The organism is Mycobacterium sp. THU-M104 (assembly GCF_049197365.1).
Lineage (GTDB): Bacteria > Actinomycetota > Actinomycetes > Mycobacteriales > Mycobacteriaceae > Mycobacterium.
This window is the reverse complement of sequence record NZ_JBMIOP010000048.1, coordinates 1-56121: the sequence shown is the minus strand read 5'-3', so window position 1 is coordinate 56121 and position 56121 is coordinate 1. Positions and strand designations below refer to the sequence as shown.

General features: G+C 67.9%; 52 protein-coding genes, 3 tRNA genes and 1 pseudogene (1 of these 56 only partly in view). 30 read left to right on the top strand and 26 right to left on the bottom strand.

From position 1 onward, the window contains the following. The 7 genes from recF to ACOJVU_RS05275 all read left to right on the top strand — a co-directional run. A protein-coding gene (gene recF / locus ACOJVU_RS05305) for a DNA replication/repair protein RecF (RefSeq protein ID WP_421528827.1) crosses the window boundary here: on the top strand, window positions 1-1080 show its 3' portion. The gene continues 66 nt to the left of window position 1, outside the view; only the last 1080 of its 1146 coding nucleotides appear in the window; its start codon lies beyond the left edge, outside the window; its stop codon occupies window positions 1078-1080. A gap of 32 nt (window positions 1081-1112) precedes the next feature. Then, window positions 1113-1640 carry a DUF721 family protein gene (locus ACOJVU_RS05300; protein ID WP_421528834.1) on the top strand — a complete coding sequence of 176 codons (528 nt, stop codon included), beginning with the start codon at window positions 1113-1115 and terminating at the stop codon, window positions 1638-1640. Between the two features lie 266 nt (window positions 1641-1906). Further along, on the top strand, window positions 1907-3940 hold the full coding sequence (gene gyrB / locus ACOJVU_RS05295) for a DNA topoisomerase (ATP-hydrolyzing) subunit B (protein WP_421528826.1): 2034 nt from the start codon (window positions 1907-1909) through the stop codon (window positions 3938-3940). A gap of 33 nt (window positions 3941-3973) precedes the next feature. After that, on the top strand, window positions 3974-7762 hold the full coding sequence (gene gyrA / locus ACOJVU_RS05290) for an intein-containing DNA gyrase subunit A (RefSeq protein WP_421528825.1): 3789 nt from the start codon (window positions 3974-3976) through the stop codon (window positions 7760-7762). Window positions 7763-7976: 214 nt separating this feature from the next. Then, complete coding sequence (locus ACOJVU_RS05285) at window positions 7977-8864, top strand: DUF3566 domain-containing protein (protein WP_421528824.1); 888 nt, start codon at window positions 7977-7979, stop codon at window positions 8862-8864. 72 nt (window positions 8865-8936) lie between these two features. Continuing rightward, window positions 8937-9010: transfer RNA gene (locus tag ACOJVU_RS05280), tRNA-Ile, on the top strand. 145 nt (window positions 9011-9155) lie between these two features. Next, window positions 9156-9228: transfer RNA gene (locus ACOJVU_RS05275), tRNA-Ala, on the top strand. 293 nt (window positions 9229-9521) lie between these two features. On the opposite strand, the gene cwsA is transcribed toward ACOJVU_RS05275, so the two are convergent. Beyond that, window positions 9522-9959, bottom strand: a complete 438-nt coding sequence (cwsA, locus tag ACOJVU_RS05270; RefSeq protein WP_421528823.1) for a cell wall synthesis protein CwsA — start codon at window positions 9957-9959, stop codon at window positions 9522-9524. Window positions 9960-10164: 205 nt separating this feature from the next. Between cwsA and ACOJVU_RS05265 the strand changes: the two genes are divergently transcribed. Beyond that, window positions 10165-10713: a peptidylprolyl isomerase gene (locus tag ACOJVU_RS05265; RefSeq protein ID WP_421528822.1), complete on the top strand. Its 549-nt coding sequence runs from the start codon at window positions 10165-10167 to the stop codon at window positions 10711-10713. 105 nt (window positions 10714-10818) lie between these two features. Here ACOJVU_RS05265 and ACOJVU_RS05260 read toward each other — a convergent pair whose 3' ends face one another. Together ACOJVU_RS05260 and crgA are read right to left on the bottom strand one after the other, a co-directional pair. Beyond that, entirely contained in the window at window positions 10819-11244 is a 426-nt protein-coding gene (locus ACOJVU_RS05260; RefSeq protein ID WP_421528821.1) for a PH domain-containing protein, read from the bottom strand. 155 nt (window positions 11245-11399) lie between these two features. Then, entirely contained in the window at window positions 11400-11681 is a 282-nt protein-coding gene (gene crgA / locus ACOJVU_RS05255) for a cell division protein CrgA (RefSeq protein WP_421528820.1), read from the bottom strand. A 138-nt stretch (window positions 11682-11819) separates the two neighbouring features. Here crgA and ACOJVU_RS05250 point away from each other — a divergent pair, with 138 nt between their 5' ends. Together ACOJVU_RS05250 and ACOJVU_RS05245 are read left to right on the top strand one after the other, a co-directional pair. Next, a complete protein-coding gene (locus ACOJVU_RS05250; RefSeq protein ID WP_421528819.1) occupies window positions 11820-12584 on the top strand; it encodes a DUF881 domain-containing protein in 765 nt (254 codons plus the stop codon). 9 nt (window positions 12585-12593) lie between these two features. After that, window positions 12594-13277 (top strand): aminodeoxychorismate/anthranilate synthase component II, encoded by a 684-nt coding sequence (locus ACOJVU_RS05245; protein WP_421528818.1) that lies wholly within the window; start codon window positions 12594-12596, stop codon window positions 13275-13277. Here ACOJVU_RS05245 and pknB read toward each other — a convergent pair. The 7 genes from pknB to ACOJVU_RS05210 all read right to left on the bottom strand — a co-directional run bounded on the left by pknB (window position 13255) and on the right by ACOJVU_RS05210 (window position 23037). After that, window positions 13255-15147 carry a Stk1 family PASTA domain-containing Ser/Thr kinase gene (gene pknB / locus ACOJVU_RS05240; protein WP_421528817.1) on the bottom strand — a complete coding sequence of 631 codons (1893 nt, stop codon included), beginning with the start codon at window positions 15145-15147 and terminating at the stop codon, window positions 13255-13257. The genes ACOJVU_RS05245 and pknB overlap by 23 nt on opposite strands. After that, window positions 15144-16436: a serine/threonine-protein kinase gene (locus tag ACOJVU_RS05235; RefSeq protein ID WP_421528816.1), complete on the bottom strand. Its 1293-nt coding sequence runs from the start codon at window positions 16434-16436 to the stop codon at window positions 15144-15146. The genes pknB and ACOJVU_RS05235 overlap by 4 nt, the downstream gene beginning before the upstream one ends. Further along, window positions 16433-17911, bottom strand: a complete 1479-nt coding sequence (gene pbpA / locus ACOJVU_RS05230) for a D,D-transpeptidase PbpA (RefSeq protein WP_421528815.1) — start codon at window positions 17909-17911, stop codon at window positions 16433-16435. Before pbpA ends, ACOJVU_RS05235 begins: the two co-directional genes overlap by 4 nt. Beyond that, window positions 17908-19317, bottom strand: coding sequence for an FtsW/RodA/SpoVE family cell cycle protein (locus tag ACOJVU_RS05225; protein WP_421528814.1), 1410 nt, complete (start codon window positions 19315-19317; stop codon window positions 17908-17910). The genes pbpA and ACOJVU_RS05225 overlap by 4 nt, the downstream gene beginning before the upstream one ends. Beyond that, the gene (locus ACOJVU_RS05220; protein WP_421528813.1) at window positions 19314-20822 is read right to left on the bottom strand and encodes a PP2C family protein-serine/threonine phosphatase; all 1509 of its coding nucleotides are present in this window, start codon (window positions 20820-20822) and stop codon (window positions 19314-19316) included. The genes ACOJVU_RS05225 and ACOJVU_RS05220 overlap by 4 nt, the downstream gene beginning before the upstream one ends. Continuing rightward, the gene (locus tag ACOJVU_RS05215; protein ID WP_421528812.1) at window positions 20819-21286 is read right to left on the bottom strand and encodes an FHA domain-containing protein FhaB/FipA; all 468 of its coding nucleotides are present in this window, start codon (window positions 21284-21286) and stop codon (window positions 20819-20821) included. The genes ACOJVU_RS05220 and ACOJVU_RS05215 overlap by 4 nt, the downstream gene beginning before the upstream one ends. Window positions 21287-21411: 125 nt before the next feature. Next, window positions 21412-23037 (bottom strand): FhaA domain-containing protein, encoded by a 1626-nt coding sequence (locus ACOJVU_RS05210; RefSeq protein ID WP_421528811.1) that lies wholly within the window; start codon window positions 23035-23037, stop codon window positions 21412-21414. 251 nt (window positions 23038-23288) lie between these two features. Here ACOJVU_RS05210 and ACOJVU_RS05205 point away from each other — a divergent pair. Next, window positions 23289-23374 (top strand) — tRNA-Leu (locus tag ACOJVU_RS05205). Window positions 23375-23607: 233 nt separating this feature from the next. On the opposite strand, the gene ACOJVU_RS05200 is transcribed toward ACOJVU_RS05205, so the two are convergent. Next, a complete protein-coding gene (locus ACOJVU_RS05200) occupies window positions 23608-24279 on the bottom strand; it encodes a TetR/AcrR family transcriptional regulator (RefSeq protein ID WP_421528810.1) in 672 nt (223 codons plus the stop codon). A 115-nt stretch (window positions 24280-24394) separates the two neighbouring features. Here ACOJVU_RS05200 and ACOJVU_RS05195 point away from each other — a divergent pair, with 115 nt between their 5' ends. After that, on the top strand, window positions 24395-24565 hold the full coding sequence (locus ACOJVU_RS05195) for a hypothetical protein (RefSeq protein ID WP_421528809.1): 171 nt from the start codon (window positions 24395-24397) through the stop codon (window positions 24563-24565). A 569-nt stretch (window positions 24566-25134) separates the two neighbouring features. Here the strand turns inward: ACOJVU_RS05195 and ACOJVU_RS05190 are convergent. The 3 genes from ACOJVU_RS05190 to ACOJVU_RS05180 form a co-directional block, all read right to left on the bottom strand. Next, complete coding sequence (locus tag ACOJVU_RS05190) at window positions 25135-25386, bottom strand: hypothetical protein (protein ID WP_421528808.1); 252 nt, start codon at window positions 25384-25386, stop codon at window positions 25135-25137. A gap of 521 nt (window positions 25387-25907) precedes the next feature. Then, entirely contained in the window at window positions 25908-26249 is a 342-nt protein-coding gene (locus ACOJVU_RS05185; RefSeq protein ID WP_421528807.1) for a GNAT family N-acetyltransferase, read from the bottom strand. 68 nt (window positions 26250-26317) lie between these two features. Next, window positions 26318-26734, bottom strand: coding sequence for a WhiB family transcriptional regulator (locus tag ACOJVU_RS05180; protein ID WP_421528806.1), 417 nt, complete (start codon window positions 26732-26734; stop codon window positions 26318-26320). A 142-nt stretch (window positions 26735-26876) separates the two neighbouring features. Here ACOJVU_RS05180 and ACOJVU_RS05175 point away from each other — a divergent pair, with 142 nt between their 5' ends. From ACOJVU_RS05175 to ACOJVU_RS05150, 6 genes are all read left to right on the top strand, one after another. Next, window positions 26877-27665, top strand: a complete 789-nt coding sequence (locus ACOJVU_RS05175) for a helix-turn-helix domain-containing protein (protein ID WP_421528833.1) — start codon at window positions 26877-26879, stop codon at window positions 27663-27665. Further along, window positions 27665-28495 carry a C40 family peptidase gene (locus tag ACOJVU_RS05170; protein WP_421528805.1) on the top strand — a complete coding sequence of 277 codons (831 nt, stop codon included), beginning with the start codon at window positions 27665-27667 and terminating at the stop codon, window positions 28493-28495. Before ACOJVU_RS05175 ends, ACOJVU_RS05170 begins: the two co-directional genes overlap by 1 nt. 39 nt (window positions 28496-28534) lie before the next feature. Then, entirely contained in the window at window positions 28535-28897 is a 363-nt protein-coding gene (locus ACOJVU_RS05165; protein ID WP_421528804.1) for a DUF4226 domain-containing protein, read from the top strand. A 71-nt stretch (window positions 28898-28968) separates the two neighbouring features. Further along, window positions 28969-30177, top strand: coding sequence for a DUF4226 domain-containing protein (locus ACOJVU_RS05160; protein WP_421528803.1), 1209 nt, complete (start codon window positions 28969-28971; stop codon window positions 30175-30177). Between the two features lie 70 nt (window positions 30178-30247). Next, window positions 30248-30565, top strand: a complete 318-nt coding sequence (locus tag ACOJVU_RS05155) for an ESX-1 secretion-associated protein (protein ID WP_421528802.1) — start codon at window positions 30248-30250, stop codon at window positions 30563-30565. Further along, window positions 30562-30873 carry a DUF2694 family protein gene (locus ACOJVU_RS05150; RefSeq protein WP_421528801.1) on the top strand — a complete coding sequence of 104 codons (312 nt, stop codon included), beginning with the start codon at window positions 30562-30564 and terminating at the stop codon, window positions 30871-30873. Before ACOJVU_RS05155 ends, ACOJVU_RS05150 begins: the two co-directional genes overlap by 4 nt. Window positions 30874-30899: 26 nt before the next feature. Here ACOJVU_RS05150 and ACOJVU_RS05145 read toward each other — a convergent pair whose 3' ends face one another. Next, complete coding sequence (locus ACOJVU_RS05145) at window positions 30900-31043, bottom strand: hypothetical protein (protein ID WP_421528800.1); 144 nt, start codon at window positions 31041-31043, stop codon at window positions 30900-30902. Window positions 31044-31265: 222 nt separating this feature from the next. Between ACOJVU_RS05145 and ACOJVU_RS05140 the strand changes: the two genes are divergently transcribed. Beyond that, window positions 31266-31583, top strand: a complete 318-nt coding sequence (locus ACOJVU_RS05140; protein WP_421528799.1) for a DUF2710 family protein — start codon at window positions 31266-31268, stop codon at window positions 31581-31583. 13 nt (window positions 31584-31596) lie between these two features. Here the strand turns inward: ACOJVU_RS05140 and ACOJVU_RS05135 are convergent, their stop codons facing one another. Further along, complete coding sequence (locus ACOJVU_RS05135; RefSeq protein WP_421528798.1) at window positions 31597-32370, bottom strand: TIGR03084 family metal-binding protein; 774 nt, start codon at window positions 32368-32370, stop codon at window positions 31597-31599. Further along, on the bottom strand, window positions 32370-33674 hold the full coding sequence (locus ACOJVU_RS05130; RefSeq protein WP_421528832.1) for an MFS transporter: 1305 nt from the start codon (window positions 33672-33674) through the stop codon (window positions 32370-32372). Before ACOJVU_RS05130 ends, ACOJVU_RS05135 begins: the two co-directional genes overlap by 1 nt. Window positions 33675-33778: 104 nt before the next feature. Here ACOJVU_RS05130 and ACOJVU_RS05125 point away from each other — a divergent pair, with 104 nt between their 5' ends. Then, the gene (locus ACOJVU_RS05125; RefSeq protein ID WP_421528797.1) at window positions 33779-34384 is read left to right on the top strand and encodes a YqgE/AlgH family protein; all 606 of its coding nucleotides are present in this window, start codon (window positions 33779-33781) and stop codon (window positions 34382-34384) included. A gap of 59 nt (window positions 34385-34443) precedes the next feature. On the opposite strand, the gene ACOJVU_RS05120 is transcribed toward ACOJVU_RS05125, so the two are convergent. Together ACOJVU_RS05120 and ACOJVU_RS05115 are read right to left on the bottom strand one after the other, a co-directional pair. Beyond that, window positions 34444-34785: a hypothetical protein gene (locus ACOJVU_RS05120; protein WP_421528796.1), complete on the bottom strand. Its 342-nt coding sequence runs from the start codon at window positions 34783-34785 to the stop codon at window positions 34444-34446. 63 nt (window positions 34786-34848) lie between these two features. Then, on the bottom strand, window positions 34849-35925 hold the full coding sequence (locus ACOJVU_RS05115; RefSeq protein ID WP_421528795.1) for an LpqN/LpqT family lipoprotein: 1077 nt from the start codon (window positions 35923-35925) through the stop codon (window positions 34849-34851). 187 nt (window positions 35926-36112) lie between these two features. On the opposite strand from ACOJVU_RS05115, the gene leuS reads away from it, so the two are divergent. Then, on the top strand, window positions 36113-39007 hold the full coding sequence (gene leuS / locus ACOJVU_RS05110; RefSeq protein WP_421528794.1) for a leucine--tRNA ligase: 2895 nt from the start codon (window positions 36113-36115) through the stop codon (window positions 39005-39007). 6 nt (window positions 39008-39013) lie between these two features. On the opposite strand, the gene ACOJVU_RS05105 is transcribed toward leuS, so the two are convergent. From ACOJVU_RS05105 to ACOJVU_RS05075, 7 genes and pseudogenes are all read right to left on the bottom strand, one after another. Continuing rightward, window positions 39014-39685 (bottom strand): SDR family oxidoreductase, encoded by a 672-nt coding sequence (locus tag ACOJVU_RS05105; protein WP_421528793.1) that lies wholly within the window; start codon window positions 39683-39685, stop codon window positions 39014-39016. Window positions 39686-39733: 48 nt separating this feature from the next. Beyond that, window positions 39734-40237, bottom strand: coding sequence for a MarR family winged helix-turn-helix transcriptional regulator (locus ACOJVU_RS05100; RefSeq protein WP_421528831.1), 504 nt, complete (start codon window positions 40235-40237; stop codon window positions 39734-39736). A gap of 69 nt (window positions 40238-40306) precedes the next feature. Beyond that, window positions 40307-40513, bottom strand: a pseudogene (locus ACOJVU_RS05095) (peptide ABC transporter ATP-binding protein); the annotation flags it as partial. Between the two features lie 225 nt (window positions 40514-40738). Beyond that, window positions 40739-41527, bottom strand: a complete 789-nt coding sequence (locus ACOJVU_RS05090) for an LLM class F420-dependent oxidoreductase (RefSeq protein ID WP_421528792.1) — start codon at window positions 41525-41527, stop codon at window positions 40739-40741. Between the two features lie 16 nt (window positions 41528-41543). Next, window positions 41544-42449 (bottom strand): alpha/beta fold hydrolase, encoded by a 906-nt coding sequence (locus tag ACOJVU_RS05085; protein WP_421528830.1) that lies wholly within the window; start codon window positions 42447-42449, stop codon window positions 41544-41546. Window positions 42450-42590: 141 nt separating this feature from the next. After that, window positions 42591-43688, bottom strand: coding sequence for an inositol-3-phosphate synthase (locus ACOJVU_RS05080; protein ID WP_421528791.1), 1098 nt, complete (start codon window positions 43686-43688; stop codon window positions 42591-42593). A gap of 70 nt (window positions 43689-43758) precedes the next feature. Beyond that, complete coding sequence (locus ACOJVU_RS05075; protein WP_421528790.1) at window positions 43759-44301, bottom strand: PadR family transcriptional regulator; 543 nt, start codon at window positions 44299-44301, stop codon at window positions 43759-43761. A gap of 284 nt (window positions 44302-44585) precedes the next feature. On the opposite strand from ACOJVU_RS05075, the gene ACOJVU_RS05070 reads away from it, so the two are divergent. The 9 genes from ACOJVU_RS05070 to ACOJVU_RS05030 all read left to right on the top strand — a co-directional run bounded on the left by ACOJVU_RS05070 (window position 44586) and on the right by ACOJVU_RS05030 (window position 55466). Continuing rightward, a complete protein-coding gene (locus tag ACOJVU_RS05070) occupies window positions 44586-45011 on the top strand; it encodes a DUF5318 family protein (protein ID WP_144954249.1) in 426 nt (141 codons plus the stop codon). Further along, window positions 45004-47538: a transglycosylase domain-containing protein gene (locus tag ACOJVU_RS05065; RefSeq protein WP_421528789.1), complete on the top strand. Its 2535-nt coding sequence runs from the start codon at window positions 45004-45006 to the stop codon at window positions 47536-47538. Before ACOJVU_RS05070 ends, ACOJVU_RS05065 begins: the two co-directional genes overlap by 8 nt. Then, window positions 47535-49184, top strand: coding sequence for a glycosyltransferase family 87 protein (locus tag ACOJVU_RS05060; RefSeq protein WP_421528788.1), 1650 nt, complete (start codon window positions 47535-47537; stop codon window positions 49182-49184). Before ACOJVU_RS05065 ends, ACOJVU_RS05060 begins: the two co-directional genes overlap by 4 nt. After that, window positions 49181-49822: a DJ-1/PfpI family protein gene (locus ACOJVU_RS05055; protein WP_421528787.1), complete on the top strand. Its 642-nt coding sequence runs from the start codon at window positions 49181-49183 to the stop codon at window positions 49820-49822. Before ACOJVU_RS05060 ends, ACOJVU_RS05055 begins: the two co-directional genes overlap by 4 nt. Window positions 49823-49953: 131 nt before the next feature. Next, on the top strand, window positions 49954-50244 hold the full coding sequence (gene rpsF / locus ACOJVU_RS05050) for a 30S ribosomal protein S6 (RefSeq protein ID WP_421528786.1): 291 nt from the start codon (window positions 49954-49956) through the stop codon (window positions 50242-50244). 101 nt (window positions 50245-50345) lie between these two features. Beyond that, window positions 50346-50894, top strand: coding sequence for a single-stranded DNA-binding protein (locus ACOJVU_RS05045; protein WP_421528785.1), 549 nt, complete (start codon window positions 50346-50348; stop codon window positions 50892-50894). 42 nt (window positions 50895-50936) lie between these two features. Then, window positions 50937-51191: a 30S ribosomal protein S18 gene (rpsR, locus tag ACOJVU_RS05040; protein ID WP_421528784.1), complete on the top strand. Its 255-nt coding sequence runs from the start codon at window positions 50937-50939 to the stop codon at window positions 51189-51191. 32 nt (window positions 51192-51223) lie between these two features. After that, window positions 51224-51682 (top strand): 50S ribosomal protein L9, encoded by a 459-nt coding sequence (rplI, locus tag ACOJVU_RS05035; protein ID WP_421528783.1) that lies wholly within the window; start codon window positions 51224-51226, stop codon window positions 51680-51682. A gap of 700 nt (window positions 51683-52382) precedes the next feature. Then, entirely contained in the window at window positions 52383-55466 is a 3084-nt protein-coding gene (locus ACOJVU_RS05030; protein WP_421528829.1) for a replicative DNA helicase, read from the top strand. Window positions 55467-56121: the final 655 nt, after the last annotated feature.

Here is a 56121-nt window from a genome sequence, read left to right as displayed (position 1 = left end):
CCGGGCCGGACGGTGTTTGTCGGCCCCAATGGCTTCGGAAAGACGAATCTGATCGAGGCACTCTGGTATTCGACGACGTTGAGCTCTCACCGAGTCGGCACCGACGCGCCATTGATCCGGGTGGGTTCTGAGCGGGCCATCGTGTCGACGATTGTCGTGAACGAAGGTCGCGAATGCGCCGTCGACCTGGAGATCTCGGCTGGGCGCGCCAACAAGGCCCGCTTGAACAGGTCTCCGGTGCGCAGGACGCGCGACGTGGTCGGGGTGCTGCGTGCAGTGCTGTTCGCACCGGAGGATCTGGCCCTGGTCCAGGGTGACCCGGCCGAACGGCGGCGCTATCTCGATGATCTGGCCACCATCCGCCGGCCGAGTATCGCAGCGGCGCGCGCCGACTACGACAGAGTGCTACGGCAGCGCACGGCATTGTTGAAATCCCTTGGTGGGGCGCGATATCGGAATGACCAAAGCGCGCTGGACACACTCGACGTGTGGGACAGCCGGTTGGCAGAGCACGGCGCCGATGTGATGGCCGCCCGCATCGAGTTGGTCGAGCAGCTGGCACCTGAGGTGGAAAAGGCCTACCGGCTGCTGGCGCCGGAGTCGCGTCCGGCGTCGATCGCCTACCGGGCGAGCCTGGGCGGGCAGAGCCCAGCCGGTGACCGCCCATCTCTCGAAACAGCGCTCTTGGCCGCGTTGGCGACACGGCGTGACGCGGAGCTGGAACGGGGGATGTGCCTGGTCGGGCCGCATCGCGACGATCTCGAGCTGAGGTTGGGTGATCAGCCGACGAAAGGTTTTGCCAGCCATGGGGAATCGTGGTCTTTTGCGGTGGCATTGCGATTGGCCGCATACGAATTGTTGCGGTACGACGGCAGCGAGCCGGTGTTGTTGCTCGATGACGTGTTCGCTGAACTCGACACGACGCGACGCCGTGCGCTGGCAGGGGTTGCCGAAACGGCCGAACAGGTTCTGGTGACGGCAGCGGTGCTGGAAGACATCCCGTCGGACTGGGATGCTAGGAGGGTGCACATCGATATGCGGGACGCCGATCCCGGGCGCATCTCGGTGGTGGAACCGTGACCGGTGATGGTGCGGACACCGAGGCGGGCGGCATCCCGACGCCGCCGGGGGTGAACGGCATCGACTTGGTTCGTCGCACGCTCGAGGAGGCCCGCGCGGCCGCGCGGGCCCAGGGCAAGGACGCTGGGCGTGGGCGCGTCGTCCCGCGCGCCGGGCGACGGGTCGCCGGGCGACGGCGACGCTGGTCGGGTCCGGGGCCGGACAGCCGGGACCCCCAGCCACTGGGCCGGCTCGCGCAGGACCTGGCCAAAACACGCGGCTGGTCCGCGCAGGTGGCGGAAGGCACCGTCCTCGGCCAATGGCGAGCGATCGTGGGTCAACAGATTGCGGACCACGCCGCCCCGGTCAGTCTCAGCGATGGCGTGCTCAGCGTGGCGGCCGAGTCCACCGCCTGGGCCACCCAGTTGCGGATGATTCAGACGCACCTGCTGGCCAAGATCGCGGCGGCCGTGGGCAACGGTGTGGTGATTTCGCTGAAGATCACCGGGCCGGTCGCCCCGTCGTGGCGGAAGGGGCCGCGCCACATCGGAGGCCGAGGACCGCGCGACACCTACGGATAGCCGGCGCGCGCTGCTCGCCAGGACGCAGACACGCTGCGCCCGAGGCCTCGGCACCGGCCGTCTCAGAGCCGCCAGAATCAGATGGACCCGGGTCGCGCACGTCATGACGCGACCCAAATGAAGAAATCGAGCACACGGCGCGGCCAGCTAGCCAAAAACGCGCCCAGAAAACCAGTCCTGACGGCCTATCACGGTAGACTTGACCGGATGCGACCGCTGCGGTGACTGAACCGCTCGCACGAAACCCTGAGGAGACCATTCCGACCGTGGCTGCCCAAAAGAAGAAGGCACAAGACGAATACGGCGCTTCAGCGATCACCGTGCTCGAAGGGCTGGAGGCGGTCCGCAAACGCCCCGGCATGTACATCGGCTCCACCGGTGAGCGCGGTCTGCACCACCTCGTCTGGGAGGTCGTCGACAACTCGGTGGACGAGGCGATGGCCGGCTACGCCACCAAGGTCGACGTGCGCCTGCTCGACGACCGCAGCGTAGAGGTCGCCGACGACGGCCGCGGCATTCCCGTGGCGATGCATGCCACCGGAATCCCCACGGTCGACGTGGTGATGACCCAACTTCACGCCGGAGGCAAATTCGGCGGCGAGAACAGTGGCTATACCGTCAGTGGTGGCTTGCACGGCGTCGGCGTGTCGGTGGTCAATGCGCTGTCCACCCGGCTGGAAGTCAGCATCAGCCGTGACGGGCACGAATGGTTCCAGCACTACGAACACGCCGTGCCCGGCACCCTCAAGCAGGGCGAGGCCACCAAAAAAACGGGAACCACCATCAGATTCTGGGCCGATCCCGAGATCTTCGAAACCACACAGTACGACTTCGAAACAGTGGCGCGCCGGCTCCAGGAGATGGCTTTCCTCAACAAGGGCTTGACGATCAACCTCACCGACGAACGAGTGGAGCAGGACGAGGTCGTCGACGAGGTCGTCAGCGACACCGCCGAGGCACCCAAGTCAGCCCAGGAAAAGGCTGCGGAATCGCCTGTGCCACACAAGGTCAAGCACCGTACGTTCTGCTATCCGGGCGGCCTGGTGGACTTCGTCAAACACATCAACCGCACCAAAACCGCGATCCACACCAGCATCGTGGACTTTTCCGGCAAGGGCGAGGGTCACGAGGTCGAGGTCGCGATGCAGTGGAATGCCGGCTATTCGGAGTCGGTGCACACTTTCGCCAATACGATCAACACCCATGAAGGGGGCACTCACGAAGAGGGCTTCCGCGCCGCGTTGACGTCGGTGGTCAACAAGTACGCCAAAGACCGCAAACTGTTGAAGGACAAAGACCCCAACCTCACCGGCGACGACATCCGCGAGGGCTTGGCCGCCGTGATCTCCGTCAAGGTTGCCGAACCGCAGTTCGAGGGTCAGACCAAAACCAAGCTGGGTAACACCGAGGTCAAGTCGTTCGTCCAGAAGGCGTGTAACGAACAGCTGACGCACTGGTTCGAAGCCAACCCCTCGGAAGCGAAAGTCATTGTCAGCAAGGCGGTTTCATCTGCGCAGGCACGGATCGCGGCCCGTAAGGCGCGGGAGCTGGTGCGTCGCAAGAGTGCCACCGACATCGGGGGTTTGCCCGGTAAGCTCGCCGACTGCCGGTCGACCGATCCGCGTAAATCCGAACTCTACGTGGTGGAAGGTGATTCGGCGGGCGGCTCGGCCAAGAGTGGCCGCGATTCGATGTTCCAGGCGATACTTCCGCTGCGTGGCAAGATCATCAACGTCGAAAAGGCGCGAATCGACCGCGTGCTCAAGAACACCGAAGTTCAGTCGATCATCACCGCGCTGGGCACCGGCATCCACGACGAGTTCGACCTCACCAAGCTGCGCTACCACAAGATCGTGCTGATGGCCGACGCTGACGTCGACGGCCAGCACATCTCCACTCTGTTGTTGACGCTGCTGTTCCGCTTCATGCGGCCATTGATCGAAAACGGGCACGTCTTCCTGGCGCAGCCCCCGCTGTACAAGTTGAAGTGGCAACGCATCGATCCGGAGTTCGCCTACTCCGACCGGGAGCGGGACGGCCTGATGGAGGCTGGGCTCAAGGCCGGCAAGAAGATCAACAAGGACGATGGCATCCAGCGCTACAAGGGGCTGGGCGAGATGGACGCAAAAGAGTTGTGGGAAACCACCATGGACCCGGCGGTGCGGGTACTGCGCCAGGTCACCCTGGATGACGCGGCCGCCGCCGACGAGTTGTTCTCCATCTTGATGGGCGAAGATGTCGACGCGCGCCGAAGCTTTATCACCCGCAACGCCAAGGACGTTCGATTCCTGGATGTCTGAGCGATCAGATACGCCAACGCAAACGAGGAAAAGATGACTGACACCACGCTGCCGCCGGGTGACCATCCCGCCGAGCGGATCGAACCCGTTGACATCCAGCAGGAGATGCAGCGCAGCTACATCGATTACGCGATGAGCGTGATCGTCGGCCGCGCACTGCCGGAGGTACGCGACGGCCTCAAACCGGTGCATCGCCGCGTGTTGTATGCGATGTACGACTCCGGCTTCCGCCCGGACCGCAGCCACGCCAAGTCGGCGCGCTCGGTGGCCGAGACGATGGGTAACTACCACCCGCATGGCGACGCGTCGATCTACGACACCCTGGTACGCATGGCGCAGCCGTGGTCGCTGCGGTACCCGCTGGTCGACGGGCAGGGCAACTTCGGTTCGCCGGGCAACGACCCGCCGGCGGCGATGCGGTATTGCGTCACTGGAGATGCGTTGGTGCGCTTACCGCTCGGGCAATCTGTGCGGATTTGCGATGTGGCTCCGGGCGCTGCGCCCAATTCGGACAACGTGGTCGAGTTGAAGGTTCTGGATCGGCACGGCAACACCGTTTTGGCGGACACACTGTTCCATTCGGGCGAACATCAGACTTTCAGGGTACGGACGGCTGAAGGCTACGAGGTCACGGGCACGGCCAACCATCCCTTACTGTGTTTGGTCGACGTCGGCGGCATACCCACCCTGCTGTGGAAGTTGATCGCAGAGCTCCGCCCCGACGACCACGTCGTGTTGCAGCGCACGCCACCGGCGGAATCGGGCCCCGATGACTGCCATGACGCGCTGGAAGCCCTGCTGTTGGGTGCTTTCGTCAGCGAGGGCTTCGGGTCCGAAACTCGCGCCGGGTTCAACAACCTCGACCGCGACTACTTCGAGAAGGTCGTCGGTGCATACGACGCGGTCGTCGGAGGCCGGCGGTATGTATCCGCGCGGGTGACCGCCTCCGGTTCGACGCTGCACGAATTCGACGTGCACAATCTGTCGGAACTCAGAAAGACGCGGCTCGGCGGGATGATCGGGCAACGTCCGGCCGACAAGTCGGTGCCGCATTGGCTGTGGCAGTCCCCCGCCGCAGCGAAACGCGTCTTCCTGCAAGCGTTGTTCGAGGGTGATGGCTCGTGTTCTGCGCTACCGCGCAACACGATTCACATATCGTACTCGACACGCAGCAGGCAGCTGGCGGTAGACGTTCAACAGATGCTGCTCGAGTTCGGAGTGGTCTCACGGCGATGCCGCCGTGCTGATGGCGAGCACGAGGTCGCCATCACCGATCGTGCTCAGGCCGAAATCTTCGCAAACCATGTCGGTTTCGGCGGTGCCAAACAAACCAAGCTGAACGCCGTACTCGCTGAGATGCCGACTTGCCGCGGGCGGGACGAAGATCACGTACCCGGACTGGCCGCGTTCATCGGCAGGTACGCCGGTGGCTCCCGGGCCGACCGCGACTGGCTCAACCGCCACAACGTCGACCGCATCCAACGCTGGCGCACGCGCGGCGGGGAGATTCTGGCCCACATCGCCGATCCCGACGTCCGCGCCATCGCCAGCGACCTCACCGACGGCCGGTTCTACTACGCGCGCATCGCCTCCGTCACCGAGGCGGGTGTACAACCGGTGTACAGCCTGCGCGTGGACACCTCCGACCACGCATTCCTGACCAACGGTTTCGTCAGCCACAACACCGAGGCGCGGCTGACTCCGCTGGCGATGGATATGTTGCGCGAAATCGACGAGGAGACAGTCGATTTCGTACCGAACTATGACGGCCGGGTGCAGGAGCCCACCGTACTGCCCAGCCGGTTCCCCAACCTGCTGGCCAACGGGTCGGGCGGCATCGCGGTGGGGATGGCGACCAACATCCCGCCGCACAACCTGCGTGAGCTCGCCGAGGCGGTGTTCTGGTGCCTAAACAACCACGAGGCCGACGAGGAAGCCACGCTGGCCGCCGTCTGCGAACGCGTCAAGGGGCCCGACTTTCCCACCTCCGGGCTGATCGTCGGGTCACAGGGCATCGTCGACGCCTACACGACGGGCCGCGGCTCCATCCGGATGCGCGGCGTCGTCGAGGTGGAAGAGGATTCCCGCGGCCGGACGTCGGTGGTGATCACCGAGTTGCCGTACCAGGTCAACCACGACAACTTCATCACCTCGATCGCCGAGCAGGTCCGCGACGGCAGGCTGGCCGGGATCGCCAACATCGAAGACCAGAGCAGTGACCGGGTGGGCCTGCGCATCGTCGTCGAGCTCAAACGTGACGCGGTCGCCAAGGTGGTGCTCAACAACCTCTACAAGCACACGCAACTGCAGACCAGTTTCGGCGCCAACATGCTGTCGATCGTCGACGGGGTGCCGCGAACCCTGCGCCTCGACCAGCTGATCCGCCACTACGTTGCCCACCAGCTCGACGTCATCGTCCGGCGCACCACCTACCGGTTGCGCAAGGCCAACGAACGCGCACACATTCTGCGCGGTCTGGTCAAGGCGCTCGATGCGCTCGACGAGGTCATTGCGCTGATCCGGGCATCGGAAACCGTCGACATCGCCCGCGCCGGGCTGATCGAACTGCTCGATATCGACGAAATCCAGTCCCAGGCGATCCTGGACATGCAGTTGCGGCGCCTGGCCGCGTTGGAGCGCCAGCGCATCGTCGACGACCTGGCCAAGATCGAGGCCGAGATCGCCGACCTCGAAGACATCCTCGCCAAACCCGAACGCCAGCGCGGGATCGTCCGTGACGAACTCGCCGAGATCACCGACAAACACGGCGACGACCGCCGAACCCGGATCATCGCCGCCGACGGGGACGTCAGCGACGAGGACCTGATCGCGCGCGAGGATGTCGTCGTCACCATCACCGAGACCGGATACGCCAAGCGCACCAAGACCGACCTCTACCGCAGCCAGAAGCGCGGCGGCAAGGGCGTGCAGGGCGCCGGGCTCAAGCAAGATGACATCGTCAAGCACTTCTTCGTGTGCTCGACCCACGATTGGATCCTGTTCTTCACCACCCAGGGGCGGGTGTACCGGGCCAAGGCCTACGAGCTGCCGGAGGCATTGCGCACGGCGCGCGGGCAGCACGTGGCCAACCTGCTGGCCTTCCAGCCCGAGGAGCGCATCGCCCAGGTCATCCAGATCCGCGGGTACGAGGACGCGCCGTACCTGGTGCTGGCCACCCGCAACGGCCTGGTCAAGAAGACCAAGCTGACTGATTTCGACTCCAACCGCTCGGGCGGAATCGTCGCGATCAACCTGCGCGACGGCGACGAGTTGGTCGGCGCGGTGCTGTGTTCCTCCGAGGACGACCTGCTGCTGGTGTCGGCCAACGGTCAGTCGATCAGGTTCTCGGCGACCGACGAGGCGCTACGGCCGATGGGACGCGCCACGTCGGGGGTACAGGGCATGCGTTTCAACGCAGACGATTACCTGTTGTCGCTCAACGTCGTTCGTGAAGGCACCTACCTGCTGGTCGCGACGTCCGGCGGCTACGCGAAGCGGACCGGGATCGCGGAGTACCCGGTTCAGGGCCGTGGCGGCAAGGGCGTCCTGACCGTCATGTATGACCGTCGGCGGGGCAGGCTGGTAGGCGCGCTGATCGTGGACGAGGACAGCGAACTGTACGCGATCACCTCTGGGGGTGGTGTGATCCGCACGGCCGCGCGTCAAGTCCGTAAGGCGGGCAGGCAGACCAAGGGCGTTCGGCTGATGAACCTTGGCGACGGAGACGACTTGTTGGCCATCGCGCGCAACGCCGAAGAGAACGCCGAAGAGATCGTCGAGGCAGCCGAGACCACCAACGAGGCCGACGGATCCAACGAGTAGCGGGCCACGATCAGGGCGGGCGTTGTCGCGGGGAGGTGCTGGGCAACTAGACTCGGCCCGGTGACGATGCGGGCCGCTGCGTGGCCCGAGGAGGAATCGGGCAATCAAGCTCGGCCCGGTGACGATGCGGGCCGCTGCGTGGCCTGGATGCGATGTGACTACCACCGCCCGGGTAGGCCGAGCTAGGGCCAGGTAGGCAACGTGAGGAGTCGGGGTGAGTTCACCGAGCGAGCCGGGCGCCCCCAACAAGGGTGACGGCCTTGATGGGGATGGTTCGGCCGGGCGGAGCGGTGCGCACAGCGCGGCGCCCGCCTCGGGCGGCCGGAGTCAGGAGGCCACGGAAGCACCGCCGTGGCAGCGCGGCGCCTCCAGGGCCGCTCCTTCGCCGTATCGTCAGACGGAAGCACCCGGCGACACGCGCACGCCGGCCGGGGCCGACCCACGGCTGAGTCGTGTCGCCTCGGGCAGCACCGCACTCGGGGCGGGGTCGGCCGGGCATATCAGGAACCCCACGCGGGAGGTCGACACCGCGTCGGCTCGCGGCGAGACCTCGCCGGCCGAGGCCTACGCCAGCGAGCTGCCCGACCTGTCGGGCCCGATGCCGCGGTCCCCGCAGCGCAAGCCCGCACCGCCCGACCGTGGCACGGAGGGGCCGAAAGCCCCGGGTTCGGGTCGCCCGGTGGTCCCGGAGGGCCGCGACTTGCGTGACGAACGGGTTCAGGTCTCGCGGCGGGCCCGCGGGCCGGTCCGGGCCAGCATGCAGATCCGCCGGATCGATCCGTGGAGCACGCTGAAGGTGTCGCTGCTGTTGTCGGTGGCCCTGTTCTTCGTCTGGATGATCGCGGTGGCGTTCCTGTACCTCGTGCTCGGCGGCATGGGGGTGTGGGCCAAGCTGAACAGCAACGTCGGCGATCTGCTCAACAACACCAGCGGCAGCAGCGGCGAGCTGGTGTCCAGCGGCGCCATCTTCGGCGGCGCCACCCTGATCGGCCTGGTCAACATCGTCCTGCTGACCGCGATGGCGACGATCGCGGCGTTCGTCTACAACCTGACCACGGATCTGATCGGGGGCATCGAGGTGACCCTGGCGGACCGCGACTAGCGTGAATGTCAGCGTTTTTTGGGAGTGGGGCGGCGATTGCGGTAGTCTCGTCGCTCGGCCGTACGCGAGTGCGGGCCTATAGCTCAGGCGGTTAGAGCGCTTCGCTGATAACGAAGAGGTCGGAGGTTCGAGTCCTCCTAGGCCCACAACCATGGGTCCGTTGAGACGTTACGTGAGACCGGCATTGCCACTGGGCCTGCTCGCCGCAGTGGCAGCGGTGGTGCGGTCGCGACGTGGGGTCGAAGTCTGGCACATGGCGGTCGCCGATACTCCCGAACCCGGTGACGGTCGGGGGCCTTAGCTCAGTTGGTAGAGCACCGCCTTTGCAAGGCGGGTGTCAGGGGTTCGATTCCCCTAGGCTCCACGGCGTTGAGACCGAAGCATGGCGAGAGTGGCCAACCGCGACCCGGCCCGTTTTCAGGAGCCGAACGACTTCCGTACCGGCCGCAGCGGCGCCGCGGGACACAGGGCGGTCGGGGCGGAGTATCCACTTCTGGGTGGGTGCCGCACCGGCGCGCCTGGAAGTCGTGATCGCGTTACGCACGGCTGGTGCGTCGAACCCGGTGGATCGTGGCGACGCAGATCAGGGAATGGTTTCCGACCATCCTGGTCCGGCGCCGGAAAGGCCTGCGGCTGGACGCGATGTGAGGACGTCCGTCAAGGACGCGGCTGCACGTCGACGCTGGGCGGGCGTGGGGACGGTTCCTGGGGCCGCGCGCGCGTCGAGCGCCGCACGACGCTGAATAGCACCGCCCCGCCGGCCAGCACGGTCACGGCGGCGCCCGCGATCAGCAACGGCCGTTTATTGCGGCGGCGCTGCGCCCGCCGTGCGTCGCGGAGCGCCTGGGGCAGGTTGGCGGCGACTTCCTGGGCGGCGGCCAGTTCCTGGCCGAGCGCTTCCTGGGCGGTCGCCACATCCCGGGTCAGCCGGCCCTCCCGGTAACGACGGCGCAGTCCGACGGCGGAGGCGTGCGCGGCGTCTACGCCGAGTCCCGCCACCCCTCGGGTGACGTACACCGGCCCCGCCAACGAGTAGGTCAGGCCCCGGGTCAGCCGCTCCCGCGGGGTCAGCCGGGCTTCCGTCTTCGCTTTCATCTGCCGCCTTTCTGCGCCGGTCGTGCCAGGCCGGTCAGGGAACCTGCCGGGTAAGTCGGCCCAGAGGCCGTCGGGGACCTCCACAGACTGCCACCAAAGGGGCGTCGGCGGGACCCCCGGAACGAATTCGCACGCGGCCCGGCGTCGCGGGGCCCGGGTCTGCGGGATGGCCGTGTGACACCGGTTGCGGGCAGGCTCGCGGGTGATGGCAGACTTGCGAGTCGTGACCAACAGCCCCATTCAGACTGCCACTGCCACGCTGCACACCAACCGCGGCGACATCAAGGTCGCCCTGTTCGGGAACCACGCACCCAAGACCGTCGCCAACTTCGTCGGCCTGGCCCAGGGCACCAAGGAGTACTCGGCACAGAACGCGTCGGGAGGATCCTCGGGCCCGTTCTACGACGGCGCGGTGTTCCACCGGGTGATCCGCGGGTTCATGATCCAGGGCGGTGACCCGACCGGCACGGGCCGCGGCGGCCCGGGCTACAAATTCGCCGACGAGTTCCATCCCGAGCTGCAGTTCGACCGGCCCTACCTGCTGGCGATGGCCAACGCGGGCCCGGCAACCAACGGTTCGCAGTTCTTCATCACCGTGGGCCAGACGCCGCACCTGAACCGGAAGCACACGATCTTCGGCGAAGTCACCGACCCCGGGTCGCGTCACGTTGTGGACGCGATCGCGACGACGGCCACCGACGGCAACGACCGTCCCGCCGAGGCGGTCGTCATCGAGTCGATCACGATCGCCTAGCTCGACCCGGCCCGCCGGACGGCGTGCGTCGCGCCGAGCGTGAACGTGTTGCGAAAAATCGAGCGATTTATCGCGGTGGTTTAACGTTCGGCGGCGCTACGTTGGTCAGCGCCGCCCGCGGCCCGCGTAACCGGCCGCCGTCAGCGCGTCGAACACGTCAAGGGGGTTGGTGCCGAGGTCCCACCGGGAGAGGAACACCATGCCGCCGCCGACCGTCTCGATCTCGAGCATCCGGACCGTGCGCGCGTAGCGGCGGAACTCGGTGATCCGGATGACCTCGATCGCGGACGGCGGCAATACCTGTGTCCGGAACCAGCCCCGCAGCGCCAGGCCGTCGGGGGTGATTGCCAGCTTCGGGCGTGCGCGCCACGTCAACGCGGCAAACAGCAGCAGGCCCACCGCAGCAAGCCACGTCAGAGCATGCCCCGGCGCATCTGTGACCACAGTCACACTGGCGATTGCCATCATCACGCCGGCGAGGCCACAAGCAGCGATTCCTGCCGTACGCGGCGCCCACCGTGTTTGCTGCATGCCGTTCTCAGCCCCTCTCAACACTGCCGATGCAGTTATCCACAAGCGCTATCAACAGTGGGGATAAATCACATGCTTGTCATTGTTTGCTCGTAACGCTGCTGACGCGGCGCCAGACCGACCCCGATATGCCGTCATGGTCGGGGGCATTCCGCTCAGTGCCAGCGCATCGTGAGCAACAGACCGGTGATCATGAAAGCGAACGCGATGGCGTAGTTCCAGGGACCCAATTGGGCCATCCAGTTGAGCGCCGTCGGGGCCTGGCTGCCGACTGCGGCCAGCTGAAAAACCATCAACCAGACGAGCCCTATCAGCATGAGGCTGACGAACAGCGCGACGAACCACACACTCGACGGCCCGACTTTCACCTTCACCGGTGTGCGACTGACGGCACCGACGGTGAAGTCGTTCTTCTTGCGGACCTTGGACTTGGGCATGGGTACCTCGCGGATATGTGGGGTTACCTGGACTACACGGTAATCGCAACGGGGTGCAACGATGACGGGGGTGGTTGCACGCCCAGCCTGGCTATGAGCCTAACTCACCTGGCAGGCTGACCGGGAAATGGAGAAGCGATGAGCGACACGCGCCGCTCGCCCTGGCGGTTCGGCGTTCCGCTGGTCTGCCTGTCGGCCGGCGTGCTCCTGGCGGCAACCCATGGCGTGTCCGGCGGTGCAGAGATCCGCCGCAGCGACGCGCCGCGCCTGGTCGACCTCGTTCGCGAGGCCCAGGCCTCGGTCAACTCCGTCAACGCCCGGCGGGACGAGCTTGCGAACGCGGTGGACACGGCCCGCGGCCGGTCTTCGGATGCGGCGTTGGCGGACCTCCTCCACCGGTCCGCCCGGCTGGCCGGTGAGGCCGGCATGGATCCCGTCGATGGTCCGGGGCTCGTGGTGACTCTCGACGACGCCCAGCGTGACGCCAACGGCCGCTTCCCGCGCGACGCCTCCCCCGACGATTTGGTGGTGCACCAGCAGGACATCGAGGCCGTCCTCAACGCGTTGTGGAGCGCCGGCGCCGAGGCGATCCAGATGCAGGACCAGCGGATCATCGCGACCTCGGTGCCGCGCTGCGTCGGCAACACCCTGCTGCTCAACGGGCGCACCTACAGCCCGCCTTACACCGTCACCGCGATCGGCGATCCCACCGCCATGCAAGCCGCCCTGGCCTCCGCCCCCTTGGTGATCCTCTACAAGCAGTACGTGGTCCGGTTCGGCCTGGGCTACCACGAACAGGTCGAATCCGACGTGCACATCGCCGGCCATGCCGGGCTGATTCGGATGCACTTCGCGCAGCCCGTGTCGCCGCAGGCTTCCGCCCCGGGTCGCCGCGGGCGGTAGCCTGACACGATGCGGATCCTGGTTGTCGACAATTACGACAGCTTCGTGTTCAATCTCGTGCAGTATCTGGGGCAACTCGGCGTCCAGGCTGAGGTGTGGCGCAACGACGATGCCCGCCTCTCCGACGAGCGTGCCGTCACCGCACAGTTCGCCGGCGTGCTGCTCAGCCCGGGTCCGGGCACGCCGGAACGTGCGGGCGCCTCGATAGGCCTGGTGCGGGCCTGCGCGGCGGCGGGCACGCCACTGCTGGGGGTGTGCCTGGGCCACCAGGCCATCGGTGTCGCATTCGGCGCCCGGGTGGACCGCGCTCCCGAGTTGCTGCACGGCAAGACCAGCAGCGTCTTCCACACCAATGTCGGTGTGCTCCAAGGCCTTCCGGATCCCTTCACGGCCACCCGATACCATTCGCTGACGATCCTCCCGGATTCGGTGCCGGGGGTGCTGCAGGTAACGGCGCGCACCGGAAGCGGTGTGATCATGGGAGTGCGCCACACCGAGCTGCCAATCCACGGCGTCCAGTTCCATCCGGAGTCGATCCTGACCGAGGGCGGGCACCGAATGCTCGGAAACTGGCTCACCTACTGCGGATGGGCCCGTGACGACACGCTGGTCCGTCGGCTGGAAAACGAGGTCCGCACCGCGGTGCGACCGCACCTCCCGGACACTGTGGCTACTGGCCGAACTTCAGCGTGATGATGCCGTCCCGGTTGACCCCGGCCCCGGGAGGCGGGTTCTGATACACCACCTTGTTGTGCATGGAACCGCCGGCGTCGACATCGGGGCCCTTGTCCAGCACCCCGGTCCAGCCCAGCGCACGTAACCGTGGTTCGGCGTCGGTCCAGAACATGTTGGTGACGTCTGGCATCACGAACTGGTTGCCCTTGGACACCTGCAGTTCGATGACCGAGTCGACCGGGACCGCGGTGTCTTTGGGCGGATTGGTGCCGACCACCTCCCCGGCCGGCCGGGGACTGTCCACCTCGACCTGACTGAACTTGGCGAACCCGTATACGTTGAGGTTTTTCTGCGCGACGTCGACAGTCTGGCCTGCCACGTCGGGAACCTGCTTCGTTTCCGGGCCGGAGCCGACGATGACGGTGACGACGTTGGTGATCGCCGAGGTCTGGTTGGCCGGCGGATTGGTCCCGATGACCTTGCCCGTCAGGTCCGGGATCGACGGTGAATTCGCCTGCTTGAACTTGGTGAATCCGGCGGCTTTGAGCTTCTTGACCGCCTCGCCGTAGGTCAACGAGGAGACGTCGGGCACCTCGCGCTGCTCCGGCCCGGTGGAAACGTTGATGGTGACCTCGTCGCCCGCACTGACCGACGCGTTGGCGTCAGGGTCGGTGTTGATGACGTGGTCGGGTGGGACCGTCGAATCAGGCTTCTGCTGGGTGCGCGTCTTGAACCCGCGGTTCTGCAGCACCGCGATGGCGTCCGCGGAGATCTGTCCCCGCACGTCAGGTACCTGGACGTCGCGGGTGCCGCCACCGAACGTGTTGAAGGCGATGACGACGACGATCGTCAGCACTGCGAGCACGGCAACCGCGACGACCCATCGGGCGACCGGACCGTCCGGCCGATCGCCCTCGGTGCCGCTGCCGCCGAGCGGCCGGCGCGGCAAGGCGCCGGAGCGGGGCTGCCCGCCGTATCCCCCGTGTCCGCCGGCGGACGTCAGCGACGTGCGCTCGGCGTCGGTGAGGACTTTGGGCGCTTCAGGTGGCTCACCGTTGTGCACCCGAACCAGGTCGGCGCGCATCTCCGCCGCGGTCTGGTAGCGGTTCTCCGGGTTCTTGGCCAGTGCCTTGAGGACGACGGCGTCGAGCTCGGCGGAGATCCCCGGATGCCGATGCGACGGAGGGATCGGGTCTTCCCGCACATGTTGATAGGCCACCGCGACCGGTGAGTCGCCGGTGAACGGCGGCTCACCGGTGAGGATCTCGTACAGGACGCAGCCGAGCGAATAGACATCGGATCGCGCGTCGACGGAATCGCCGCGGGCCTGCTCGGGCGAGAGATATTGGGCGGTCCCGATCACGGCCGCGGTCTGGGTGACGCTGTTGCCGCTGTCGGCGATTGCCCGCGCGATGCCGAAGTCCATCACCTTGACGGCGTTTGTGGTGCTGATCATGATGTTCGCCGGCTTGACGTCGCGGTGGATGATGCCGTTCTGGTGGCTGAAGTTCAATGCCTGGCAGGCGTCGGCGATGATCTCGATGGCGCGGCGCGGGGGCAGCGGTCCGTCGGTGTGGACGATGTCGCGCAGGGTGACGCCGTCGACGTACTCCATGACGATGTAGGGCAGCGGGCCGGCAGCGGTCTCCGCTTCGCCGGTGTCGTACACCGCGACGATGGAGGGGTGGTTCAGCGCCGCGGCATTCTGCGCTTCCCGCCGGAAGCGCAGGTAGAAGCTGGGATCACGGGCCAGATCGGCGCGCAGCACCTTGACGGCGACGTCGCGGTGCAATCTGATGTCGCGTGCCAGGTGAACTTCCGACATGCCTCCGAAGCCGAGGATCTCACCCAGCTCATAGCGGTCCGACAGATGCTCCGGGGTCGTCATCGCGGTGTCTCGTGTGCGGCCGGCACCGCGACGGGGGTCGACGACAGCGGCTTTGCCGGAAACGTGAACCGCGGGGGCGCAAGGCCGCTGGGGGTCTGGCTCGGCGGCGGCGGTCCCGAGGATCCCGACGAGGGCGGGGCGCCGGTGTCGGTGACCGTCGGCGGTGGCGTCGGCTGCTGATCGGTGTACGCGCGGGAGTTGATGACGATCAGCACCGCGATGATGATCGCCAATGCCCCCAGCACGCCCGCGGCCCACAGCAACGCGCGCTGGCCCGAGGAGAACGTGCGTCGCGCCGGGGGCGGCCGATGCCCGCCGGTGGTCGGCCGGGACCGCCGCGCCGCCGGACTGCGTCCGCTTGAGGCACCCGCGACCCTCGTCGGCGCCGCGGTCGACGGGATGGCCGCCGGCGAGGCGCGCCCCGGCGGCGGTGACTGGCTGGGCCTCGGCGGGCGTCGGCCCGCCCGGACCGCGGCGACCGCGTCGGCGAACGGCCCCCCGCTGCGATAACGCATCCCGGGGTTCTTGACCAAAGTGATCTCGATCAGTTCGCGGACGTTGGGCGGCAACTCGGCAGGCAGCGGCGGCGGGGGCTCCTTGATGTGCTTCATCGCCACCGAGAGCGCGCCGTCGCCGGTGAACGGCCGCTTACCCGAGACGACTTCGTAGCCGACCACACCGAGGGAATAGACGTCGCTGGCCGGGGTCGCGTCGTGGCCCAGCGCCTGTTCGGGCGCGATGTACTGCGCGGTACCCATCACCATCCCGGTCTGGGTCACCGGTGCGGCGTCGACGGCTTTGGCAATACCGAAGTCGGTGATCTTGACCTGACCGGTGGGCGTGATCAGGATGTTCCCGGGTTTGACGTCGCGGTGCACCAGTCCGGCGGCGTGGGCGACCTGCAGGGCCCGGCCGGTCTGCTCCAGCAGGTCCAGCGCATGCCGCAGCGACAGTCGGCCGATGCGCTTGAGCACCGAGTTCAGCGGCTCGCCGTTGACCAGTTCCATGACGAGGTAGGCGGTGCGCCCCTCCCCGTCCAGTTGGCTTTCGCCGTAGTCGTGCACGCCCGCGATCCCCGGGTGGTTGAGCATCGCGGTGGTGCGCGCTTCGGCGCGGAAACGCTCGATGAACTCGGGATCCTGCGAGAACTCCTGTTTGAGCACCTTGACCGCGACGCGCCGGCCCAGCCTGCTGTCGACGGCCTCCCAGACCTGGCCCATGCCGCCGGTCGCGATGAGGCGCTGTAGGCGGTACCGGCCGGACAGCGTCACACCTACTCGCGGGCTCATGGTCCCCCCTGCAGCGCGGCCTCGATCACGGCCCGTCCGATCGGCCCGGCGAGTGCACCCCCGGTCGCGGCCAGGCGATCACCGCCGTTCTCCACCACCACCGCCACGGCCACCTTCGGCGCTTGCGCGGGCGCAAACGCGATGTACCACGCGTGGGGCGGGGTGTGTCGCGGATCGGTGCCATGTTCTGCGGTACCGGTTTTCGATGCGATCTGCACGCCGGGAATGGCCCCTTTCTGCTGCGCGACCTTCTCGGCACTGACCATCAGCTCTGTCAGCTTAGTCGCGACCTGCGGTGACACCGCTCGGCGCTGTGCGTAGGGCACCGCGGTGCTGATGTTGGACAGGTCCGGGCCCCTGAGGCTTTCGACCAGGTAGGGCTGCATGGTCACCCCGCCGTTGGCGATCGTCGCCGCAATCTGGGCATTTTGCAACGGCGTCACCGCGACGTCTTTCTGCCCGATGCTCGACATCCCCAGGGCAGCGGCGTCGGGGATCACCCCGACGGTGGATTCGGCGACCTGCAGCGGGATGACGCTCGGTGCGCTGTCCAGCCCGAACGCATGCGCCATGGCGCGCAGCGACTCCGCCCCGGTCAAGAGCCCCAGCTGGACGAATGCGGTGTTACAGGACTTGGCGAACGCCTCGGCCAGCGACACCGTCGGTTCGGGCCCGCACGGCGCCCCGCCGTAGTTCTCCAGCGTGGCGCTGCTGTCGGGCAAGGGGATCGAGGCCGCCGCGGTCAACTCCTCGGTCACCGCGGTGCCACCCTGCAGCGCCGCCGCGGTGGTGATCACCTTGAACGTCGAACCGGGTGGGTAGGTTTCGGAGATGGCGCGGTTGATGAGCGGATTGCCCGGGTTGTCACGCAGTCGTTGCCAGGCCTGCGCCTGCAGTTGGGGGTCGTGCGAGGACAACAGGTTGGGGTCGTAGGACGGAGACGACACCATGGCCAGAATTTTGCCGGTGGACGGCTCGAGGGCGACGACGGCGCCCTTGCACGGCGCCCCCCCGCAGCCCTGCTGCATCGCGTCCCAGCCGGCCTGCTGGACGCGCGGATTGATCGTGGTGTCGACGTTGCCCCCGCGCGGATCGCGGCCGGTGAAGAAGTCGGCGAGCCGCCGCCCGAAGAGCCGCGCGTCCGAGCCGTTCAACACCGGGTCCTCGGCACGTTCCAGGCCCGAGCTCGAATAGCGCAGCGAATAGAAGCCGGTGACCGGCGCGTATACGTCGGGGTTCGGGTAGACCCGCAGGAACCGGTATCGGCTGTCGGTGGCCACCGAATAGGCCAGCAGCTGGCTTCCGGCGACGATCTGGCCGCGTTGACGCGAATACTCGTCCAGCAGGATCCGCTGGTTGCGGGGATCGGCCCGTAGCCCGTCGGCGGCGAAGACCTGCGTCATCGTGGCGTTGAGCAACAGCAGCACCATCAACGCCATCACGGTGACCGAGATGCGGCGGAGGGAGGCGTTCATACCCGCTGTATCACCTCAGTGCCGGCCGACGCGATCGATGACGTGGTGCGCTCGCTGGTGCCCGGCGGACGCCGGGCGCTGTGCGAGATTCGCGCCAGGATCGCCAGCAGCACGTAGTTGGCCAGCAGTGACGACCCTCCGTAGGACATCCACGGTGTGGTCAGGCCGGTGAGCGGGATCAGCTGCGTCACACCGCCGACGACGATGAACAGCTGGATCGCCAGCGCCGATGCCAGGCCGGCGGCCAGCAGCTTGCCGAAGCTGTCGCGGGTGGCGATAGCGGTGCGCAAGCCGCGGACGATGACGATGGTGTACAGCAGCAGGATGCTCGCCAGCCCGACCAGTCCGAGCTCTTCACCGAAGGCGGCGATGATGAAGTCGGTCGCCGCCGCGGGAACGGCGCCGGGCTGACCGTTGCCCAGGCCGGTTCCGAAGATGCCGCCGGTGGCGAAGCTGAACAGCGACTGCACCATCTGGTAGCCGCTGCCCTCGGGGTCGGCGAAAGGGTCCCACCACGTCTGCACGCGGACCCGCACGTGCCCGAAAACGAAGTATGCCGCGACCCCGCCGGCGAGGAACAGCACCAGGCCGACGCCGACCCAGCCGAGGCGCTGTGTGGCCAGGTACACCACGACGAGAAACGAGGTATAGAGCAGCAGCGAAGTTCCCAGGTCCTTCTCGAAGACCATCACACCGACGGAGATCACCCAGGCCGTCAGCAGTGGTGCGAGGTCGCGCGGGCGTGGCAGGGTCAGCCCCATGACGTGCTTGCCGACGCTGGTGAAAAGGTCTCGTTTGGCGATCAGCACCGCCGAGAAGAAGATCAGCAGCAGGATCTTGGAGAACTCGGCCGGCTGGATCGAGAACCCCGGAAGGCGAATCCAGATCTTGGCGCCGTTCTGTTCGGACAACGAGGCCGGCAGCAGGGCGGGCACCGCCAGGAAGGCCAGGCCTGCCGCCCCGCAGATGTAGCCGTAGCGCGCGAGTTGGCGATGATCCTTGAGGAAGGTGACGACCAGCGCGAACGTGGCCACCCCGACGAGGCTCCACAGCATCTGCTGGGCCGCACTGGGGATGTGGCGGCCGCTGAGTTCGTTGTCGGCGAGGTCGAGGCGGTGGATCATCACCAGGCCGAGCCCGTTGAGCAGCGCGACGATCGGCAGCAGCAGCGGGTCGGTGTAGGGGGCGAACCGCCGAATGGCCAGGTGCGCGCTCCCGAACACGGCCAAAAAGACCAGGCCGTAGCCGACGAAATCCCACCGCACGGAGCGTTCCTGGTCGGCCTGCACGATGAGCAGGGCGGCGACGGTGATCAGCGAGGCGAAGGCCAGGAGTAGCAGCTCGGCATTGCGCCGCGTCGGTAGCGGAGGCGTGACCGCGACTGGCGGCTGGATCTGGGTGGTCATGCCACCGTCCGGCAGTCGATGCCCGGCTGAAGTGGAGGGGGTGGGAGGGTCGTCACGGTTTGCGCCGGCAGTGGCGTGGACGAGGTGGTCTCGGGAGACGCCGGCAGGGCGCCGGAGGGGGTGCTCGCGGGATTCCGGGTGGGACTCGTGGTCAGCGGCGAGGTGGTGGTCGACGAAGGAGGGGGCGCGGTCGTCCCACTGGTGGTTGCCAGGGCCGGCGGAGAGGTGGCGCGGGGCGGCGGACACGGTGGCAGCAGCGAGTTCGAAGACAATTCGCGCAGTTGTGAGATGGCGTCGTCGAGCGTGCCGGAGGGCAGCCCGGCCTGGACCTGGGCGCGTTCGGGCGGGCGCAGATCCTGCGGCCGCATCAGGTGGCAGTCGAGGGTGCCACGGCTCTGGCTGAAGCTCACGAGCGAAAGTTCGTTGCGGGCGTCGAGGCACCCGATCAGGTAGGGCTCGTGCAGCGAGATGCCCAACAAGGAGCCCTGGATGCCGCGCACGATCGACACCAGACCGTTGTAGTCGGCGACGTAGTAGTTGCTGCGAATGATTGCCCGGCCGACTGCCACGCCCGCGAGCGCCACGAGCACCACCAGCGTGACGACGACCGCCGTCCGTCGCCCCGACCAGCGCGCTCGAGTCGGGGCTTCGGCTTGCGGCGCAACACGGTTGGCGGCTCCTTTGCGTGGTCCGATGGCGGAGGCGCGACCGGCGGAGGTGTTGGGCAGCGTCAGTTGATCGTCTTGGCCGGATACCGCGCCGGCGAGGATCGGCTGGGTCTGGCCGTAGTCGTAGTCGACGACGTCGGCGACGACGACGGTGACGTTGTCGGGGCCGCCGCCGCGCAGGGCCAATTCGATGAGGCGGTAGGCGGCCTCGGCGACATCGGGGATCTGCAGCGCTTCCCGGATGGTCTCGTCGCTGACCGGGTCGGACAACCCGTCCGAGCAGAGCAGGTAGCGATCGCCGGCGCGCGCTTCGCGCATGGTCAGGGTCGGCTCGACCTCGTGCCCGGTCAGCGCCCGCATGATCAACGACCGTTGCGGGTGGCTGTGTGCTTCCTCGCGGGTGATGCGTCCCTCGTCGACCAGGGTTTGGACGAAGGTGTCGTCCTTGGTGATCTGGGTCAGCTCGCCGTCGCGCAACAGGTAGCCGCGGGAGTCGCCGACATGCACCAACCCGATGCGGTTGCCCGCGAACAGGATTGCGGTCAGTGTGGTGCCCATGCCCTCGAGCTCGGGCTCCATCTCGACCTGCGCTGCGATGGCAGCGTTGCCGGCGCGCACCGCAACGTCGAGTTTGGCGAGCAGATCGCCACCGGGTTCGTCGTCGTCGAGATGGGCCAGGGCCGCGATCACCAACTGGGAAGCGACCTCGCCGGCGGCATGGCCGCCCATCCCGTCGGCCAGTGCCAGGAGCCGCGCGCCGGCGTAGACGGAGTCTTCGTTGTTCGCGCGTACCAGGCCGCGATCACTGTGGGCGGCGTATCGCAGAACCAGCGTCACGGGCGCAGCTCGATCGCCGTTTTGCCGATCCGGATCGGTGTCCCAAGGGGTACTCGTACCGCAGTCGTCACCTTCGCCCTGTCAAGGTAAGTGCCGTTGGTCGATCCTAGATCCTCGACGTACCACTCGGTGCCGCGCTGGGAGAGCCTGGCATGGCGTGTCGAAGCGTAGTCGTCGGTCAGCACCAGGGTCGAGTCGTCCGCGCGTCCGACCAACACCGGCTGGCCGCTGAGCGTTATCCGCGCCCCCGCCAGGGCGCCTTCGGTCACCACCAGATAGCGGGCGGAGTCCCGGCGTCGACGCGACGGCAGCAGCGTGCCGCGCAGCACCAAGCCGCGCCGTACCATGACAGCACCGGTCGGGGCATAGATATCGGTCCGCAGTATCCGCAGGACCGACCAGATGAATACCCACAACAACGTCAAAAACCCGGCACGCGTCAGCTGCAGCACTAGTCCCTGCATCTGGCGTCCTTTCCGTCCTCGCTTGGCACTCGGATCACCCGTGACACCGAGCACATCAGCACCGTCACGATACTTGGGCGGTGGTCGTGGCGGGTCGAAGCGTGGCGGTGGCGAGCCCGGTGGCGTCAGTGGATGCGAACGATGATCTCCGAGTGACCGAGCCGGATCACATCGCCGTCTGCCAGCTGCCACTCCTGCACCGGCGCGTTGTTCACGGTGGTGCCGTTGGTGGAATTGAGGTCGGAGAGCAACGCGACCTGCCTGTCCCAGCGAATCTCCAGGTGACGCCGCGACACGCCGGTGTCCGGCAGGCGGAACTGGGCGTCCTGTCCGCGACCCACGATGTTGGAGCCTTCGCGCAGCTGGTAGGTCCGGCCACTGCCGTCGTCGAGCTGCAGGATCACGACGGTCCCGGGGGCGCCATAGCCGGCCTGGCCGTAGCCGTCGTATCCGCCCGGCTGCTGGGCATAATCACCGTATTGGCCGTATTCGACGTCCTGGCCGTAGTCCGGCTGCTGGTTGTAGTCGGGTTGTTGGTCGTAGTCGCGGTTCGAGGTCTCGGAATACCCGGCGCCCTGGGGGGCTTGCGGGGCGTATCCCCCGCCGGGGACGCCTTCGGCGTACTGCGCCGGGTCGCCTTGGCCGTAGTCCGGGCGGTTGTATCCCTGCCCGCCCTGCTGATAACCCTGGTCGTAGCCGCCCTGGTCGGAATAGGCCGGGCGTTGTTGCTGAGGACCCTGCTGGGCCGCGAAGCCGCCGCCCTCGTCGGGGCGGCCTGGGCCGCGACCGTAATCGCCGTAGCCGCGGCCATAGCCCTGTTGAACGCCGCCGGGAGGGTTGCCGCCGGGAGGGTTGCCGCCGGGAGGGCCGCCGTCGTGAGGGCCGCCGTCGTGAGGGCCGTAGCCGCCCTGGCGAAAACCCTGGTCATAGCTCGGGCCGCCGTAGCCGGGAGGACGCTGTTCGTAGGACTGCGGATAACCGCCGTGATCTTGGTAACCGCGCTGTTCCTGATAGCCGCGCGGGTCCGGGTAGCCGCCCTGTTCCGGGTACCCGCCGCGCTGAGGGTCTGGATAACCGCCCTGGTCCGGCGGGCGGGGCGGTGAGTACCCGGCGGGCGGCGGGTAGCCGCCCTGGTCCGGCCGGTGCCCAGCTCGAGGGTCCGGCCCAGCGGGCCGTTCGGGGGCACCCTGCGAATCGTCTTGCGGACGGCCATAACGGTCGTCGTAGTACTCGTCGCCGGGCCGCCCCTGCCCCTGATCCCCGCGGTAGCTCGAATTGTCAGTCATTGCTACTACTCCTCGTTCTGCGCCGAACGCGTGATTCGATTGTGGCCGGAGCGGATCGTCGACCGTCGGTCGGGGCTTGGCATCGGGATTGACAGCACCGCGTGCGCGGAACTGGCCAGTGTGCAAGTTCGGTGTCTGCTCGAACCGGACAACCACCTGACCATACGTTTGCCACCCCTGTTCATCGATATAGTCGGCCAAGTACCGCTCGAAAGCGCTCGACGTGAGGCCCGGATCGGCCCGCACTTTCTCGAAGTCGTGCACACCGAGGGTAATGATGTACTCGTTGGGCACCAAAAAGCGATTCCCCGGCACCGGCCGGACGCCGCCGTCGGCCTCGCGGCGCAGCAGGGCTTCCACCTCTTGCGGAACGATCGATCCGCCGAATAATCGGGCGAACGTGTCACCGACTGTTGCCTCGAGCCTGCGCTCAATCCGCTGTACCAGGCCCCGGTGATTACTCATGCCTCAGCACTCACCCGCACGGATCCGGACGCTCGGCCGGTGCACGGCAAACGACTCACCCGCATGTCGGGTCATCCCAGCATGGTATCGGCAAAGCACGACGATGTGGCACCTCGGAAACTCTGAGAAAATTGCATCCGCGCAGTTCAATGCGGTTGCAGGAGGCTGGCGTGCCCGCGGCGTGGCCCGGCTACGGGAAGCCAGTTGGGTCGCCGGCCATCAGAATGGTATGTTCCATCGGTTGATTTTCGGGGCGAGTGGCGGAATGGCAGACGCGCTGGCTTCAGGTGCCAGTGTCCTTCGGGACGTGGGGGTTCAAGTCCCCCTTCGCCCACCAGGGAGTGGTTCTACGAACCGCGACGCGAAAGGTCACGAACCAGCAATGGGTCGTGACCTTTGTGTTTGGCGGGGTTCGTAGCAGCAATCACCGTCTGGGCGCGGAAGGCGGGCCGGATTCTGCGCCCGTTCGACACCGGCAACCAGAATTGCGGCGCCGGCCTGCTCGGTGACCGCCTCGTCGACGTCGGCCCGCTGCACTTCAGCGACCGGTCGAGGACGACGAAGAAGCTTCTAAGGACTTGTGCAGCCGGAACTTTCGGTCGAAGCACCGCCAGGGCCAGAGGTCCGCAGATGTCCTTCACGAAGGAGCGCGGTCACCGACTCCTCCCAGCGGCGCATTTGGGTGGGCGTGCTGAACGGTTGCGGAAGGTGACGGTCGAGGTGAGGACGAAGGACCAGGGCGCCCAGAACCAGGACCAGTGGGTGCAGCGGCGCCCAGAGCCGATCGAGGTCCGGCCGGGTTTGCCCGAGATCGCCGAGTTCGTTCCACCGATCGGCGCCGAGGGCGGCCAACGCGTCGAAAACCAAGGTTCCCAGGGCCCGCCCACTGACCAAGGCATCGACGACGTAGTCGACGACGTCGGGTTGTTGGATGAGCAGAGCGGTCACCCTGCGTCCCATTTCGGCAAACGAATCAGCCGACGGATCGGAGATGGGCTGCGCCATCACCGCGCCGACCACTTCCAGGACGTGGGCATCCACCGCGCTGATCAGGTCGGCTTTGGTGGCGAAATAATGCTGCACCAACCCCAGGGAAACCTCCGCCGCGGCCGCGATCGTGCGCAGCGTGGTGGCGGACGTGCCCCGCGCGGCGAAGAGCCTGAGCGCCGAGGCCCGGATCCGGATCATGCTCGGCGCGCCCGCCGGATCGCGATCGCCCTGCCCCGCTGGTGCTGATGTCATCTCCGCAACTGTACGAACTTCCGGCGGGCATACGCATCTCCACGGCTTGCAATACCCGGCTTGCAATGCCCTGTTTCCACTACCCGGCTTCCAATACCGATGTATGGTGTCTGCCATGACGCGGTCGCCCGACACCCCGGTGACGATCAGATTCGTCCGGGATTTTCAAACCTCGGATGGATCGGTCAGCTACGCCAAAGGCTCCGAGTTCGTCGTCGACACCACAACTGCCGACGCGCTGCTGTTGGCCGGTGTCGCCGTGACGGTTCCCTCGATCGCGACCTAGTGGTCTCGTTCGTAAGTTCGCTGGGGGTTGTTACCAGACGCCGCTGGTGCCGAGTCTGCGCTGACGACGTCGAGACTGCGTTCAGCGCTCCCTTTTTCGCCTCGACGTCGCCGCCACCGCAGTCTCGACACCTCAGCGAACGGGCCCGACGAATTAACGGGCAAGACCACCAGCCGGCGCCCCGGGGTGCCTCCATTCTCGGGGGCGCCTCGTCCGCTGTCAGTGCGTCGACAAGCGGTTCGAGCCCCGACTGCGTGTCGTCCATCACGGTGGAACCCGGCGCGGACCGCGCCGGAGCGCACGGTCGCCTTGGTGCCCGCCCCGTGCAGGCCACCGATCGTGCGCGACGTCGGGATGGCGACGATCGGCGACGCGGCCGGCGCAATCGACCACCATGCCCTCGCGCTCCGGAACCGGCCGCCGGGGGGCGTTGCGCGCATGCCGACCGTCTTGGCGGATCACCCGCCGTTGTGCCGTGCAGTGGGTTCCGAAGCGGAGGAACCTCTGCGAGGATCGCGCTTGACATCGCACCCAAGTGGGTGGATGCCCTAAGGAGATCGTCCCTTCACTCAACAGATCGGGTATTCGATGATGATCGAGAAGCGGATCGCCCGCCGTTTCGTCGTGGCCGCGGCGCTGACGACGGCCGTCGGGCTGAGTACGCTGACCGCGGCGTGCGGTTCGGGCGGACACGAGAACACGCCGTCGACCATGACGGTCACGACGACCGTCACCCCGACCAGCACCACCCCGACCACGCCGGCCTCCCCGCCCGCCGAGCCGGGAGAACCGGGCGGAGGCGTCGGACCCGGCGGGGTCACCACGAACGCGCCGGGCGGTGCGGGCGCCGGAGCAGGGCCCGGAGGGGCGAGCGCGGGCGTGCCTGGCGCCGGGGCGTCGGCGGGACCCGGTGGCGCCGGAGCGTGCGCCGGCGGCGTTTGCGTCGGGACCCCCCCGCGTCCCTGACCACATTGTCAAGCGGCACAGCGTCTCTCCCCCGGGCGGGATCTTCGGTGACGCTGTCGCCCGCGGCGCGCGCTCGTCACGGGCGGCGGCGTCACCTTCTTGCGGCGGGCCCCGGGTGAATTGACTGCCGCCTGCAGGGCAAAACCCCTACCGACAACCTTGCGTCCAGTGCGCGTCGGCAATTCCGCGGAAGTCTGACGCGCCGCTCCCACCGCGTACGCAGGCCCACGAGGACGACGCCATCGCCGTCACGAGGGCGGCTTTGGAGAAACTGCGGGCAATCCACGCGGGCCATTTCGCCGTCACCGACAACGTCGACGGGCAGCCCGCACAGGTCACAGGCCGGACCGATCAGCGATGCCGTCGATACGTGAGTTCAACCGTTCGACGCGGTCCGCGCCCATCTCAGGACGTCATCGTTCACCTGGGCGGTGATTTCGTCGAATTCGGGGTGTTTGTTCAGCACCGTGCCGATCATCGAACACACCGGGTCGATGCGCTTGCCCGTATCGCGGGCGCCGTTGAGCGCTTCTTCGACCAGCGGGGTCGCCAGACCACGTCCACCGAATTCGGGATGGATCTCCGTGTGGTCGAAGACCCGCTGGTCCCCCCGGTCGGCGAATGAGGCATAGCCGACCACCCGGCCGTCGGCCGAAATCGTGTACCGGCCCTCCTCTGCGCTGATGGTCGCATGCGCACCGGTCTTGTCGGCAGGCATCTCATCTCCCGTGGAATGACCCGTATCCGGACGATGGCGACCGTACCAGCAAACTGGTGCGTCGGTTTTCACGCAGCCGAGCGCGGCCCGGCCTGTGCGACCGGCAGATGCAGCACCACTGCTGCCGCCGGAACGGCATCGTGCTCGTGACGGGCGAGTAGAGCCGCGTTGTCGGGTAGCTGACGTGAATTGATCTCGCCACTCGCGATGCGCCGCAGGGTGTCGTGGGCGCGGGCAAGCTGTTCGCGCTTGCGGTACTGACCGCCGGGCAGTTTGACGCCGGCCCAGACGCCGTACTCCTCCCGATGGGCGAGGGCGTGCTGGGCGCACAGGCGCTGTTGCGCCAGCGGGCACCGGCGCAGGCACTGAATCCGCGCCTCCGTGGCCGACGCCTCGTAAGCCCGGGCCTTTGCCGCGCCGTCGGCGCCGTCGTCGTCGGGATAGCCGAACCACAGTTTGGGGTTGGTTGCGCAGGGATGCCCCATGCGGGCCTCCTTCCTGAGTCGAAACGTATCCGAAAGCATATACGCTTATCCTCAGATCACGCAAGAGAAACGTGACAACAACGTATATACGGAGATCCGCGGAAGGGTCTGTGTACTATCCGCCCTATGGCCGGAGCGTGTGATGAGCCGTGAATCGGCCGGCGCCGCCATCCGCGCGTTGCGCGAATCCCGCGACCTTTCGTTAGCTGAGCTCGCCGCGGCCACCGGCGTCAGCGTGATGGGGTTGAGCTTCATGGAGCGCGGCGCCCGCAAGCCGCACAAAAGCACAGTTCAGAAGGTTGAAAACGGTCTAGGATTGCCGCCGGGCACGTATTCGCGGCTGTTGGTGGCCGCCGATCCCGACGCCGAGCTGGCCCGGCTGACGGCCGCGCAACCCCTCGATGCGATGGCCGTACGCCGCAGCGGAGCCGTGGTGGTTGACCGCCACAGCGACACCGAGGTCCTGGAGGGGTATGCCGAAGCGCAGCTCGACGCGCTCAAATCAGTCATCGAACGCCTGCCGGCGACGACATCGAACGAATACGAGACGTATATTCTCTCTGTGATCGCGCAATGCGTGAAGGCGGAGATGCTGGCCGCCGGTTCCTGGCGGGTGGCGGTGAGCGCCGGGGCGGACTCTGCGGGCCGGATCATGCAGCACCTGCGGGCGCTCGAGGCCACGCGAGCGGCCTTGCTGAGCCGGATGCCCAACAGCCTGGGAGCCCGCTTCGACCGGGCCTGCGCGAGGTCGTCGATGCCGGAGGTGGTCATCGCGGCTCTGCTGGGCGTCGCCACCGAGGACGTGTGGGACATCCGCAACAGGGGCGCCATCCCGCCGGGGGCCCTCCCCCGCGTCCGTGCCTTCACCGAGGCGGTCGAATCGGCGGCCAGCGACGCGACGGACCCGGACATCGGCGAGGGGGATCAGTGATGGAGAGCGAACTCGCGGTGCTCGGCCGGGCCCATCGACTGTTCACCGGCCATTCCGAAGCGCCGGCGTGGAATCCGGTACTCCCACCCGACCGGGGGACTCCGCGACGCCCGGCGCCGCCGAATGTCGTTGCCGGGCCGCGCGCCTACCACCTTGCCGCCGAGCATGCCCGGCAACGGCTTGCAGCGGCGGCCGTCGCGGACGCCGAGGCCGGCCGCGTCGTCGCCGAAGCCCACCGCGACCGGGCGCGGGCCCGGGCACTCACCGGGGACGTCGTGGACCTGGCCCGCGCCGACGCCGACGCCGCCGCTCCCGCGACAACGCCGCTGGCACGGCGTGAAGCGCTGCGCCGCCGGGCGGCTCGGTTGCGCGTCCAACGGGTGCACGTGCTGGCGGCCCGCGCGCGGTCGCGGCGACACGCCGCGGTGCTGCGCGCCCTGGGATACCGGCTCATGCACGATCGCGGATCGACGGCGCTGCGCCTGTCCCCGAAAGGTCGCTCCGTCCGCGCGGTGCGGGCCGGGTTGTCGCGGTTGGGACGACCGTATGTCTGGGGTGCGGCCGGCCCCGACCAGTTCGACTGTTCCGGGCTGGTCCAGTGGTGCTACGCGCAGGCTGGTGTCCACCTGGACCGCACCACCTATCAGCAGATTCACGATGGTGTTCCGGTACCGCGCTCGCAGGTCCGCGCGGGCGACCTGGTCTTTCCGCATGCCGGTCACGTGCAGTTGGCGATCGGCAACGGCCTGGTCGTCGAGGCGCCCCACTCGGGGGCCGCGGTGCGGATCAGCCGCCTCGGTGGCAACGTTGAGATCCGGCGCCCGCTATGACGAACCATCGGGCCGGTGCCAGATGAAGGGGTTGTACTGATGAGCGAGCACGCGGGGTCTTCGGTGGCCGCAATTCGCGCACACCAGTCGGTGCTGGCGAGCAGACACCGTAGCGCGGCCGACGCCGATCGAGTCCTCGCGGAGGCGCTGGCCGCCGTGCACGCCGCGACACGGGAGAGCGTCCGGCGGCTCGACGCCATTGCCGAGGAAATCGATCGCGCCGCCCTCGACCAGGCGGACTTGGCCGCCGACACACCCCTGGGCGCGCGCGAGCTGCACAACTTCCTGTCGGCCAAGCTGCGCGAGATCAGGGCCGTCGTCGCCGACGCACACGAGCTCAGCCGCATGAAAAGTACTGTGTTGGAGGGCCTGCGGGCGGCGTACGGCGCACCGAACGGCTAGCGGGATCCGTCGTCCACAACCGCGCTGCGCTGAATTGTCGGCGGAATCCCGCCTGGGTACTGTCGCCCGTCATGGAGGGGTCTTCACGCCGCGCATACCCGGACGCAACGCCGCACGGACCCGCGTCGGGAACGGCCGCCGACGCCATTGCGGCCGCCGAGGTGGCTCTCGCCCGGCAGCATTCGGCAACCTCGCAACTGGACATGCAGGTTGTCTCGGCGATCCTGAACGCACACCTGACCACCGTCGAGGGTCGAGAAGCGTTGACCGGGTTGCAGCAGGAGACCGAAGCCGCGGTGCGCACGCGATCCGACCTGGACACCGCGGCGGGCGCACGCGATTTCCAACGGTTCCTCATCGGCAAGCTCAGGGACATCCGGGCCGTCGTGATGAGCGCGAGCCTCGACGATACGTCGAAATCCGCGCTGATGGCTGCGTGGACATCGCTGTACGCTGCCGCCGGCAGCGCCGCGGATACCGGGGAGGACCCGCCCGTCGGCGACCTGTCGGACGATCCCGACTCCGAATGGGACCCGTTGCTGGACGCGCTGTCGGCCGACGACGCGGGTGCGCTGGACGCCGATCCCTCGGAGCCCGGTACGGCGGAAGGCGGCGCGGCCGCGCCGCCCGCCCCGGCCCTGGGGATCCCGCAGTTCCCCGCCTTCGGTGCCGGGCCACAACCCGGATTGGGCGCGGCCCCGGGCCTGCCGGCCGACTGGGCCCTGCCGGCTCGCGATCCGCGGGACGGCGAACCAGACCCGGCGCTGGGGGACCTCGACGACGAAGCGCCGGCGGGATCCGAAGACGCGGACCCGGGTGACGACGCCACTCTCCCTTCGCGCGACGCCGGGAGCTCCGGCGCGGCGGACACGCCGACGGAGGTAACGCTGCCCGACGGCGAGGTGGTGGCCGCGGCCACCCCTGGGCTGGCCGCAGCCATCGCGGCCGCGGTCTCCGGGACCCCGATCGCCGAGGCGTTTGCGCGACAGGGCATCACCCTGCCCACGCCGGGTACGGCGGTCGCCCATCCGATCGACCCGCGCGACGTCGCCCCGGGTGACATAGGCATGCTCACCGACCGTCACGCGCTTGCCCTCGGGATGGACAAGGCTCTTCTGGACGGCCAGATTCAGTACATCGCCACCGTGAGCGGGCCGGACTTTCTAGGCTGGGAGCACCCACCGGCGGTGACGGCTGCGCCGACGGCCCCGAGCGGGCCGGCCGCACCGGCCCCGAACGGGCCGGCCGCACCGACCCCGACGCGGCCGGCGGCGACGTGACCACCGACACGACGACTTCCAACGGCGAACTTGCCGGCACCGCCGGCGGCGCATGAACAGGAGACAACGGATGGCCGATTCGATCCACGTGGAGCCCGTACAGCTGCGGCAGGCCGCCGCGCAGCATCAGGAGGCCTCCGACTATCTGCGGACCGTTCCGTCGTCGCATGCCGCGATCCAGGAGAGCCTGGACTCGCTGGGCCCGATCTTCGGCGACCTCCGTGACGCCGGGCGCGAGCTGCTCGAGCTGCGGCGCCGGTGCTACGAACAGCAAGCCGACGACCACGCCGACATCGCCGACAAGCTGCGGTTGTCGGCAAGCAGCTGGGAAAAGCACGAGCGCGATGCGGCCAACGAATTCGGCGGCATTGTCGACACCGGTCGATGACCGACCCCAACCCCGCCTTTGACACCGTCCACCCGAGCGGGCACATCCTCGTCCGGTCCTGCCGCGGCGGCTACATGCACAGCGTCACCCTCAGCGACGAGGCGATGGAAACCGACGTCGAGACGCTGGCGCGGGGCATTCTGTTGACCGCCGATGTGTCGCACCTGAAGGCGTTGCTGGAGGTGCGCGACGAGATCCTGGCCGCCGGACACACGCCGTCGGTGGAGGTCCCGACCCCTTACGACCTCGATGCGGCGATCGAAAAGCTGCTGTCGCACCACCTGCGGCGTCGCAACGGCATGACGTAGCCGCTCTGGGCGGAACTCGAACGCTGCTAGCCCAGCCGCGTCGTGACCGCAGCGGGATCCGGGGCGATATCGGCGGGCGGCTCGATCGGGTTGGGGCCGAACAGTTCCCGCGCTCGTGCGAGCAGGACACGCACTTCGTCGAGTTGCTGCTGCAGCGCAGATTCGGCCATGCCTGCACGCTACCCAGGCCCGTGCGACCGCACAATTCGCCGATTGCACAAGGCATGCGGGGGATGCCGTTGCGCTCCACCGGGCTACACCAGCTGCCGGGGCAGGATCCCGGCGACGATCCCTGCTTGCTGCCTGGTTCCACAAACCGGGTGGACCACCGGTGTACGTGAGCCCCCGAGCGTGAATTGACGCTGGTCGGAACACTGAAGGATACTGGCTGCGTGTCGGGGCCGGGCGGTGGCGCGAACCTGAGCGACAACGATCTCGTCGACTCGGTGCTCCGCGATCTGAGCGAAGCGGCCGACAGGTGGGAAGCTCTGGTTGCCCAGGCCGCGACCATCACCTACAGCGTCGACCTCGGAGACATTCACGCAGTCGCGAACTCCGACGGCAGATTGCTGCAGCTGACGCTGCACCCGGGGGTGATGACCGGCTACACCCATCGGGAGCTGGCGGACCGGTTGAACCTGGCGATCACCGCGCTGCGCGAAGAGGCCGAGACCCAGAACGAGGCGACCTACGGCGGCTCGCTGCACTGACCGCGCCGGCCCGCTACCGGCCGGCGCCCGGCGGGCCGGCGAAGGCCTGGGCGATCTCCAGCCAGCGTCGCGCGTCGGAGCCCTCGGCGATGACGTCGAGTTCGTCGAGCGCGCGCCGCTGGGTGACCAGGTAGCAGAAGTCCAGGGCCGAACCGGTGACCCGCTGGGCGGCGTCGGGCGGCCCCCACGACCAGACGCCGCCGCCGGGGTCCCGCAACTCGACGAGGAATGGCTCGGCCGGGGCGGCCAGATTGTGGACGAAGAACGCGTAGTCGCGGGTGCGCACCCCGAGATGGGCGATCGACCGCAGCCGCGGCGTGGCGGGCCGCGTGACGCCGAGTGCGTCGGCCACGTCGAGCCCGTGCGCCCAGGTCTCCATCAGCCGGGCCGTGGCCATCGACGCGGCGCTCATCGGTGGCCCGAACCACGGCACCTTGCGCCCGTCGGGCACCGCCAGCAGCGCCTCGTGCAGTCTCGCCCGGCTCTCCCGCCACTCGGCGAGCAACTCCGACGGCGGCAGGGCCGCCAGCTCCCCGGCTCCTTTGTCGACGAAGCCGGTCGGGTCGGCCGCGGCGGCCTCGAGAGCTGCGGTGAACGCGGCGTCGCCGGTGACCGCGCTCAGCGCGACCCGATCCGTCCACAGCAGGTGCGCGATCTGGTGGGCGATGGTCCAGCCCGCCGCGGGCGTCGGAAGTGCCCACCGGTTCTGCGGAAGTGCCGCCACCAGGGCGTCCAGATCGTCGCTCTCGGCGCGCAGGTCGGCGACGATCGGTCCTGGGCCGGCCATCATCGCCTGCCCAGGAAGCTGTGGGTGAGCAGCCCGCCCAGATACAGAGCCGACCCGAGCAGGGCGAAGGCGGGCGCGTGCCCGTCAGCCGGGATCATCGCCGCCGTCACGGTGACGGCGGCGATGAATGCCACCCAGAACAGCGCGTCCTGGACGGCGAACACGTGTCCGCGCAACGCGTCGTCGACGTCGATCTGCATCGCGGAGTCGGCGCACAGCTTGATCACCTGACCGGCCACGCCGAGCAGAAAGCCGCACACCACCATGACCGGGATACGCAGCCCGGCACCGGCGGTCTGGATCAGCGCGGCGGCGGCCAACGCGCCGTTGGCCGTGGCGTAGCGCCCCCACCGGCGCACCGCAACCGGCGTCAGGAGATTGGCCAGGAACGCCCCGAGGCCCGTGGCGGCGAAGAACATCAGCGCGGTGCGCAGGCCCCCGGCGTCCGGGCCGCTCAGATGGCGGACCAGCAACAGGATCAGCAGCGAGTTGATGCCGACCGCCATCCTGTGCGCGACCAACCCCGACAAGGTGCCGGCCACCGTCGGGTAGCGCACGACCGTGCGTGCACCATGCAGCCAGCCGGTGACGACCGCGTACAAGGCCGACCCGTGGATGGCGCGCATCGTGTCGTCCGGGCCGAGCACGCGCGCGCCGAAACGCAGTGACAGGAGCGCCGCGATCGCCACCGGGAACGCGGTGAGGAAGATGATCGCCGAGGCGCCGTCGTCTCCGGCGCCCATCAGCACGCGGGGCACCAGCATGAAGTTGGCGCCCAGGAACGCTGCCACGGCGCCCGACGCGGCGGCGACCGCGTTCATCGTCACCACCTGTTCGCGCGGCACCACGTGCGGCAGCGACGCCGACAGGCCCGACGCGACGAACCGTGCCAAACCGTTGGCGAACAACGCCGCGATCAGCAGCGCCATGTCTCCGGCCCGCACGGCGAGGATCGTGCCGATCACGGCGATCAGGATCAGCCGCACCCCGTTGGCGCCGACGAGCACCAGGCGCCGATCCCAGCGGTCCATCAGCGCGCCGGCGAAGGGGCCCAGCAGTGAGTAAGGCAGGAACAGCACCGTGAACGCGCGCGCGATCTCCAGCGGGCCGGCGGCTCGGTCCGGGCTGAACAGCAGCGCCCCGGCCATTCCCGCCTGGAACAGGCCATCACCGAATTGACACGCCATGCGCACCTGCAGCAGTCGCCAGAAATCCGGCAAAACGCGCACCGACCGCCAGATGTCGACGGGTGCGCGCGGGGGCATCCGGGTTTGGGTCACAGAACCGACTTCCTGAGGGGGCAGGCACAATCGCTGCGGTCGACGCCGCTGTCGACAACAGTACAAATATGTGTGGGCGACCCTCGATTCCCCCAGGCGACCACGCCCCAGGATGCGATGATGGTGTGATGGCCCCGCCCGAAGATCCCGAGGACTTTGTCGCTCGCGCCGCGCAGCGGGTGCGCGCGGGTACCTTGTTGCTGGCCAACACGAATCTCCTCGAACCCACGTTCCGGCGCAGCGTGATCTACATCGTGGAACACAACGAGGGCGGCACATTGGGTGTCGTGGTCAACCGGGCCAGCGAAACGGCGGTATACAACGTGTTGCCGCAGTGGGCCAAGCTGGTGGCCAAGCCCAAGACCATGTTCATCGGGGGGCCCGTCAAGCGTGATGCGGCGCTGTGTCTGGCGACGCTTCGAGGCGGTGCCGACCCGCAGGGTGTGCCGGGGCTGCGTCACGTCACCGGCCGGGTGGTGATGGTAGACCTGGACGCCGACCCGGACATGATCGCGCCTCTGGTGGAGGGGATACGGATCTTTGCCGGATATTCCGGCTGGACCATCGGTCAGCTGGAAGGCGAGATCGAGCGCGGCGACTGGATTGTGCTATCCGCCTTGCCCTCCGACGTTCTGGTGGGGCCGCGGACCGACCTGTGGGGCCAGGTGCTGCGCCGGCAGCCGCTGCCGCTGTCGCTGCTCGCCACCCACCCGATCGACGTCAGCCGCAACTGAGAGTCGGCGCAGAGGCGCTCGCGAAGCCCGGGCATCTGCCCGCCGCGTGGCGGCGTCTCTCAGCCGCAGGTCTGCGTGCAGCCCGCGCAGGAACCGCCACAGCCGGGGGCCGCAGCCGATTGGTTCAGCGCGAAACGCGCGCTCTGCCAGGAACCGGCGGCGAGCGTCCCGAGGGCACCGGCGACGCAGACGATCAGCACGACGAGGGCGGTGTGCGGGGACGCCGCCAGGGCCACCACGCCGCCGGCGGTCAGCATCACCGCGGCCGCCAGCTGGGTGGGGGCCATCGCGCGCAATGCACGCGGGATGGTGTCGGCGGTTTGGCCCCGGGACAGCGACCAGACGCCGAAGCCGGCGGATGCCACCGCCGCACACATGCACAACACCCCCGCGATCAGCATGGCCCCACAATACGAGCCGGGTCGGGGACGCGCTCGCCCAGGGCGGCGTCGGAGCGCGGGCTCTCAGTGTTGCGGGCCGAGGTGCAGGTTCGGCAGTGGCGGCAGGCCCGGTACCAGGGCCAGCAGGTTGGGGACGGGCTGCTGGGGCAACGTCTGGTTGGACAGGGCCGTCTGGCCGGGCAGGCCCAGCGGGCTCGTCGCGGGCGCGCCGACCGGAGCCGTTGCGGGGGCGGTGCCGGGTGTGGCGGCGGGTAGGCCGGCCGGCGTCGCGGCCGGCGCCCGGGCGGGTGCTTGGGCCGGCGCCTGGGCGGGTGCGCCGGGCACGGCCACCCGGAATCCGTTGACGATGGCGTCCGTGGCCGGTGCGTCCGCGACCGCTTGAGCGCGGTCCGTGGTCACCGACAGGGAAACCAGATATTTGTCGCGCCCGGAGGTGGCGATCATGTGGCGGCGCGACGTGTTGAGCATCATGTCCCCGTCACGGTAGACGCCCTCGATCACCGACGACGGGAACCCGTCGAAGTCGGCCAGGGAGGCATTCGTGGCCTGCCAGGCCGGCAACTCCTGGCTGTCGACGTAGCCGTGCGCGATCGCTTCCCTGGGCTCGAAGTTGCCGACCAGCTTGTACACCACGACCTGCGCGTTCGAGGTATAGATGCTGTTGCCGTGGCGGTCGGCGATCACCGCGAACGCGTCGGGCACGTTGGGGTCGGGCACCTCGGTCCAGCGAGCGGGCACCGGCAGCGTGATGTCGAGCGCCTTGAGCTCCCGGGGTTTCTGGGCTTGCAGCTTGACCCCCTTCGCCTGCAGGTACTCGCGAAGCGTCCCGGTGGTCGCGGGTGTCACCGCAGGCGGCGTCGAAGCGACGGGCGCCGCCGCCGCGCCGGCCGGCGCGGGGCTCGTCGGGACCAGGGCACTGGACGCGGGTGGGGTGGCGACGGCGCGGTTGCCGCTCGCCCCGCCGGGCACTGCGGCGACATCGGACTGCACCGGCACCTGCGCGGGAACGGCGGGGACCGGTGGGGGGGCCGGAAGAAAAGGATCCGCCGACGCCTTGGCGCCCGCGACCACCCCGACGGCGATCAACCCGGCAACCATACCCCCGAGAAATGCCCGCTGCGTGGGGGCGAACTGAATCATCTGCGTCGGTCCTTCCCAAAAGGCTTTGGCACGAGCGCCGGTCGTTAGTCGCTGACTGTATCCAGTGGTCAAACGCGGTGAACAGGACCGAAATAGAGCTGGGATGAAGCCCTGATCACCGCGCAACGGAATCGAGACCAACCCGTGGCCGGCAGGGGCGCGGGGGCGGTCCTTATACCCTGTTGGCGTGACCGAATCCCCGACCGCCGCCCCCGGCGTTGCCCCGCAGCCGGACTCCGACGCGCCGCCGCACCGCTATACCGCGGCGCTGGCGAGCCGTATCGAAAGCACCTGGCAGGACAACTGGGCGCGGCTGGGCACTTTCAACGTCGTCAACCCGGTGGGTTCGCTTGCGCCGCCGGAGGGGGCGCCGATTCCCCGCGACAAGCTTTTCGTGCAGGACATGTTCCCGTATCCGTCGGGAGAGGGGCTGCATGTCGGCCACCCGCTGGGCTACATCGCCACCGATGTCTACGCTCGATATTTCCGAATGACCGGCCATAATGTGCTGCACGCGTTGGGGTTTGACGCCTTCGGGCTACCGGCCGAGCAGTACGCGGTGCAGACCGGCACCCATCCGAGAACCCGGACCGAGGCCAACATCGTGAACTTCCGGCGCCAGCTGGGCCGGCTCGGGCTCGGCCACGACAGCCGGCGCAGCTTCTCCACCACCGACGTCGAGTTCTACACATGGACGCAGTGGATCTTTCTGCAGATCTACAACGCCTGGTTTGACGCGGCCGCCGGCAAGGCCCGCCCGATCGGTGAACTGATCGCCGAATTCGACGCCGGTACGCGCCGCCTCGACGACGGGCGGGACTGGGCCGCGTTGTCGGCGGGGGAGCGCGCCGACGTGATCGACGGCCACCGATTGGTGTACCGCGCCGACTCGGTGGTGAACTGGTGTCCCGGCCTGGGCACGGTGCTGGCCAACGAAGAGGTGACCGCCGAAGGCCGCAGCGACCGCGGAAACTTCCCGGTGTTCCGGAAACGATTGCGGCAGTGGATGATGCGGATCACCGCCTACTCGGACCGGCTGCTCGACGACCTGGACCTGCTGGACTGGCCGGATCAGGTCAAGACCATGCAGCGCAACTGGATCGGCCGTTCCACCGGTGCGCAGGTACTGTTCTCGGCGGTCACCAACGCCGGCTCGGTCGTGGACATCGAGGTGTTCACCACGCGGCCCGACACGCTGTTCGGTGCCACATACCTGGTGCTGGCGCCTGAGCACGAGCTGGTCGACCGACTGGTCGTGACAGACTGGCCGGACGGGGTAGACCCCGCCTGGACCTACGGCGCCGGCACGCCGACGCAGGCGGTCGCCGACTACCGGAACGCGATCGCAGCCAAGTCGGACCTCGAGCGTCAGGAGAACAAGGAAAAGACCGGCGTTTTTCTCGGCGCTTACGCGACCAACCCGGCCAACGGCGAACCGGTGCCGGTCTTCGTTGCCGACTATGTGCTGGCCGGCTACGGCACCGGGGCGATCATGGCCGTCCCCGGCCACGACCAGCGGGACTGGGATTTCGCCCACGCATTGCGCCTGCCGATCGTGGAAGTCATTGCAGGCGGTGATGTCTCGGAGGCAGCGCACACCGGCGACGGGGTGCTGGTGAACTCCGGCTTCCTCGACGGCATGAGCACCGCGGCAGCCAGAAAGGCGATGATCGCCCGCCTGGAGTCCGACGGCCGCGGCCGAGCCCGTATCGAATTCAAGCTTCGAGACTGGCTTTTCGCGCGCCAGCGGTACTGGGGTGAGCCTTTCCCGATCGTCTACGACGGCGACGGACGCCCGCATGCCCTCGACGAGGCCGCCCTGCCCGTCGAGCTGCCCGACGTGCCGGACTACTCGCCCGTCCTGTTCGACCCCGACGACGCCGACAGCGAGCCGTCACCGCCGCTGGCCAAGGCGACGCAGTGGGTGCACGTCGAGCTCGATCTGGGCGACGGGCTGCGGCCCTACAGCCGCGACACCAACGTGATGCCGCAGTGGGCGGGCAGCTCCTGGTACGAATTGCGCTACATCGACCCGCACAACTCGGAGCGGTTCTGCGCCAAGGAGAACGAGGCCTACTGGATGGGCCCGCGGCCGGCCGAACACGGCCCGGATGACCCCGGCGGCGTCGACTTGTACGTCGGGGGAGCCGAACACGCGGTGCTGCACCTGCTGTATGCGCGGTTCTGGCACAAGGTCCTCTACGACCTGGGTCACGTCAGCTCCCGGGAGCCCTACCGACGGCTGGTCAACCAGGGATACATTCAGGCGTTCGCCTACACCGACGCCCGTGGTTCCTACGTTCCGGCCGACGAGGTGGTCGAACGCGACGGGCGCTTCGTCTACGCGGCGCCCGGCGGCGACATCGAGGTCTTCCAGGAGTTCGGCAAGATCGGCAAGAGCCTGAAGAATTCGGTGTCGCCCGATGAGATGTGCGACGAATATGGCGCGGACACGCTGCGCGTCTACGAGATGTCGATGGGTCCGCTGGAGGCCTCTCGGCCCTGGGCCACCAAGGACGTCGTCGGGGCGCACCGTTTCCTGCAGCGGGTGTGGCGGCTGGTGGTCGACGAGGGCGCCGGTGAGAGCCGCGTTGCTGACACGCACGAGTTGGATCCCGTAACTCAGCGGGTACTGCACCGCACCATCGCGGGGGTGGCCGAAGACTATGCGGCACTGCGCAACAACACCGCTGCGGCCAAGCTCATCGAGTACACCAACCACCTCACCAAGGAGCACCGTGTCTCGGTGCCGCGGGCGGCCGTCGAGCCGCTGGTTTTGATGCTCGCGCCACTGGCCCCGCACCTGGCCGAGGAGCTGTGGTCGCGGCTGGGACACAGCGCCTCGCTGGCGCACGGCCCGTTCCCGCAGGCCGACCCGGACTATCTTGTCGACGACACTGTGGAATACCCGGTGCAGGTCAACGGCAAGGTGCGCGGACGGGTCGTGGTGGCCGCCGACGCCGATGCCGGGTCCCTGGAAGCCGCCGCGCTGTCCGACGAGAAGGTGCGGGCGTTTTTGGCCGGCGCCACCCCCCGCAAGGTGATCGTGGTCCCTGGCCGGTTGGTCAACCTGGTGATCTGAGGCCGGTCAGTGTCGCGCCGGGCGCAGCACCACCTCGTGGAGGTGACCGTCGGGCGCCGTCGCGACCGCGTCGGCGACCGCCGCGGCGACGGTCTCGGGCCGCAGCAAATTGGCGGTGTCGTACTCGCCGCGCTCGAACGCGACGAGTTCGCGCTGCATCTCGGTGTCGGTGCGGCCGGGAAAGATCGTGGTCACCCGGAGATCAGGCTCGTCCTCCCGCAGGGAGTCGGCGAATGCCCGCAGCGCGAACTTGCTGGCCGCATAGGCGGCCATGCCCGGCGAAACCCGTTTCCCCGCGCCGGAATTGATGAACACCACCTGTCCGCGGGCGCGTCGCAGTGCCGGCAACACCGTCAAGGTCAGCGCTACCGCGCCAAAGACATTCACCTCGAAGGTGGCGCGCCACTCCTCGACGGCGGAATCGGCGACGTGGCCGGGAATGGATACGCCGGCGTTGTGGATCAGCACGTCGAGTTCGTCGAGCGATTCGCGGCTGGATTCGATGCTGTCGGGATCGGTCAGGTCGAGCGGCAACGTCGTGGCGCCGAGCCGGTCGGCGACGGCGTTGAGCCGGTCGGAGGGCCGACCGGCCAACAGCAGGGTGTGTGTCGAGGCGAGCGCAGCGGCGATCGCCGAGCCGATTCCACCGCCGGCGCCGGTGATGAGTGCAGTGGGCATGTTCTCGAGCTTAGGCGATGCCCGAGAATTGTTGAAAAGCAGGACTTTTCAGGCATGTGTGCGTGCGGGTGACTCTCCTGCGGCGCTGGCCGCCGGCTCGCCGGAGGCCAGGCGCTCCAGCGGCGCCAGTGCCCGCATGAGAGTGTTCAGGTCCGATCCGGGCAGCTGGGTGAGCATCGCGGCCAGGGCAGCGCGACGGTTGGCCAGCGATTCGCTGAGAACTGTCCGTCCACGCTGGGTGATGTCGACGAGTACGGCCCGCAGGTCCGATGGGTCGCGAGAACGCTCGACCAGCCCGATCTTCTCCAGCCGTCGGATCGCGACCGTCGTGGTGGGGGTCCGGACCCGTTCGTGCGTGGCCAGGTCGGTCATGCGGATGGGACCCCGGTCCAGCAGCGTCACCAGGATCGACAACTGCGCCAGCGTGAGATCACCGGTCGTGTCGGTGTTGGGGTCGCCGCGGCGCAGGATCGAGAAAAGTTTGGACAGAGCGCGATGCAGACCTTCCGCCAGCTCCGTGACCTCGGCCGCGGTCGACTCGCTTTCCGCCATAATCCGCCCAGTGTAACCCGATGGGGCGTGCCGACGAGACAGCTGACAACGACTATTTTCAGACCGCCAAAGAACGTGGTCGAGGAAGCGCTGCAGGCGCTCGGTCTGAGCGGCTTGAATTATCCGCCCGGACGGACCCGATTCCACCGGTGTGCCGTGATCCACGAAAACGACAGTGTCGGAGGCGGAGCGGGCAAAGCCCATCTCGTGGGTGACGACGGCCATGGTCATGCCCTCGGCTCCCAGGGCGGCGATCAGGTCAAGCACTCCCTTGACGGGGCAGGTGGCTGTGAAGCGCGGAAGGGAACCGACCACCTGGCCGGGGAACAACTCCGAGATGGGGTGCAAGTTGCGCGACCACACAAGATCACTCACGTGCAACGGTTGATGCACGCGGTGGGTGGGGCGCCCGGGCCGACGGCGATCGCCGTGCGGCCGCCGCTGCACAGCGTCCCCGTCGCCCAGTTCATACGTGAGCAGGGCGACAACCCGATCTTGTCCCTATCCCCGGCTATCGCGCCACGTGCACAGCTCTTGGGCGGCGCTCAGGTCGTAGTCCGGACCGTCGCAGCCGACGGTCAGCATCGTGACACCCTGTCCGACCAGTGCCTCGGCGTCGGCGACGAGCCTGCCGCCGCCGTTGACGGCGGCCGAGCGTTCGATCCGTGACGGGTCACGGCCGACGTCGGCGCAGTGCCGGGCTAGCACGTCGGACTTCGCCGCGAAATCGTCGGCGGCGGTGAAACTGTGCCAGATCTCGGCGTGCTGGGCGACCAGCCGCAACGTCTTGCGCTCGCCGCCGCCGCCGATCAGGATCGGGATGTCGCGGCTCGGTCGCGGATTCAATTTGGCCAGCCGGTCTTTGATCCGCGGCAGCGCGTCCGCCAGGTCGTCGAGACGGCTGCCGGCTGTGCCGAATTCGTAGCCGTACTCGTCGTAGTCTTTTCGCTTCCAGCCCGAGCCGATGCCCAGGATGAGCCGGCCGTCGCTGACGTGGTCGACGGTGCGGGCCATATCGGCCAGCAATTCGGGGTTGCGGTAGGAGTTGCAGGTCACCAGCGCACCGATCTGGATCCGCGACGTCTGCTCGGCCCAAGCCCCCAGCATCGTCCAGCATTCGAAGTGGGCCCCGTCGGGATCGCCGAACAAGGGGAAGAAGTGGTCCCAGTTGAACGCGACGTCGACACCGATGTCCTCGCAGCGGCGGACGGCGTCACGGATCTGGCCGTAGTGGGGGGCGTGCTGGGGCTGCAGCTGCACGCCGAGGCGAACCGGGAAAGTGGGATTCATAGGATCCACCGTAGGCTCAGCGGGTACCCCGCACCGCGTGCAGCAGGTCGATCAGCGTGCGCGGCTGGTCGCTCTGCACCGAGTGCCCGGAGTCCGCGACGACGTGTGCGCCACGGAAATGCCGCGCGCGCCTGCCGAGTTCGGCCGCGTCCTGGTCGCTGACGAAGCCCGACGATCCGCCGCGAATCAGCGTCACGGGTGCTTCCAGCGCGGTGACGTCGTCCCAGAGGCCGGCGAAGTCGGGAAACACCCGGATGGCGTCGTAACGCCACGTCCAGTTGCCGTTGTCCAGCCGGCGCGAGTTGTGGAACACGCCGCGGCGCAACGCCTTCACCTCGCGGTGCGGCGCGGCTGCGACGGCCAGATCCAGCATGGCCTGGAAGCTGGGGAATTCCCGTTCGCCGTGCATCAGGGCCACCGTGCCCTGCTGCTCCTTTGTCATCTCGGAATGACGTTGCAGCGCCGACGGAGTGACGTCGATCAACACGAGTTCGTTCACCAGGTCCGGCGCCACCGTCGCCAGCCGCACCGCGGTCAGCCCGCCCAGTGACATGCCGACCACGAGTTCGGCCGCCGGTGCGTGCTCGCGCAGCATAGGCAGCAGGCTCTTTGCGTTGTTGTGGGGCGAATAGTCGCCGTCCTCACGCCAGGCGGAATGGCCGTGACCGGGCAGGTCGACGGCCAGTGCGGGCTCGCCGAGGCCGACGATCACGGTGTCCCAGGTATGGGCGTTCTGCCCGCCGCCGTGCAGGAACACGGTCCGCGGGGGAGTGCGGCCCCAGCGCAGCGCGCTGACGCTGTCGTGGCCGACGCCGGAGTAGACCCGCTCCACTTCGAGCGGTGGGCCGGCCACGCCGGCCTGTTCGGCGTTCTCGGACAGCAGGGAGAACTCGGACAGCCGGGTCAGTTCGTCCTCGGACATCTCGGTCACGGTCTGACACTAACCCCGCCGGCCAGGGCAACCGCACAGCACGGTGTACGGCGCCAACCGCCGCGAGCGTAACGCCATGGCGAATCTCGGTCGTGAAAATCGCCGTGACGTTACGCTCGCGGTCCGAAAAGGTCAGCCGCCGATGATGAACTCTTCGAGCTGGGTGCGCGCCACGTCGTCGGGCAGCTGTTTCGGCGGGCTCTTCATCAGATAGGCCGACGCGGGGACCACCGGGCCGCCGATGCCGCGGTCCTTGGCGATCTTGGCCGCCCGCACCGCGTCGATGATCACACCCGCGGAGTTCGGCGAGTCCCACACCTCGAGTTTGTATTCGAGGTTCAGCGGCACGTCGCCGAAGGCACGGCCCTCCAGCCGCACATAGGCCCACTTGCGGTCGTCCAGCCAGCCGACGTGGTCGGACGGGCCGATGTGGACGTCCTTGGTGTTGAACTCCCGGTGCAGGTTGGAGGTCACGGCCTGGGTCTTGGAGATCTTCTTGGACTCCAGCCGCTCGCGCTCGAGCATGTTGAGGAAGTCCATGTTGCCGCCCACGTTGAGCTGCATGGTGCGGTCCAATTGCACACCGCGGTCCTCGAACAGCTTGGCCATGACCCGGTGGGTGATCGTCGCACCGACCTGGCTCTTGATGTCATCACCCACGATCGGCACCCCGGCGTCGGCGAACTTCTTCGCCCACACCGGGTCCGAAGCGATGAACACCGGCAGCGCGTTCACGAATGCCACGCCGGCGTCGATGCAGCACTGGGCGTAGAACTTGTCGGCCTCTTCCGAGCCCACCGGCAGGTAGGACACCAGGACGTCGACGTCGGCGTCCTTGAGCACCTGCACGACGTCGACGGGCTCGACGTCCGACAGCTCGATGGTGTCGGCGTAGTACTTGCCGATGCCGTCGAGGGTGGGGCCGCGCTGCACCACCACATTGGTGGGAGGCACGTCGGCGATCTTGATCGTGTTGTTCTCGGAGGCGAAGATCGCCTCCGAGACGTCGAAGCCGACCTTCTTGGCGTCCACGTCGAACGCGGCCACGAACTTCACGTCGCGCACGTGATACGGGCCGAACCGGACGTGCATGAGGCCGGGCACCGCCGACGTCTCATCGGCGTTCTGGTAGTACTCGACGCCCTGGACCAGCGACGACGCGCAGTTTCCGACGCCGACGATGGCGACTCGCACCTCTGTCTGCGCCCCAGACGGGTTGTGCTCGGTCATAGAGCGTTCTCCTAACCTCATAACTGTTTGAGCCTCGGGTCTCTCGGCTGTCGTGTGTTTCGTGCAGGGACTACGTGTGTTCGGACAGACCAGGCGCTGCCCGCTCGGCGGCGATGAGCTCGTTGAGCCACTTGACCTCACGTTCGCTGGACTCGAGTCCGAGTTGGTGAAGCTGCCGGGTATAGCGGTCGAACGAGCTGCCGGCCCGTGCCACGGCTTCGCGCAGGCCTTCGCGACGTTCCTCCACCTGACGGCGGCGGCCTTCCAGGATCCGCATCCGGGCCTCGGCCGGAGTGCGATTGAAGAACGCCAGGTGAACCCCGAAGCCGTCGTCGGTGTAGTTGTGCGGGCCGGTGTCGGCCACCAGCTCCCCGAAGCGTCGGCGACCCTCGTCGGTGAGTCGGTAGACCCGGCGAGCCCGCCGCACCAGGGTGCCGGTCGGGGTGGCATCCTCGGCGATCAACCCGTCGGCTTGCATGCGCCGTAACGCCGGGTAGAGCGAACCGTACGAGAAAGCCCGGAACGCACCGAGGAGGCCGGTCAGCCGTTTACGCAATTCGTAGCCATGCATCGGCGATTCGATCAGGAGGCCCAGAATGGCGAGCTCCAGCATCCCATCACCTCCTCTGCATGTTCGGTTACGACGGCGCGACGCCTCGCGTGATCCTATCGCGTCGATATATTCACCACAACATCGCCCATTAGCCCCGGCACCACCTGCGATTGGGGTGACATTTGACCGGTGTTCACGCCGTAGGCGGTGAGGCTCGGTCGCCGGCGTAGGCGCTCGGGCCCCATACCGACTGCCATCCAACGCGCCGGACGCGGGCCGACGAACGCGCCGCAGGACAGCTTGCCGCGTATCAGTGGGGTCGGTGGCGACGTACGCTGGTGGGCGTGCGACTGCAGCGACAGGTGGTGGACTATGCGCTTCGGCGCCGTTCCCTGCTGGCCGAGGTCTACTCGGGCCGCACGGGGGTCTCCGAGGTCTGTGACGCGAACCCGTACCTGTTGCGCGCCGCGAAGTTTCACGGGAAACCGAGCCAGGTGATGTGCCCGATCTGCCGCAAGGAGCAGCTCACGCTGGTGTCGTGGGTGTTCGGCGAGCATCTGGGCGCAGTGTCGGGGTCGGCCCGCACGGCCGAAGAGCTGGTCTTGCTGGCGACCCGCTTCGACGAGTTCAAGGTCCACGTGGTCGAGGTATGCCGCACCTGTAGCTGGAATCACCTTGTCAAGTCGTACGTGCTCGGCGCGACGCGGCCACCGAAAGGCACCCGCGGAACGCGTAGGGCACGCAACGGCGCCCGCACCGCCATTGAATAAAGAAGGCCGCAACGAGCAGTCGCCCACCGACGCGGACGGGTCGGGGACTGAGCGTTTCGGCGAGTACCTGAGCACCGACCACCCCGAGGGCTCCGACCGTCCGGTGCCCGACCGGCGGCGTCGCGTTCCTCCCGATGACCGGCTGACGACGATACTGCCGCCCGTCACCGACGATCGGTCCCCGCGGCGGCCGGACCCCATCGAGGAAGTCAAGGCCGCGCTGGACAACCCGCCGTCGGCGCCGCTGCAGCGAGATCCCATCGAGGAAGTCAAGGCCGCGCTCGACGGGCGGTCGCGCCGCCCATCGTCCGGGCGGCACTCCGCGTCCGGACCCCCACCATCGCCCCGTCGGGACTCGCCGGGTGGACCCGGGGAGCGCCCCTCCGGGCCGGGGCGCGGCTCGCGCTGGACGGAGCGGGTCAATTGGCGCTGGGTGCGGCGGGCCGCTTACCTCGCCGCCGCGGTACTGGTGCTGTTGCCGCTCGTGACGTTTGCCATGGCGTACGTCATCGTCGACATCCCCAGACCGGGTGACATCCGGACCAACCAGGTGTCGACCATATTGGCCAGCGACGGTTCGGAGATCGCCAGAATCGTTCCCCCGGAAGGCAATCGGGTTGACGTCAACATCAACCAGGTGCCGGTGCACGTGCGCCAGGCGGTGATCGCCGCCGAGGACCGCAACTTCTACTCCAACCCCGGGTTCGACTTCACCGCCTTCGTGCGGGCGGTCCACCACGACCTGTTCGGCAGCGGCGGTCTGCAGGGCGGATCGACGATCACCCAGCAGTACGTCAAGAACGCGCTGGTCGGTTCGGCCCAGCATGGGGTCAGCGGCCTGGTGCGCAAGGCCAAGGAACTGGTCATCGCCACGAAGATGTCGGGGCAGTGGTCCAAGGACGACGTCCTGCAGGCCTACCTGAACATCATCTACTTCGGCCGGGGTGCTTACGGCATCTCGGCGGCTGCCGATGCGTATTTCGACAAGCCCGTCGAGCAGCTCACCGTCTCCGAAGGGGCGCTGCTGGCCGCGCTGATCCGGCGGCCGTCCACGCTGGACCCTGCCGTCGACCCCAAGGGGGCGAAGGCCCGCTGGAACTGGGTGCTCGACGGCATGGTGGAGACCAACGCGCTGTCGCCGGGCGATCGCGCCGCGCAGGTCTTTCCCACGACGGTGCCGCCCGATCAGGCCCGCGCGGAGAACCAGACGACCGGCCCCAACGGGCTGATCGAGCGCCAAGTGACCAAAGAGCTGATGGAGCTGTTCAACATCGACGAGCAGACCCTGAACACCCAGGGGCTGCAGATCACCACCACCATCGAACCGAAGGCCCAGCAGGCCGCGGAGAAGGCGGTGGCCAAGTACCTCAAGGGGCAGGACCCCGAGATGCGGGCCGCCGTGGTGTCGATCGACCCGCACGACGGAGCGATCCGCGCCTACTACGGCGGCCCCGACGCCAACGGTTTCGACTTCGCCCAGGCCGGATTGCAGACGGGTTCGTCGTTCAAGGTCTTCTGCCTGATCGCCGCGCTGGAGCAGGGCATCGGCCTGGGCTATCAGGTGGACAGCTCCCCGCTGACGGTCGACGGCATCAAGATCACCAACGTCGGTGGCGAGAACTGCGGGACCTGCAACATCGCCCAGGCGCTCAAGCAGTCGCTGAACACCTCTTACTACCGGCTCATGCTCAAACTCAAGGGCGGGCCGCAGGCCGTCGCCGAGGCCGCCTACCAGGCCGGGGTCGCGAAGAGCTTCCCCGGTGTCGAACACACGCTGTCCGAGGACGGCAAAGGCGGACCGCCCAACAACGGGATCGTGCTCGGCCAGTACGAAACCCGGCCGATCGACATGGCGTCGGCGTATGCGACCCTGGCCGACTCCGGCGTCTACCACCGGCCACATTTCGTGCAGAAGGTGGTCAACGCCGACGGTCAGGTCCTCTTCGACGCCGCCAACTCCGACAACAGCGGCGAGAAGCGCATCGACAAGGCCGTCGCCGACAACGTGACCGCCGCGATGGAACCGATCGCCGGCTACTCGCGCGGCCACACCCTGGCGGGCGGGCGGCCGTCGGCAGCGAAGACGGGCACCACGCAACTGGGTGACACCAAGGCCGACAAGGACGCCTGGATGGTGGGCTACACGCCATCGCTGTCCACGGCAGTCTGGATCGGCACCGCGAAGGGCGACCAGCCACTGGTGACCGCCTCGGGCGCGCCGGTGTACGGGTCGGGCCTGCCGGCGGACATCTGGAAAGCGACCATGGACGGCGCGCTCAAGGGCACCCCGAACCAGTCGTTCCCCAAGCCGACCGAGATCGGCGGCTACGCGGGTGTGCCGGCACCGCCACCGCCCCCGGAGGCTCCCCCGCCGCCCTCGGAGACGGTCATCCAGCCCACCGTGGAGATCGCGCCGGGCATCACCATCCCGATCGGACCGCCCACCACGGTCACCATCGGGCCCCCGCCGCCGGACAACGCGCCGGGCGGCATGCCGCCCGGCGGCCCGCAAGCTCCGCCACCATGACCGGCGCCGCGGAGCAGAGCGTCACCATTTCGCCGGGACCGCTGGCCGCCGACCGGCGCAGCCTCGACGCCCGCGATTGTCCCAGCCGCACCGACTTTCTGGGTGCCGCCTTCGCCGATGTCGCCGGCGGTCCGGTGGGCCGGCACGCGCTGATCGGACGCAGCCGACTGATGACCCCGCTGCGGGTGATGTTCGTCATCGCACTGGTGTTTCTGGGGCTCGGCTATTCGACCAAGGCGGCATGCCTGCAGAGCCACGGCACCGGGCCGGGGGATCAGCGGGTGGCCAACTGGGACAACCAGCGCGCCTACTACGAGCTGTGCTATTCCGACACGGTGCCGCTCTACGGCGCGGAGTTGTTGGACCAGGGCAAGTTCCCCTACAAGTCGAGTTGGGTCGAGACCGACGCCGATGGCACGCCGCAACTGCAGTACGACGGTCGCCCCGCGGTGCGGTACATGGAGTATCCGGTGCTGACCGGGCTCTATCAGTACGGGTCGATGGCGCTGGCCAAGACCTACACCGCGCTCAGCAAGCTGGGGCCGTTGCCGGTTGTCGCCGAGGTGGTGATGTTCTTCGATGTCGCGGCCTTCGGCCTGGCGCTGGCCTGGCTGGCGACGGTCTGGGCGACCGCGGGCCTGGCCGGGCGCCGGATTTGGGACGCGGCCCTGGTGGCTGCCTCGCCGCTGGTCGTCTTCCAGGTCTTCACCAATTTCGACGCCCTGGCAACGGGTTTGGCGATGGCCGGGTTGCTGGCCTGGGCGCGGCGACGACCGGTGCTCGCCGGGGTCCTGATCGGGCTGGGCGCCGCGGCCAAGCTGTATCCGCTGATGTTGCTGGGCCCGATGCTGGCGCTGGGAATCCGGACCGGGCGCCTCGGCGCCTGGACTCGCACCACCGCGACAGCCGCAGCGACGTGGCTACTGGTGAATCTGCCGGTGCTGGTGCTGTTCCCGCGCGGCTGGTCGGAGTTCTTCCGGCTCAACACCCGCCGCGGCGACGACATAGATTCGCTGTACTCGGTGGTGAAGTCGTTCACCGGGTGGCGAGGTTTCGATTCCCACCTGGGTTTCTGGCAGCCGCCCACAGTGCTGAACACCGTCGTCGCGGTGTCGTTCGCTTTGTGTTGTGCGGCAATCGCTTACGTCGTGCTCACCGCCCCGCGGCGGCCCCGGGTGGCGCAGCCGGCGTTCTTGGTGGTGGCGGTGTTCCTGCTGACCAACAAGGTGTGGAGCCCGCAGTTCTCGCTCTGGCTGGTGCCGCTGGCTGTGTTGGCGTTGCCGCACCGCCGGATCCTGCTGGCGTGGATGACCATCGACGCGCTGGTCTGGGTGCCGCGGATGTATTACCTGTACTCCGAGCCGAACCGGTCGCTGCCACAGCAGGTGTTCACCACGACGGTGCTGCTGCGCGACGTCGCGGTGCTCGCGTTGTGCGCGCTGGTGGTCCGGCAGATCTACCGGCCTGACGAGGATCTGGTGCGCATGGGCGGGTGCCTGGACGACCCCGGGGGCGGGTCGTTCGACCGGGCTCCCGACGCCCCGCCCGGCTGGCTTCCGCAGTGGTTGCGCCCGGCCGGACTGCGACGGTCGTCGGTGCCGGCGGATATCGACACCGAAGGGGCGACCATCCGGACGCACGCATGACGCAGGTGGCAATCCCGTTGTTTCCCCGGTTCACCGCGCTCGACGCGGTGGGGCCCTACGAGGTGCTGCAGCGCGTCCCGTCGATCGACATCGTGTTCGTCGGGCACCGCCGCGGGGAGGTGCGGATGGAAAACGGGATGCTGGGCCTCATCTGTGACGCAACCTTCGACGAGGTCGCGGCGCCCGATGTGGTTGTGTTCCCCGGAGGCGTGGGGACCCGCAGGTTCGTCCACGACGAGACGGTGCGCGGCTGGCTGCATACGGTGCACCGGACCACCACGTTGACGACATCGGTGTGCACGGGCGCGTTGCTGCTGGCGCCCGCGGGCCTGCTCGACGGGCTGACCGCGGCGACCCATTGGGGCGCGGCCGACGTGCTCAACGGGTTGGGCGGAAACTATGTGGCCGAACGCGTCGTCGAGCATCTGCCGCAGCGGATCATCACCGCCGCGGGGGTGTCCGGCGGTATCGGCAGGGCCCTGCGGCTGGTCGAACTGCTTGTCGACCGCGAGGCTGCGCAGGCCGTGCAACTGCTCATCGAATACGACCCGCAGCCGCCGTTCGGCTCCGGTTCGCTCGCCAAGGCCGACGAGGCCACGATCGCCAGGGCGGTGGAGTACGTGCGCGTCAGGGAGTGAATGCGGCCGCGTCGTCCGGATTTCCCGGGGCCGCCCACCGTCCGGTACCCTGGGGCGGTTGCCGACGCAGGCGACTCTCCTGCCGCGGAACGACCGTGGCCGTACAGACCAGAGGAGGTGGTGAGGTTTCCATGCGTCCCTACGAAATCATGGTCATTCTTGACCCCACGCTCGACGAACGCACCGTGGCCCCGTCGCTGGAGACGTTCCTCAACGTCGTCCGCAAGGACGGGGGCACTGTCGACAAGGTCGACATCTGGGGCCGACGCCGGCTCGCCTACGAGATCGCCAAGCACGCCGAGGGCATCTACGCCGTCATCGACGTCAAGGCCGCGCCGGCCACGGTGTCCGAACTCGACCGCCAGCTGAGCCTCAACGAATCGGTGCTGCGCACCAAGGTGATGCGCACCGACAAGCACTGACTCGACAAACGCTGACTGTTCGCCGTCGGTGTCGCTGCGTAGGCTTCGCGAGAACATGCTGATGACACCGACCGTCGCAGCAGCGGACCCAGGAGGAAATTGTGGCTGGTGACACCACTATCACCGTCGTCGGAAACCTGACCGCTGATCCCGAGTTGCGGTTCACGCCCTCAGGCGCCGCCGTCGCGAATTTCACCGTGGCGTCGACACCCAGGATCTATGACCGCCAGAGCGGGGAGTGGAAGGACGGCGAGGCGCTGTTCCTGCGGTGCAACGTCTGGCGGGAGGCCGCCGAGAACGTCGCCGAGAGCCTGACCCGCGGGGCTCGCGTGATCGTCACCGGACGGCTCAAGCAGCGGTCCTTCGAGACCCGAGAAGGCGAGAAGCGCACCGTGGTCGAGGTCGAGGTCGACGAGATCGGGCCGTCGCTGCGCTACGCCACCGCCAAGGTCAACAAGGCCAGCCGCAGTGGTGGTGGCGGTGGGGGCGGCGGCTTCGGTGCCGGTGGTGCCGGTGGTGCCGGTAGTGGTGGCGGCGGCGGATCGCGGCAGGCTGCCCCGCAAGCGGGCGGCGCACCGGCCGACGACCCGTGGGGCAGCGCCCCGGCGTCGGGCTCCTTCGGCGGCGGCGACGACGAACCGCCCTTCTAGAACACGTGAACTTCACCCACGAGAACGGAAAGAGCAACACACATGGCCAAGTCCAACAAGCGGCGCCCGGCTCCGGAGAAGCCGGTCAAGGCACGCAAGTGCGTCTTCTGCTCGAAGAAGGGCCAGCAGATCGACTACAAGGACACCACGCTGCTGCGCACCTACATCAGTGAGCGCGGCAAGATCCGGGCGCGCCGGGTCACCGGGAACTGCGTGCAGCACCAGCGCGACATCGCGATCGCGGTGAAGAATGCCCGGGAGGTCGCGCTGCTGCCCTTCACCTCCTCGGCGCGATAAGCGCCGGACGCTCAACCGAAAGTACGAAGACGATGAAGCTGATTCTGACGGCTGACGTTGACCACCTGGGGACCGTCGGCGACACGGTCGAGGTCAAGGACGGGTACGGCCGCAACTTCCTGCTCCCGCGCGGCCTGGCGATCGTCGCCTCGCGCGGCGCCCAGAAGCAGGCCGACGAGATCCGCCGCGCCCGCGAGACCAAGATGGTGCGCGACCGCGACCACGCCACCGAGCTCAAGTCCGCGCTCGCCGCGCTGGGCTCCGTCTCGCTGCCGGTGAAGACCGCGGCCGACTCCGGCAAGCTGTTCGGCTCGGTGACCGCCGGCGACGTGGTCGCGGCCATCAAGAAGGCCGGCGGGCCCAACCTGGACCGCCGGATCGTCCGGCTGCCCAAATCGCACATCAAGGCACTCGGCACCCACCGGGTGTCGGTGCACCTGCATCCCGAGGTCGACGTCGACCTCGCACTCGAGGTCGTCGCGCAGGGCTAGCTCCACCCACCTGCCTGCGTTAGTGGTCTCGTTCGTACGTTCGTGGAGGGTTGTTACCAGACGCCGCTGGTGCCGAGGCTGCGCTGGCGGCGTCGAGACTGCGTTCAGCGCTCCCTTTTTCGCCTCGACGGCGCCGCCACCGCAGTCTCGACACCCCAGCGAACGGGCCCGACGACTTAACGAGCAAGACCACTAGCGGCCGTGCCCGGCCGCTCGCGCAGGCATTTGTGCTTTGCGTACCCCGCGTTCGGCCGTGGATGCGCTCGCGCAGATCGCTCCAGCGAACTATTTCCGGGTAATGTCCGCGCGCGGTCCGTAACCCCCTCGTAATGAGGCGAAAACCTGGCCGCAAGGCAACACGCCCGGGGCGGTAACCCGGCCCGACACGCCGATGGGATTCTTGTCCACACCACATGCATGGCGTTGTATGGCCCGTATCTGCGGAGATGCCGTAGCACGCCGATGTGATCCACAGGTTTTCCACACCCCGGTCAACACAGGTATCGACGGATATGCACATACCATGCACAGCCTTATGAACAACGGCCTCTTTCAGTCCGCCCCAGCAACGTCTACCGTTCTCCCGGCACGAGGTGCTGCGGGTGCTGCGGGTCGGGAGGTGTCGGTGCCCTGGCTTATGGTCTGAATACCGGTTATCGAATATACGTTCGGGCACTTGAGTCAGAGGAGGATGCACCCGATGGCGGTCGTCGACGACCTGGCGCCCGGCACGGAGTCCGCGCCGCCGAGTGAGGACTTCGGTCGTCAGCCCCCGCAGGACCTGGCTGCCGAACAGTCGGTGTTGGGCGGGATGCTGCTGAGCAAGGACGCGATCGCCGACGTGCTGGAGCGGCTGCGGCCCGGCGACTTCTACCGCCCCGCCCACCAGAACGTCTACGACGCGATCCTCGATCTCTACGGGCGCGGGGAACCGGCCGACGCGGTGACGGTGGCCGCGGAGCTGGACCGCCGCGGCCTGTTGCGCCGCATCGGCGGGGCGCCGTATCTGCACACGCTGATCTCGACGGTGCCCACCGCAGCCAACGCCGGCTACTACGCAGGAATCGTGGCCGAGAAGGCGCTGCTGCGGCGGCTGGTGGAGGCCGGGACGCGGGTGGTGCAGTACGGCTACGCCGGCGCCGAGGGCGCCGACGTCGCCGAGATCGTCGACCGGGCGCAGGCCGAGATCTACGACGTCGCCGAGCGCCGGATGTCGGAGGACTTCGTCGCGCTCGAAGACCTGCTGCAGCCCACGATGGACGAGATCGACGCCATCGCCTCCAACGGCGGTATCGCGCGCGGCGTACCGACCGGGTTCACCGAACTCGACGAGGTGACCAACGGCCTGCATCCGGGGCAGATGATCATCGTGGCGGCCAGGCCTGGAGTGGGCAAGGCGCTCGCCCTCGACACGCCGCTGGCGACGCTGGCGGGCTGGACGACCATGGGTGACGTCGCGGTCGGGGATCAGCTGCTGGATGCCGACGGGTCACCGACGCGGGTGGTGGCCGCGACGGAGATCCTGCTGGGCCACCCGTGCTACGAGATCGAATTCTCCGACGGCACGGTCATCGTCGCCGACGCCGCGCACCAGTGGCCGACGACTCGCGGTGTGCGGACCTCAGCCCAGTTGCGGTGTGGGTGGGACGCGATCGCGCCGGCCGGCTCGGCGCGCCGTGTCGCCGGGCCGCGGGCGACGACGGCGCTGTTGGCTCCGGTGCTGCAGATCGAGTCGGTGCGCCGGGTGGACAGCGTCCCGGTGCGCTGCGTGCAGGTGGACAACGCCGAGCACCTGTATCTGGCCGGCCGCGGCCTGGTGCCGACGCACAACTCCACCCTGGGGCTGGACTTCATGCGCTCGTGCTCGATCAAGCACCGCATGGCCAGCGTCATCTTCTCTCTGGAGATGAGCAAGTCCGAGATCGTGATGCGGCTGCTGTCGGCAGAGGCCAAGATCAAACTGGCCGACATGCGTTCGGGCCGGATGAGCGACGACGACTGGACGCGGCTGGCGCGGCGGATGAGCGAGATCAGTGAGGCGCCGCTGTATATCGACGACTCGCCCAACCTGACCATGATGGAGATCCGCGCCAAGGCGCGCCGGCTGCGCCAGAAGGCCAACCTCAAGCTGGTCGTGGTGGACTACCTGCAGCTGATGACGTCGGGCAAGAAGGTCGAGTCCCGGCAGATCGAGGTGTCCGAATTCTCCCGGCACCTGAAGCTCTTGGCCAAAGAGCTCGAGGTGCCGGTGGTGGCGATCAGCCAGCTCAACCGTGGCCCCGAGCAGCGCACCGACAAGAAGCCGATGCTGTCGGACCTCCGCGAGTCGGGATGCCTGACCGCCGCCACGCGAATCCTGCGCGCCGACACCGGCGCCGAGGTCACCTTCGGTGAGCTCATGCGGACCGGCGAGCGGCCGTGGGTGTGGTCGCTGGACGAGCGGATGCGCATGGTCGCCCGGCCGATGACCAACGTCTTTCCCAGCGGGCACAAAGAGGTGTTCCGGCTCCGGTTGGCCTCGGGCCGCGAGGTCGAGGCCACCGGCAACCATCCGTTCATGAAGCTCGACGGCTGGACCCCCTTGGAGCAGTTGCAGGTTGGCGATCGCATCGCGGCGCCGCGGCGTGTCCCGGAGCCCGTCGACACCCAGCGCATGGACGAGTCCGAGCTGATCCTGCTGGCCCACATGATCGGCGACGGATCGTGCGTGAAGCGCCAGCCGGTCCGCTACGCGTCGGTGGACGCGGCGAACCTCGGCGCGGTGACGATCGCCGCCGCCCACTTCGGCGTGCGGGCAATCCGTGACGAATACCCGGCGGCACGGGTGACCGCGCTGCGCCTGCCGGCGCCGGAGCGGTTGACCCACGGCAAGCGCAACCCGATCGCGGAGTGGTTGGACGGCCTGGGGCTGTTCGGGAAGCGCAGCCACGAAAAGTTCGTTCCGGAGCCGGTATTCCGCGCGCCCAATGACCAAGTTGCGCTGTTCCTGCGGCACCTGTGGGCGGCGGACGGGTCGGTGCGGTGGGACGATAAGTCCGGCCAGGGGCGTATCTACTACGCGTCGACCAGCCGGCGTCTCATCGATGACGTCGCGCAACTTCTGCTTCGGCTGGGCGTACAAAGCCGACTTACGCGGGCTCGCAAGGCGGGATATCGCGACTGGTGGCATTTACGCATCGACGGCTCGACCAACCAAACGGCGTTCCTCACCAAGGCAGGCGTCCACGGGGCTCGGAGCATGGCGGCGCGGGAAGTTCTCCAGCAGCTCACCTTGCGAACACGGCGACCGGGCGCGGACACCATACCCAAGGAGGTTTGGACGAGCGTACGGGCGACCATGGCTGCCAAAGGAATTACGGATGGCGCCCTCGGGAGCGCTATAGGATCGCCGTTTGGAGAGTCGAAATGGAACTATTCACCTGGCCGACTGAAATTGCCTCGGGTCGCTGCTCTGCTAGGCGACGACTGCATTCATGATCTGGCTACCAATGATGTGTTCTGGGATTCAGTCGTTGAGATTACTAGTCTCGGAGAACAAGACGTCTACGATGGAACCGTAAGCGGTACACACAATTTCGTTGCTAACGGGATCGCAGCCCATAATAGCCTTGAACAAGATGCCGACATGGTGATCCTGCTGAACCGGCCGGACGCCTTCGAGCGTGATGACCCGCGCGGGGGAGAGGCCGACTTCATCCTCGCCAAACACCGCAACGGCCCCACCAAGACGGTCACCGTCGCCCACCAGCTGCATTTGTCCCGGTTTGCGAACATGGCGAGGTGATTCTGATGTCTATGTAGGTTCTCAGTTTTGACTGCACTTCCGTTGCACTTGTGCAGTGAAACTGAGAATTTGGCGGCATGCGCGGCAGAGGACCGTGCGAGATGCCGAAGCCGTTAGCCGCCGGCGAAAAGCAAGCAGCCTTATGCCCCAGTGATCGCCTTAGCTGCGATGTCGATTAGGAGATCACGACCCCCGGTGGCAAAGAACCCTGCGAGCTGGTTCAGTTTTGAGCGCTTGCCCTCGTCGGACTCGTCAGCCGCCGCGCTCTCAATCCTGGCGATCAACTGATTGGCCAAGCTCTCCGCAGTCGGCCATTCACCGACAGCACGGCGGGCGTGCCCTGTCGGGTTGGACGCTCGGAGGATTTCGCCGCCCCAAATGCCCTGTGCTTCGAAGAACGGGGGGATCTTCAGAACTGAGCGCCCTCAGCGCAGCCTGGACGGTCGTGTCGTCGAGACCTGTGTGAGATGCAATGCGTTCGGCCGTAACCGCATTGGTGTCGCCCCTCTCCGTGATGTCAACAATGGCTTCGAGAACGCGGCGGTCGCGCGTGTCCCATGTGTTTTCCACGCGGCTGACGCTATCTGCCACCGCCGACACAACGAGCCGATGCATCTTTGTCGGCGGCTACTGCTAGAGATACTCGCAACATAGA

Excerpts from the sequence above, each read along its gene's own strand:
- gyrA (WP_421528825.1), top strand. The coding sequence starts at position 3,974 with ATGACTGACACCACGCTGCCGCCGGGTGACCATCCCGCCGAGCGGATC.
- cwsA (WP_421528823.1), bottom strand. The coding sequence starts at position 9,959 with ATGAAAGCGAAGACGGAAGCCCGGCTGACCCCGCGGGAGCGGCTGACC.
- ACOJVU_RS05265 (WP_421528822.1), top strand. The coding sequence starts at position 10,165 with ATGGCAGACTTGCGAGTCGTGACCAACAGCCCCATTCAGACTGCCACT.
- ACOJVU_RS05260 (WP_421528821.1), bottom strand. The coding sequence starts at position 11,244 with ATGCAGCAAACACGGTGGGCGCCGCGTACGGCAGGAATCGCTGCTTGT.
- crgA (WP_421528820.1), bottom strand. The coding sequence starts at position 11,681 with ATGCCCAAGTCCAAGGTCCGCAAGAAGAACGACTTCACCGTCGGTGCC.
- ACOJVU_RS05250 (WP_421528819.1), top strand. The coding sequence starts at position 11,820 with ATGAGCGACACGCGCCGCTCGCCCTGGCGGTTCGGCGTTCCGCTGGTC.
- ACOJVU_RS05245 (WP_421528818.1), top strand. The coding sequence starts at position 12,594 with ATGCGGATCCTGGTTGTCGACAATTACGACAGCTTCGTGTTCAATCTC.
- pknB (WP_421528817.1), bottom strand. The coding sequence starts at position 15,147 with ATGACGACCCCGGAGCATCTGTCGGACCGCTATGAGCTGGGTGAGATC.
- ACOJVU_RS05235 (WP_421528816.1), bottom strand. The coding sequence starts at position 16,436 with ATGAGCCCGCGAGTAGGTGTGACGCTGTCCGGCCGGTACCGCCTACAG.
- pbpA (WP_421528815.1), bottom strand. The coding sequence starts at position 17,911 with ATGAACGCCTCCCTCCGCCGCATCTCGGTCACCGTGATGGCGTTGATG.
- ACOJVU_RS05225 (WP_421528814.1), bottom strand. The coding sequence starts at position 19,317 with ATGACCACCCAGATCCAGCCGCCAGTCGCGGTCACGCCTCCGCTACCG.
- ACOJVU_RS05215 (WP_421528812.1), bottom strand. The coding sequence starts at position 21,286 with ATGCAGGGACTAGTGCTGCAGCTGACGCGTGCCGGGTTTTTGACGTTG.
- ACOJVU_RS05210 (WP_421528811.1), bottom strand. The coding sequence starts at position 23,037 with ATGAGTAATCACCGGGGCCTGGTACAGCGGATTGAGCGCAGGCTCGAG.
- ACOJVU_RS05200 (WP_421528810.1), bottom strand. The coding sequence starts at position 24,279 with ATGACATCAGCACCAGCGGGGCAGGGCGATCGCGATCCGGCGGGCGCG.
- ACOJVU_RS05195 (WP_421528809.1), top strand. The coding sequence starts at position 24,395 with ATGACGCGGTCGCCCGACACCCCGGTGACGATCAGATTCGTCCGGGAT.
- ACOJVU_RS05185 (WP_421528807.1), bottom strand. The coding sequence starts at position 26,249 with ATGCCTGCCGACAAGACCGGTGCGCATGCGACCATCAGCGCAGAGGAG.
- ACOJVU_RS05180 (WP_421528806.1), bottom strand. The coding sequence starts at position 26,734 with ATGGGGCATCCCTGCGCAACCAACCCCAAACTGTGGTTCGGCTATCCC.
- ACOJVU_RS05175 (WP_421528833.1), top strand. The coding sequence starts at position 26,877 with ATGAGCCGTGAATCGGCCGGCGCCGCCATCCGCGCGTTGCGCGAATCC.
- ACOJVU_RS05170 (WP_421528805.1), top strand. The coding sequence starts at position 27,665 with ATGGAGAGCGAACTCGCGGTGCTCGGCCGGGCCCATCGACTGTTCACC.
- ACOJVU_RS05165 (WP_421528804.1), top strand. The coding sequence starts at position 28,535 with ATGAGCGAGCACGCGGGGTCTTCGGTGGCCGCAATTCGCGCACACCAG.
- ACOJVU_RS05160 (WP_421528803.1), top strand. The coding sequence starts at position 28,969 with ATGGAGGGGTCTTCACGCCGCGCATACCCGGACGCAACGCCGCACGGA.
- ACOJVU_RS05155 (WP_421528802.1), top strand. The coding sequence starts at position 30,248 with ATGGCCGATTCGATCCACGTGGAGCCCGTACAGCTGCGGCAGGCCGCC.
- ACOJVU_RS05150 (WP_421528801.1), top strand. The coding sequence starts at position 30,562 with ATGACCGACCCCAACCCCGCCTTTGACACCGTCCACCCGAGCGGGCAC.
- ACOJVU_RS05145 (WP_421528800.1), bottom strand. The coding sequence starts at position 31,043 with ATGGCCGAATCTGCGCTGCAGCAGCAACTCGACGAAGTGCGTGTCCTG.
- ACOJVU_RS05135 (WP_421528798.1), bottom strand. The coding sequence starts at position 32,370 with ATGGCCGGCCCAGGACCGATCGTCGCCGACCTGCGCGCCGAGAGCGAC.
- ACOJVU_RS05125 (WP_421528797.1), top strand. The coding sequence starts at position 33,779 with ATGGCCCCGCCCGAAGATCCCGAGGACTTTGTCGCTCGCGCCGCGCAG.
- ACOJVU_RS05120 (WP_421528796.1), bottom strand. The coding sequence starts at position 34,785 with ATGCTGATCGCGGGGGTGTTGTGCATGTGTGCGGCGGTGGCATCCGCC.
- ACOJVU_RS05115 (WP_421528795.1), bottom strand. The coding sequence starts at position 35,925 with ATGATTCAGTTCGCCCCCACGCAGCGGGCATTTCTCGGGGGTATGGTT.
- ACOJVU_RS05105 (WP_421528793.1), bottom strand. The coding sequence starts at position 39,685 with ATGCCCACTGCACTCATCACCGGCGCCGGCGGTGGAATCGGCTCGGCG.
- ACOJVU_RS05100 (WP_421528831.1), bottom strand. The coding sequence starts at position 40,237 with ATGGCGGAAAGCGAGTCGACCGCGGCCGAGGTCACGGAGCTGGCGGAA.
- ACOJVU_RS05090 (WP_421528792.1), bottom strand. The coding sequence starts at position 41,527 with ATGAATCCCACTTTCCCGGTTCGCCTCGGCGTGCAGCTGCAGCCCCAG.
- ACOJVU_RS05085 (WP_421528830.1), bottom strand. The coding sequence starts at position 42,449 with ATGTCCGAGGACGAACTGACCCGGCTGTCCGAGTTCTCCCTGCTGTCC.
- ACOJVU_RS05080 (WP_421528791.1), bottom strand. The coding sequence starts at position 43,688 with ATGACCGAGCACAACCCGTCTGGGGCGCAGACAGAGGTGCGAGTCGCC.
- ACOJVU_RS05075 (WP_421528790.1), bottom strand. The coding sequence starts at position 44,301 with ATGCTGGAGCTCGCCATTCTGGGCCTCCTGATCGAATCGCCGATGCAT.
- ACOJVU_RS05060 (WP_421528788.1), top strand. The coding sequence starts at position 47,535 with ATGACCGGCGCCGCGGAGCAGAGCGTCACCATTTCGCCGGGACCGCTG.
- ACOJVU_RS05055 (WP_421528787.1), top strand. The coding sequence starts at position 49,181 with ATGACGCAGGTGGCAATCCCGTTGTTTCCCCGGTTCACCGCGCTCGAC.
- rpsF (WP_421528786.1), top strand. The coding sequence starts at position 49,954 with ATGCGTCCCTACGAAATCATGGTCATTCTTGACCCCACGCTCGACGAA.
- rpsR (WP_421528784.1), top strand. The coding sequence starts at position 50,937 with ATGGCCAAGTCCAACAAGCGGCGCCCGGCTCCGGAGAAGCCGGTCAAG.
- rplI (WP_421528783.1), top strand. The coding sequence starts at position 51,224 with ATGAAGCTGATTCTGACGGCTGACGTTGACCACCTGGGGACCGTCGGC.
- ACOJVU_RS05030 (WP_421528829.1), top strand. The coding sequence starts at position 52,383 with ATGGCGGTCGTCGACGACCTGGCGCCCGGCACGGAGTCCGCGCCGCCG.